We start from the raw sequence: 55,127 nt of genomic DNA on the forward strand, positions 1-55,127 counted from the left end.
CTCGAGCAGGTGCTGCCACCCGCCCTCCGGCGGCGCATCGAGGCGCTGCAGTCGCACGCGGCCGTCGGCGTCGGCGGCCCCGGTTCCGCACGCTCGGGTCGGCCGGCACCCGAGATCGACACCGATTTGCTCGGCCTGCTCGCGCTCGGGTGCCGCGACTCCGAGCGGCTGCGCTTCACGTACACGGATGCCGCGGGCGAGTCGTCGTCGCGAGTGGTCGAGCCGTACCGGCTCGTGCCGGTCGCCCGCCGCTGGTACCTGCTCGCGTGGGACCGGCAGCGCGACGACTGGCGCACCTTCCGCCTCGACCGCATCAGCGACCTGTTCCAGACACGGGTGCAGTTCGAGCCCCGGCCGATGACCGATGAGCAGGCGCGCGACCGTGTCGAGACCGCACTGCGCTGGCGGAGCCGCAACGTCACGGCACGGGCGATCGTCGACCTGCCGCGCGCCTCGCTCGCCGAGCACCTCGGCTGGTACGGCCGGGAGCTTGTCGCGATCGATGCCGAGACGTGCGCCTGGCCACTCGAGGCCGAGACCGCTGAAGCGCTGACGATGGCACTGATCTGGATCCCGCGCGGCGTGAGTTACCGACTCGATGCGTCTCCCGAGGTGCTCGAACTCGTCGCCGCGATGGGCGAGCGGATCGCCGCGGCATCCGTCAGGGCGTAGCTCGCCGGTCGCCCGTGCTCGGCTACTCCGTGCGCGGCAAGGTCCCGATCTCGGCGCCCGACTTGTCGAAGACGGTGAGGGTGTCGCCCGAGATCGTGCCGGTCGCGAGGTTCGAGAGCCATGTGTCGACGTCTTGGCACATCATGCGGGTCGAGGCGACGTCGGCGAAGGCGATCGGGCTGCCATCGGCGTGATCTCCTGTGTGCTCGTCCGCGTTCCACGAGCCCGTCAGGCGGTTGCAGCCGTCGGTGCCGGTCAGCTTGCCGTCGGCCGACAGCACGAGCGAGGGCTCGCTCGTCATCGAGGTGTCGCCCCACGTGCCAGCGGGGTCGGCCGCTGCCGGGGAATCCGGGCCGGCGTTGCCCGCGCATGCCGCGAGCACCGTGGTAGCGAGCACGATCATTCCGACGGCGGCCCAGCGATGCATCGTTCGCGACATGGGCACAGCGTACCCAGCCGCTCGTTCACCGGCCCGAAGGCGTGGCCGTTGCGCGCGCCGCGCGAGCGAGCGCATCGCGGCAGGCGACGACCGCCGGCCGGGCCGCTGCGGCGTGCCGGGTCGAGGTGAAGACCTCGCGCTCGGGGTGCCCCGGCAGGTCGACGAGGGTCACGCTCGGCGTCTCGCCCGCCCACACGAGGTCGGGCAGCAGACCCACCGCGTTGCCCGACCGGATCAGCCGGATGTGCGCCATCAGGTCGGCCGTCTCGAAGCGTACGTCGGGCTCGAAACCGGCCTCGCGGCAGAGCTGCTCGGCCCAGTCGCGCGATGCCGTGCCCTCGGGTTCGAGTACCCAGGGCATCGTCGCGGCGGCCAGCAGCGAGGTCTCGATACGCTCGCTGGCGCTCGCTACTCGACCGGCGGGGGTGGCGCGTCGCGACGACGGATGGGGCGGCAGGGCGAGCCGGATGGTGTCGGCGACGAGGTGCACGCGGTCGAGCTCGTCGCGGTGCGCACGGGTGTGGGCGGGATACTGCTCGGCGATCACGAGGTCGAAGTCGCGCGCCGAGACCTCGAAGAGCCCGACATCGGGCTCGCGCTCGGTGACCTCGACCCGCAGTGCGGGGTGCTCGGCGCGCAACAGGGTGAGCGCCTGCGGCACCACGGCATGCGCCGCCGACTGGAACACCGCGATGCGCACCGTGCCGCCGACCGTCGTGAGCGACCGCGCCACCTCGGACTCGGCCTCTTCGAGCCGGTCGAGCACGGCGCGGGCGTGGCCGACGAGCACTTCGGCCTGCGGGGTCAGCTGCACCCGGCGCCCGACCTGCACGAGCAACGGCACCCCGGCCTCGCGCTCGAGTTGGCTGAGCTGCTGCGACACCGAAGACGGGCTGTACGAGAGCGCTTCGGCGACCGACGAGAGGGTGCCACGATCGCTCAGTTCGACGAGCAGTCGCAGGCGTCGTACGTCGAGCATGGGCACCTCCGCGGCATCCGCTGATCTTTCGGTTCTTCCGAACAGTATCGTTCAGATTCATTCGCTTTACCGAACGGATGTCCCCGGCGCATACTGAACCCGACAGGCGCGCTTCCCCGGCGCGCACGAAGCAAAGGACAGTACCCTCGTGACCATGTCGAACGCCGCCACGGACGCCCGGCCGAACACCGATCACGTCGTCGCCCTCGTGCGCCGCTGGCTCGCCGAGAGCGCTGAGCACCCCGTCGATCCCGCCGCCGAGCGGCTCGCCGGCGTGCTGAAAGACCCCCGTGGCCTCGACTTCACCGTCGGGTTCGTCGACGGGGTCATGCGGCCCGAAGACCTCGGCGTGGCCGGGCGCAACCTCGAGCAGGTCGCGAAGCTCACGCCGAAGTTCCTGCCGTGGTATCTGAAGGCCGCGATCCGGGTCGGAGGCGTGGTCGCGCCGGTGCTGCCGTGGATCGTGATTCCGATCGCGCGCCGGGTGCTGCGCGCGATGGTCGGCCACCTCGTGCTCGACGCCACGCCCGACAAGCTCGGCCCCGCCATCGCGACCCTGCGCGAGTCGGGCAACCGGCTGAACCTCAACCTGCTCGGCGAGGCCGTGCTCGGCGAGGAGGAAGCCGACCGTCGCCTCTCGGGCACCTTCGAGTTCCTCGCCCGCGACGACGTCGACTACGTGTCGATCAAGGTCTCGAGCGTCGTCAGCCAGCTGTCGATGTGGTCGTTCGACGAGGCCGTCGCCAAGGTCGTCGCGAAGCTCACGCCGCTCTACGAGCTCGCCGCCAAGAGCCGCACGCCGAAGTTCATCAACCTCGACATGGAGGAGTACCGCGACCTCGACCTGACGATCGCGGTCTTCACGACCCTGCTCGACCAGCCGCAGCTCCGCGGCCTCGAGGCCGGCATCGTGCTGCAGACCTACCTGCCCGACGCGCTCGGTGCGATGCAGGAGCTCACGGCCTGGGCGAAGAACCGCCGCGCGGCCGACGGTGCGCCGATCAAGGTGCGCGTCGTCAAGGGCGCGAACCTCGCCATGGAGCACGTCGACGCGGCCGTGCACGGCTGGCCGCTCGCGACCTACGACTCCAAGCAGGACTCCGACACGAACTACAAGCGCGTGCTCGACTGGTCGATGACCCCCGAGCGCACCGATGCCGTCAAGCTCGGCGTCGCCGGCCACAACCTCTTCGACGTCGCCCACGCGTGGCTCACCGCGCGCGAGCGCGGGGTCGAGTCGCGCGTCGAGTTCGAGATGCTGCTCGGCATGGCGACCGGCCAGGCCGAGGCCGTGCGCCGCGACGTCGGCAACCTGCTGCTCTATACGCCGGTCGTCAACCCGAGCGAGTTCGACGTTGCGATCGCCTACCTCATCCGCCGGCTCGAAGAGAACGCGAGCCAAGACAACTTCATGTCGGCCGTGTTCGAGCTGAGCTCGAGCGAACCCCTATTCCAACGCGAGCAGGCGCGCTACCTGGCGTCGCTCGCCGAACTCGAGACGCCCGTCGCGACGGCACCCGCGCCGAACCGCACGCAGAACCGGCGCACCGAATGGAACGACGAGGCGCTCGCCGCCGCGATGAACGTGCCCGACGCGCCCGCACCCGGCACGGAGCACGAGCACGACCCGTCGCTCACGAGCGTCGTGCTCGGCATCACTCGCGGCTCCGTCGGCGACGATGCATCCGAACTGACGGATGCTGCGGCATCCGCTGACCGCTCGACGACGGGCCTCGGTGGCCCGGGCGCGACGCCCGGCTTCCGCAACGAACCCGACACCGACCCGGCTCTCGCGGCGAACCGCGAGTGGGGCCGTCGCATTCTCGAGCGGGTGCCCACCTCGCGGCTCGGTGTCGACACGATCGCCGCGGCACGCATCGACGACGCCGCGACCCTCGAGCGGGCCATCCAGACGGTCGCCGCTCGTGGCCGGGCCTGGGGCGAGCTTCCCGGTGCCGAGCGCGCCGCCGTGCTGCACCGCGCCGGCTACGCGCTCGCCGCGAACCGCGACCGCCTGATCGAGGTCATGGCGGCCGAGACGGGCAAGACGATCGCCGAGTCCGACCCCGAGATCAGCGAGGCGATCGACTTCGCCCACTACTACGCCGAGCGCGCCCGCGAGCTCGACCACGTGCAGGGCGCGATCTTCGTGCCGTCGCGCCTGACGGTCGTCACCCCGCCCTGGAACTTCCCGGTCGCGATCCCCGCCGGCGGCGTGCTCTCCGCGCTCGCCGCGGGCTCGGGCGTCATCATCAAGCCCGCGAAGCTCGCCCAGCGCTCGGGCGCCGTCATGGTCGAGGCGCTGTGGGAGGCCGGCATCCCGCGCGAGCTGCTCACCCTCGTCGACATCGGCGAGCGCGAACTCGGCCGCGAGCTGGTCTCGCACCCGGCCGTCGACCGGGTCATCCTCACCGGCGCGTACGAGACGGCGCAGCTGTTCCGGTCGTTCCGCAACGACCTGCCGCTGCTCGCCGAGACGAGCGGCAAGAACGCGATCATCGTCACCCCGTCGGCCGACCTCGACCTCGCGGCATCCGACGTCGTGAAGAGCGCCTTCGGGCACGCGGGCCAGAAGTGCTCGGCCGCCTCGCTCGTGATCCTCGTGGGCTCGGTCGCGAAGTCCGAGCGGTTCCGCCGCCAGCTCGTCGACGCGGCCACCTCGTTGTGGGTCGGCTGGCCCGAGCAGGCGACGAGCCAGATGGGCCCGATCGTCGAGCCCGCGAACGGCAAGCTGCTGCACGCGCTCACCCAGCTCGGCATCGGCGAGGAGTGGCTCGTCGAGCCCAAGCGCCTCGACGACAGCGGCCGGCTCTGGTCGCCCGGCATCCGCACCGGCGTCGCGCCCGGCTCCTACTTCCACCTCACGGAGTTCTTCGGCCCCGTGCTAGGCGTGATGCACGCGAAGGACCTCGACGAGGCGATCCGCCTGCAGAACGCCGTCGATTACGGCCTCACCGCGGGCCTGCACTCGCTCGACCCCGACGAGCTCGCGACCTGGTTCGACCGGGTCGAAGCGGGCAACCTCTACGTCAACCGCGGCATCACCGGCGCGATCGTGCAGCGTCAGCCGTTCGGCGGCTGGAAGCGCTCGGCCGTCGGCGCCGGCGCGAAGGCGGGTGGGCCCAACTATCTCTTCGGCCTGGGGGAGTGGCTGCCGCAGCACGGCACCTCGTCGAGCACGCTGCACCTGCGCGGGCTCGAGAAGCGGGTCGCCGAGCTCATCGAGGCCTCGCAATCAGCGCTCGACTACGAGTCGTTCGACGTGCTGCGCCGGTCTGCCCTCTCCGACGAACTCGCGTGGGCCGAGGAGTACGGCGTCGTGAAGGACGTCTCGGGCGTCGGCGCCGAGCGCAACCTCTTCCGCTACCGCTCGCTGCCCGTGACCGTGCGTATCGGCCAGCAGGCGACGCTCGCCGAGGGGCTGCGGGTCATCGCGGCCGGGTTGCTCGCGAAGTCGGCGCTGTCGGTCTCGACGGCGGTCGAGCTGCCGAAAGGCGTGCGCACCCTGCTCGCGGCGCGCGACATCCGCATCGTGCGCGAAGACGACGCCGCGTGGCTCGCGCGTGCCGCGAAGCGCGGCATGTCGACCCCTCGCGTGAGACTCGTGGGCGGCGGGGCATCCGCTCTCGCAGAGGCGCTCGGCGGCACGCCGGATGTCGCAGTGTGGTCGCACCCCGTGACACCCTCGGGTCGCGTGGAGCTGCTGCCGTTCCTGCACGAGCAGGCGATCTCGATCACGAACCACCGCTTCGGCAACCCGACGACGATCTCCGACGGGGTCATCTGAGGCGACTTCGCCGGTCGAGTAGGCCGCCCGCGGCCGTATCGAGACCCTTTGAACTGGGTCTCGATTCGCTCGCTGGCGCTCGCTACTCGACCGGCGGTGGCACGGCGCGGCCGCGATTGCGGCGACGGATGCCCCGTGGGGCGCGCCCGCCGACGAACGAGCGCGCCGAGTCGACGATGAAGCCCTGGCGCAGTGCCTCGCGGCCGATGAGCATGCGGAAGCCCATCTCGTCGCGGTTCGTGAGCGTCACTTCAGCGGTCATCGTGCGGTCGAGGAGCACGACGTGCATGAGCACGACGATGCGCTCTTCGGTGTGACCCGACGAGCTGCGCACCGAGCGGCGGTCGTGCACGGGGCACTCGACGACGACGGCGTCTTCGTCGGAGTTCTGCCACGGGTGCACGCCGAACCGCACGCTCGGCACGTCGTCGCGGCGAAGCTCTTCGAGGTCGAACGCGTGCAACGACGAGGTGCGCGCACCGGTGTCGAGCTTCGCCTTGATCCACGGCACCCCGGCTCCGGGCAGGCTCACCCATTCGCGCCATCCCGCGATGGTGTTTGAATAGACGGGCTCTCCCACTCGACCATCTTTGCAGGGGCTGACGATGAAACTTGCGATCCTCTCGCGCGCCCCTCAGGCGTACTCCACCCAGCGGCTTCGCACGGCCGCACAGCAGCGGGGGCACGAGGTGAAGGTGCTCGACACCCTGCGCTTCGCGATCGACCTGTCGGGGCCAGAGCCCGACCTGCAGTACCGCGGCCGGCGGCTCTCCGACTACGACGCGATCCTGCCGCGCATCGGCAACTCGGTCACGTACTTCGGCACCGCCGTCGTGCGGCAGTTCGAGCAGATGGACGTCTACACGCCCAACACCGCCAACGGCATCACGAACTCGCGCGACAAGCTGCGGGCCAACCAGATCCTCTCGCGCCACAACATCGGCATGCCCGCCACGGCGTTCGTGCGCAATCGCGCCGACGTGCGCCCCGCGATCGAGCGGGTCGGCGGCGCGCCCGTCGTCATCAAGCTGCTCGAGGGCACGCAGGGCATCGGCGTCATCCTCGCCCCCGAGGTCAAGGTCGCCGAGGCGATCATCGAGACCCTGCACTCGACGAAGCAGAACGTGCTGATCCAGCGCTTCATCAAAGAGAGCCGCGGCCGCGACATCCGTGCCCTCGTCGTCGGCGACCGGGTCGTCGCCGCGATGCGTCGCAGCGCGAGCGGCGACGAGTTCCGCTCGAACGTGCACCGCGGGGGCACCGTCGAGTCCGTCGAGCTGACGCCCGAGTACGAGCAGGCGGCGGTGCGCTCGGCGCAGATCATGGGCCTGCGGGTGGCGGGCGTCGACATGCTCGAGGGTGACGGCGGCCCCCTCGTGATGGAGGTCAACTCCTCGCCGGGGCTGCAGGGCATCGAATCGGCCACGAAGCTCGACGTCGCGGGCGCGATCATCGACCACATCGCGAACCAGGTGGGCTTTCCCGAGATCGACGTGCGCCAGCGGCTCACCGTGTCGACTGGCTACGGCGTGGCCGAGCTCGTCGTGCACGGCAACGCCGACCTCGTGGGCACGACGCTCGGCGACTCCGGCCTCTGGGAGCGCGACATCACGGTGCTCACGCTGCACCGCGGCACGACCGTCATCCCGAACCCGCGCAAGGGCGTGGTGCTCGAGGGCGAAGACCGCCTGCTCTGCTTCGGCAAGCTCGAAGAGATGCGATCGATGATCCCCGAGCGCCGCCGTCGCCGGGCGAAGGTGCGCAAGCTGCCGAAGCAGCCGATTCCCGACGAGTGAGGGCGGCCCGACGCCGCGAACGGCGGTCGGATCAGGTGCCGGGCCGCAGGGCGGCGCGCACGATCGCGAGCGCGTGTTCGGCGTCGAGGCCGAGCTGCGCGATGCGTTCGGCGTAGGCGGATGCCGCGAGCTGCGCCTGCTGCTCGGTCGGGTCCCCGGTCGCCGAGACGAACGAGCCGTTGCGCCCGCGCGTCTCGATGACGCCGTCGCGCTCGAGCTCGCGGTAGGCGCGCGCCACCGTGTTGGCGGCGAGGCCGAGCTCGGTCGCGAGCGTGCGCACGGGCGGCAGCCGCACGCCGGCCACGAGCGTGCCGGCGCGCACGCCGTCGATCACGGCCCGACGCAACTGCTCATACGGCGGAACGGATGACTCGGGGTCGAGTTCGAGCAGCATCATGCGCCCTCGGGCGAGGGCGCCGGTGGCGCCACGGCCGCCGAACCGTATGCGGGTGGCTTCGTCTCGGCGTACTGCGCCGGCCAGAGGCGCTTGAGGTAGTAGCGAGCCGGCTCCATCGCGATCGAGACGATGGCGACGACCATCAGCGCGATCAGCGTGGCGTATGTGATGACGCTCCCGACGACCTGCCCGATCGTGCTTGCGAACGCCGGCAAGTCGGGAATGGCGAAGATCGATGCGACGACGGTGATGCCGCCGGCCATGAGCGGAACCGAGACGAGGTCGCGGAGCGTCTGGGCGCGCAACGCGTCGTCCCAGCGGAGCAGCTGCTCGCTCACGGCAGGCTGCGGTCGCGACACGAGTGCCGACGAGACCCACTCGGCGCCGGCCAGCGCTGCGATCGCTGCGGCGGCCGTGACGCCGATGAACAGTCGGGTTTCCGGGGGAGTCGGCATGATGGCGGCGGCGACGGCCAGCAGCCCACCGAAGCCCACGAAGATGCGAGCCCCGACACGCTCGATCGGCGCGACGTAGTCGGCCACGGTCGGTCGAGGCAGGCGTGCGATGCGGGCACCGTGGCGCTGCACCTCGGGCGGTGCGGGCAGGATCGAGATCGCAGTGCCGATGCCCCGCCCGGCGAGCACGAGCCCGGCGAGCACGAGCCCGGAGACCGGCGAGACGGTCGCACCCCATGCGTGTTGGGCGGTCAGAGCGCCGTTCAGCACGAGCAGCACGCCGATGCCGGCTGCCACGACCATTCCGAGTGCACCCCAACCCGCACGGATTCGGAGCCGCGCGGCGATCGTGCGTTCGAGCTCGACATCGCCGTCGAGAGGCAGCCCGACAGTGCGTGCGAAGCGTCCGATGCTCGAGGGCCGTGACATCCACAGCGGAGTGGCGGCGCCGATGACGACGAAGGCCGTCAGCATGCCGAGCAGAGACCATTCGGCCGATTCGAGGGACATGCTGTTAATGTATTACTACAAACCTGCGCCGTCAAGCTCGAGCGCCTCTTCGCCCGATGACCGGGTCAGTCGCGGTTGCGGTTGACCAGGCGCGAGAGCACGATCGCGCTGCGGGTGTGGTCGACGTTCGGGGCCACGCGCACCCGCTCGAGCGCGTCCTCGAGCGAGGCGATGTCGCGGGCTCGCATGTGCACGATGGCGTCGGCGCTGCCGGTCACCGTGCCCGCGTAGACGACCTCTGGCACGCCCTGCAGGATGCGCTGCAACTCGTCGGGCGCAACGGTTCCGCGGCAGAACAGCTCGACGTAGGCCTCGGTCGACATGCCGTCGACGGCGGGGTCGACCTGGATGGTGAACGAGCGGATGACACCGTCGGCGACCAAGCGGTCGACGCGCCGCTTGACGGCCGAAGCGGAGAGGCCCACCGACGACCCGATGTCGCCGTACCCGGCACGGGAGTTCTGCCGCAGCAGGTCGAGGATGGCGCGGTCGAGGTTGTCCATCCTCGGATTGTATGTCGATCGGTTGCGTCGAGGCGCGATATGACGCAGTTTTCATGCGCCCCTTGACGCAGATGATCCGTTGTGCGTGCCTGAGCGGCCCGTGCCGGGTGCACCGCAGCACGCGGGCGGCAGCCTGACATGGAGGCGGCCTCGCGCCGCGGCGTCCGCTCGACGATACGCGCCTGAAACGCGCCGCCCATAGGCTGAGCGGATGTCTCTCCATACCCCCGTGCGTCTCGGTGTGCAGGTGCAGCCCCAGCACGCGCAGTACACCGCCATTCGCGACACCGTGCTTCGCCTCGAAGACCTCGGCGTCGACATCGTCTTCAACTGGGACCACTTCTTTCCGCTCAGCGGCGACCGCGAGGGCCTGCATTTCGAGGCCTGGACGATGCTCGGTGCGTGGGCCGAGCAGACCGAGCGCGTCGAGTTCGGCTCGCTCGTCAGCTGCAACTCGTATCGAAACGCCGACCTGCAGGCCGACATGGCCCGCACGATCGACCACATCAGCGCGAAGGGCGGCACCGGGCGCTTCATCTTCGGCACGGGCGCGGGCTGGTTCGAGCGCGACTACGACGAGTACGGCTACGAGTTCGGCACCCCGGGTTCACGGCTCAGGGCGCTCGCCGGGGCGCTGCCTCGCATCGAGGAGCGCTGGCAGAAGCTCAACCCGGCGCCGACGCGCGACATCCCGATCATGATCGGCGGCAAGGGCGAGCAGAAGACGCTGCGCATCGTCGCCGAGCACGCCGACATCTGGCACTCCTTCGTCGAGCCCACCGAGCTGGCGCACAAGCTCGACGTTCTTCGGCGTTGGGGCGACGAGGTCGGGCGGGATGTCTCGGAGATCACCGTCTCGAACGAGCTCGACCGCAGCGGCGTCGACGTCGAGCACGCCGACGCCCTCTTCGCGGCCGGCGTGCGTCTCTTCACGATCGGAATCGGCGGGCCCGACTACTCGCTCGACGCGGTGAAGCGCTGGCTCGCCTGGCGGGACGCGAAGAACGGCTGAGCGCTCACTGCGAGCCGGTTGCGCAGCCGCCGGCTGCGCAACCGCGGGCCACTCAACCGGCGGCCGACACGATCAATGTTCCGTCGGCCTGCCAGATCACGTCGAAGGTCGGGGTCGCGCCGCTGCTCGACCAGCCCACGTTCAGTCCGTCATGCGGGAACCGGCCGTCTGACGTGCAGGTCGCTGCTCCGCCGAGGTCGCCGCCCATCGTGAGGATGAGGCAGTACTCGGAGTCATCGCGGCCGGCGAAGACGCGCGAGCCATCGGAGCGAGTCGCGAGCAGACGGGTCTCGATCGCACCGTTGCCGAAGTCGGGAACCAGGGTGGCCGGAGGCACGTCGGCGTCCGTCGCGGGCCGAAGGAACACCGCAGCGGCGGCCGACCCCGCTGCAACCGGCTGTGATGCCAGGAACTCGGCTTGCGTGCGCGGGCCCGGGAAGGGCGTTGCCGAGGCTGCGGTCTCGGACGCGGCGCGATCGGCGTCGGCCGCGGCCTCACGCGCGCCCAGTTGCCAGCCCGCGAGCACACCGATCACGAGTGCCGCGGCGGCCGCGATGATCGCGCGGCGAACCCACGACGGGCGCTCGACGGCGGGGCCCTCGGTGAAGTCGGCAGCACTGCCGGCGGTCGTGCCGGCGGATGCGTCGACGGATGTGCCCGCGGATGCATCGCCGGGCATGCTCGTCGACGGGCGAACCGGGCTGAGCTCACCGGTTCCGTCCGTCTCCGCAGGCTGCCCGGGTGAGGTCAGCGCGACCAACTCGCGGGCGGCCTCGGCGCGCTCCGAGTCGGAGGCGCCGGTGCCGGTGCCGTAGACGATGCGCTGCAGGTGGGCGAGCCGATCGCTCTCGGGCTTCACTGCTCGTTCTCCGGGTCGTATTCGGGGGTCGGCGGGGTCTCCTGCCGCGAGCCCATCTCGCCGAGCTTGACGGTGCCGTTCGGACGCCAGTGCACGACGGCCTGTGCCGCTGCAGCCTCGTTCCACGCGATGACCCTGAGGCCGCTGCTGTCGACCATCCCGAGAGAACTGCAGGTCGGCGTTCCGTTCATGATCCCCGCTGGGGCGGGGTAGAGGGCGATCAGGCAGATCTCGGCACCCCGCGTCGCGCCGTAGACGAGAAGCCCGTCGGGTCGGGAGAGCAGCAGACGCACGCTTGCGGCATCGAGTTCGAACGTCGCCGCCCAAGCCGGATCGAGCAGGTCTGCGTCGGTCGCGGCACGGTCGAACACCGCTGTCATGGGCGCATCCACCACCTCCACCATGCCGCCGGCAGCCTCATCGTCTGAGGAGATGTCCGGCGGCAGTGCCGGCGCGGTTGCCGTCAGCGGAGCCTCCGAAGGCGTCGGGTCCGTCGCCGACGCCGCCGGCCCGCCGAGCTGCCAGCCGATGGCGAGGCCGACCGCGAGCGCGGCTGCCGCGGCGCCGATCACCCAGCGCAGCTCGTGAGTGCGCGGCCTGCTCGACGGCGCCGCCTGTACACGAGCTGCCGATGCCATCGAGGTCGCCGCAGTCCTCGACCCATCGGCGGCCTCGCCGGCGATGACCGGTTGCTGGTCGGGTGCGGCCGACTGCAGACTCGCGAGCTCGGCAGCGGCCCCGGCACGTTCCGACGCCGACGAGCCGGGGCCGTAGAGGCGTTGCTGCAGCCGTGCGATGCGCTCGTCTCGGCCGACCTCATCGTCGTGCGCAGACTCCGCCATGCCGGCCCCTGTCGTTCGTCCGGCGGATCGCGATCGAGACGGCGATCCGGTCGGTCTTCAGGATGCCTCAGTCGATCGTCAGCGGCAACTCCCGCCGAAGACGCTCGAGTCGCGACATCCGCCGGCCTTCCCTCGCACGAAAACGGTGCGCAGACGGCGAACGAGCACGAAAGTTGCGCTCGACGCCGCCAACCGTGCCGCGATTCCGTCCACACTGGAAGAGGCGTCTCGACGGCGGCGAAACCCGAACGTCGTCGTCGGGGCTCGGGAGAGCGACCTGGTCCGCCGGTTTGCACTCAGCGGATGCCGCGAGCCTCGGCCCGCGGCATCCGCTCAACTCTCGAAGGAGTGAGATGTCGACGGTGGTCGAGACCGGCGAGCAGCCCGGCGAACGCCCTGCGCAGCAGCCCGGCACGAGGCCCGAGCGGCGTGCCACCGGCCGTAGCGTGCTGATGTGCCGCCCAGAGCACTTCACCGTGGCGTATCGCATCAACCCGTGGATGAATCCCGCGATGCCGACGAACACGAGCCTCGCGCTCGCGCAGTGGCAGGTGCTCTACGACACCTACGAGCGCCTGGGCTACGAGATCGAGCTCATCGACCCGATCACGGGGCTGCCCGACATGGTCTACGCCGCGAACGGCGGGTTCGTCATCGACGGCATCGCCTACGGCGCGAGCTTCACACACCCCGAACGGCAGCCCGAAGGCCCGGCCTACATGCAGTGGTTCGCGGAGGCCGGCTTCGACGTGCGCGAGCCGGTCGAGGTCAACGAGGGCGAGGGCGACTTCCTGCTGGTCGGCGACACGATCCTCGCCGGCACCGGGTTTCGCAGCCACTCGCGCTCGCACGATGAACTCACCAAGATCTTCGGGCGCGAGGTCGTGACGCTCCGCCTCGTGAACCCGAGCTTCTACCACCTCGACACCGCGGTCGCCGTGCTCGATGCCACGCCCGGTCAAGAGCACATCGCCTACCTGCCGAGCGCGTTCGACGAGGCATCCGTCGCCCTGCTTCGCGAGCGTTACCCCGACGCGATCATCGCCACCGAGACGGATGCCGCGGTGCTCGGCCTCAACGCGTTCAGCGACGGCCGCAATGTGGTGATCGCGTCGCGCGCGGCCGACTTCTCGCGGCAGTTGCGCGAGCACGGCTACCACCCGATCGGCGTCGACCTCTCCGAGCTGCTGCTCGGCGGCGGCGGCGTCAAGTGCTGCACCTTGGAGTTGCGCCGATGAACACGAACACGTCAACGATCACGACGGCCGCCGCCGCGACCGCGCCCGAGACGGTCGCAGAGACCGCAAGCGAGGCCGCCATCGCGATCGAGTCAGAGCACGCTGCGCACAACTACCACCCGCTGCCGGTCGTCGTGGCGTCGGGCGAAGGCGCTTGGGTGACGGATGTCGAGGGGCGCCGGTATCTCGACTGCCTCGCCGCCTACTCGGCCGTGAACTTCGGCCACGGCAACGCGAGGCTCGTCGAGGCGGCGCGCGAGCAGCTCGGGCGCATCACCCTGACGAGCCGCGCGTTTCACAATGACCGGCTCGGGCCGTTCGTCACCGAGCTCGCGGCGCTCTGCGGCAAGCAGATGGTGCTGCCGATGAACACGGGCGCCGAGGCCGTCGAGTCGGGCATCAAGGTCGCGCGCGCGTGGGGCTACCGCGTGAAGGGCGTGGCAGCGGATGCCGCGAACATCGTCGTCATGGCCGGCAACTTCCACGGCCGCACGACGACCATCGTCTCGTTCAGCGACGACCCCGACGCGCGAACGGACTTCGGGCCGTTCACCCCGGGCTTCCGCACCGTGCCCTACGGCGATGCCGCCGCCCTCGAGACCGCCATCGACGAGAACACGGTCGCCGTGCTGCTCGAGCCGATCCAGGGCGAGGCCGGCATCGTCGTGCCGCCGCCCGGCTACCTGCCCGCGGTGCGAGGCATCTGCACCGACCGAAACGTGCTCATGATCGCCGACGAGATCCAGTCGGGGCTCGGCCGGGTCGGCGCGACGTTCGCGTGCGACCTCGTCGGCGTCGTGCCCGACCTCTACCTGCTGGGCAAGGCGCTCGGCGGCGGCATCGTTCCCGTCTCGGCGGTCGTCGGCGACCGAGACGTGCTCGGTGTGCTGCAGCCGGGCGAGCACGGCTCGACGTTCGGCGGCAACCCGCTCGCGGCGGCCGTGGGGCTCGAGGTAGTGCGCATGCTCGCGACGGGCGAGCCGCAGCAGCGCGCACGCGAACTCGGCGCGCACCTGCATGAGCGCCTGCTCGCGCTGCTCGGCCGTGGGGTCGTCGCCGTGCGGGGTGCCGGGCTCTGGGCCGGCATCGATATCGACCCCGCGCTCGCGAGTGGCCGCGAAGTCTGCGAGGCGCTCATGCGTCGCGGTGTGCTCGCGAAGGACACGCACGGCTCGACGATTCGGCTCGCGCCGCCGATCGTCGTCGAGCAGGCTGACCTCGACTGGGCCGTCGAGCAGCTCGAGGCGGTGCTCGGCGAGTTCGCCGTGCGGGAGTAGCCCCTTCCGGTTCGGCAGCTTCCCGCCGAACGGCGGTGTCGGCGCAGAAGCTGCGGTCGTATCATCGGCGCTATGGACACTTCAGCTGGCCCTCACATCCTTCGTGCGGGTAAGGGTGACGTCACCGTCGAGCCGGGAATGCTCGATCGATACCTCCTCGAGAGCGCGGCCTCCGGAGGCAGCATCGCGCTCGTCGAGCACGTGCTCGACCCGAAGGTGCTGGCTGCCCCGATTCACCGGCACAGCCGCGAAGACGAATACTCGTTCGTGCTGGCGGGCACGCTCGGGGTGATCGAAGAGGGAGTCGAGATCACGGCGTCGCCGGGCGACCTGGTCACCAAGCTGCGCGGACGCTGGCACACCTTCTGGAACGCGGGCGACGACGAGCTCCGCGTGCTCGAGATCATCGTGCCGGGCGGCCTCGAGGCGATGTTCCGTCGATTCGGCGAGCCCGGCGGCGAGTACTCACCAGACACGCTTCCCGCGCTCGCGGCCGAGTACGGCGCTGACGTGGACTTCGAGGCGACGATGCCGCTGGTCGAGCGGCACGGGCTGGTGTTCTAGCGGGGGCCGCTCAGTCGCCCGTCACCGTGATCGCGCCGTTCGACGTCGCGAGGTCGAGCAGGAACTCGCCGGCGGCATCCTCGGCGATCTCGACGTCGACCGAGCCGTTCGACGTGTCGGTCGCCACTCGGTAGCCGGCACCGTCGGTCGGCACCGCGAGTTCGATCGCCCCGTTCGACGTGCGGGCGTCGACGTCTTGCGGCGTCGAGAGCAGCAGGTCGATGGCGCCGTTCGACGTTCTCGCCCGCACGCCCGTGCCGGCGAGGTCGCGGCCCTCGATGCGCCCGTTGCTCGTCTCGGCGTCGATGCCGCCCGTCACGTCGTCGAGTTCGACCCGGCCGTTGTTCGTCGAGACCTCGACGGCGTTCACCCCGGTGAGCTCGATCGAGCCGTTCGAGGTCGACCCGCGCACGTCGACACCGACCGGGAGCTCGATCGTGTAGTCGACGGTGCAGTTGCGACCGCAGCCGCTGAGCACGAGCACGTCGCCATCGACCTCGTGGGTCTCGCGCTCCGTTCGCTCGCCCCGGTACGAGACGGTGCGCGAGAGCTCGATGCCGGTCGCCCCTTCGACGCCGCGCACCGTGACGCTGCCGCCCGGCTCATCGATCTCGATGGTGCTCACCTGGTCGCTCAGGGTTGCGTCGTCGCTGAATCGTTCGGGCGGGGAGAGGAACGCGCAGCCGCTCAGCACCGCGGCGGTCGCCACGGCGATCGTTCCGGCGAGAACGGCGCGTGCCGTTCGTCTCGCACCGGCTGATCCGCGCGGTCGTGTGGCAGCCATGCGCAATTCAATCTCCCCTGTCGAAGAGCCCGGCACCTCGCCAGCCTCTCATTCGAGACTATCCATCGCGTTGCTCGCGGCGCCGTGGGGAAAACCCCCGCATGACCGTTCGCACACGCGTGAGCGGATGCCGCAGCATCCGCTCACTCTGCCGGAGTCGTGCTGCAAGCCCTACTTCACGAGGAAGGCGAGCAGCGCTTCGTTGACCTCGGCGCCGTGGGTCCAGAGCAGTCCGTGCGGCGCGCCCTCGATCTCGACGTAGTCGGCGGACGGCAGCCGCTTGGTGAACTCGCGGGCGGTCGCGTCGATGGGCAGGATGCGGTCGGCGGTGCCGTGCAGGATGAGCGCCGGCACGTCGATCTTCTCGATGTCGCCGCGGAAGTCGGTGAGCCACGACTGCACGACCGCCGAGGAGGCGAACCACGACGCGCCGGCCGCGACGTTCCAGCTGCCGCGCAATGCAGCCTCGCTGATGCGCGAGCCGAGGTTCTCGTCGAGGTTGTAGAAGTCTTGGTAGAAGCCGTCGAACCACGCGTAGCGGTCGGCCTTGGCGGTCTGCTCGATGCCCTCGAAGACCGAGGCGGGCACGCCCGTGGCGTTGTCGTCGGTCTGCAGCAGGAATGGCTCGAGCGAAGCGAGGAAGGCCGCTTTCGAGACGCGCTCGCTGCCGTACGTGCTCAGGTAGCGGGCGACCTCGCCCGTGCCCATCGAGAAACCGACGAGCACGGCGCCCCGCACGTCGAGCGTCTCGAGCACGGTGTTCAGGTCGGCGGCGAACGTGTCGTAGTCGTACCCGGTGGTCGGCTGGCTCGAGAGCCCGAAGCCGCGGCGGTCGTAGGTGATGACCCGGTAGCCCGCCTCGAGGAGGGCCGCCGACTGCTTCTCCCACGAGCGGCCGTTCAGCGGATAGCCGTGGATCAGCACGACCGGCTGCCCGGTGCCGTGGTCTTCGTAGTACAGCTCGATCGGGGTGCTGTTCTCGGTTCCGACGGTGATGGTCGACATGTCTCGCTCCTCGTGACTTCTACCTAACCGGTGTGGCTCGGTGTGTTGGTTATAACGAAACCATAGCGCGAACATTCCAACCTGTCTACCGAGTTATGATGGTTATAACTTTCCGTTCAGAATCGAGAGCCCATGTCCACCTCCCTGTTGCTCGACCTCGTGAATTCGCGGCTCGTGATCGGTGACCAGGTGCACGACGAGCTCGGCGACGACGCCGAGGCATCCGCTTGGCTGCACTCGCATGGTGCCGCAGGCTCGACGGCCGAGGTGGCCGACGCCCGGGCGGTGCGCGACGTGCTCGTGCCCTTCCTTCGAGGCGAAGCGGATGCCGCGGTGCTCGAACCGTGGGCCGGTGCGATGCGCAAGCGCGCCCGCGTCGGCGAGAGCGGTCTCGAGTGGGTCGACGAGGTCGACCCTGCGCGGGCGATCGGGGCGCGGGCTCTCGGCGAGTGGGCGGCGCTGCAGGGTGAACAGGGTTCCCGCATCCGGCCGTGCGCGGCGCACGACTGCCAGCACTTCCTCATCGACGAGAGTCGCGCGAACGCCCGCAAGTGGCATTCGATGGAGACGTGCGGCAATCGCGCGAAGGCGCGCAGGCACTACGCGAAGTCGAAGATCGCGGCTACAGCCGGCTGACCCGACGGATCAGTCGCGGGGCTCGAGCAGGTAGCCGCGTACGAACTCGTCGAACAGCGCGGTCATGTCGACGGTCTCATCGAGCAGCCACTGCTGCTGCAGGCCGTCCATCACGGCCGAGATGAGTCGCGCCGCGTGTGCCGTGTCGATGTCGGCGCGGATGAGCCCGTCGCGCTGCGCGTCGGCGAGCACTTGCCTGGCCGACGCCGCGCTCTCGGCGTAGCGGCGGGCGAACTCGTCGTGCGCCGGATGCTCGCTGTCGGTCGCCTCGGCCGAGATGACGGTGTAGAGCGAGGTGAGGCCTCGAGTGGTCTGGTTGTAGGCGACGACCTTGCGCACCTGCTCGAGCAGCGTGAACTCCGAGACGTCGCCCGCCGCCGACTGCACCCGGGCGTCGCGCTGGCGGAGCACCTCGGTGAAGAGTTCTTCCTTGCCCGCGAAGTGGTGCATGAGCCCCGCAGGGGTGAGGTTCACGCGCTTCGCGATCTCGCGCAGCGAGCCGCTGTGGAACCCGCTGCGACCGAAGACGACGAGCGCCGCATCCACGATCTCCTGGCGCTTGGCCTGCCCCTTCGCGTAACTGCCGCGCGCACCGCGCACGGGTCGAGAGACGGATGCCTCGCCGGCTGGCGTGCCGCCCCCGGCATCCGTCTCCGCCTGTCCCATATGGAGAATCTAGCGCACCCCGAGCCAAAAACCTATCGGTTGTAAGGTTTTTGAGTTATGGTGGTGGCGCACCAAGCCAGCAATGCAAGCGACCAATGGAGGCCGAGCGATGAATCGATGGAGATCGAACCGAGGGTTGCGACGGGTGACGACGGCCGGCGCCGTCGTCGCGGCCGGCGCGATCATGTTGACCGGATGCGGGCGAGGCGACGGGGGCGGCGCAGGCGGCCCCGAGAGCAAGGGCGCCATCAACGACGAGCCGGCGACCGGCACGGTCGAAGTCTGGGCGATGGGCAACGAGGGCGAGGTGCTCGGCGAGCTCGCGAAGCAGTTCGAAGAGGAGAACCCCGACGTCACGATCGACGTCACCGCGGTGCCGTGGGAGAGTGCGCACGACCGCATCGCGACGTCGATCGCCGGTGGCGAGACGCCCGACATCTCGATGCTCGGCACGACGTGGGTCGGCGAGTTCGCCGCGACCGGCGCGTTCGAGCCGACGCCCGACGGCCTCGTCGACGAGGGCGACTTCTTCGAGGGATCGTGGGACACCACGATCGTCGACGAGGTGGCCTACGGCGTGCCGTGGTACGTCGACACCCGCGTGCTCTACTACCGCACCGATCTGGCCGAGGCGGCCGGCGTCGAGGCGCCCGAGACGTGGGACGAGTACAAGGCCTTCGCGAAGGCGCTGCAGCAGCAGGGCGCGACTTCGGGCGTCTCGTTGCCGCCGGGCGGCTTCGACTCCTGGCAGTACGTGACCCCGCTCGCCTGGCAGCAGGGCGGCGACATCCTCGCCGATGACGGCACGACGTTCACGCTCGACAGCCCCGAATGGAAAGAGGCGTTCGAGTTCTACGCGAGCTTCTTCGAAGAGGGCATCTCCGAGCCCGTGCGGCTCGAGGGCGGCGAGATCGAGCAGAAGTTCATCTCGGGCGAGGTCGGCTCGTTCTACAGTGGCCCGTACCACGTGAGCCTCCTGCTCGAGCAGGGCGGCCCTGAGTTCGCTGACAAGTTCGCCGTCGCGATGGTGCCGGGCGCCGACAGTCGCACGAGCTTCACGGGCGGTGGCAACCTCGCCGTCTTCGACGACAGCGAGAACCGCGACGCCTCCTGGAAGTTCGTGCGTTGGCTGAGCGAGCCCGAGACCCAGGTCGCCTGGTACGACATCTCGAGCGACCTGCCGAGCGTGCAGGCGGCGTGGGACGACCCGGTGTTCGCGGATGACCCGTACCTCAGCGTCTTCGGCGAGCAGCTGGCCGACTCCAAGGCGCCGCCGGCGATTCCGACCTGGGCGCAGGTCTCGGCGGTCATCGACCAGGAGCTCGAGAAGGTCACCCGCGGTGAGACGAGCGTCGACGACGCGCTCGCCGCGGTGCAGCAGCAGGCCGAGTCGATCGGCACCGGCCAGTAGCGATGGTCGCCCTCACCCCGTCGGCTCCGACGCGTGCCCGTGCGGCATCGCGCCGGAGCCGGCGCGCCACGCTCATCGCGTGGGGCTTCGCCGCCCCGTTCGTGATCCTCTTCCTCGTCTTCATGGCTGGCCCCATCGTGGCGTCGCTGCTGATGAGCTTCACCGACCTCACGACTCGCGACCTGCAGACGCCGTTCAACGTCAACGTCGTTGGCTTCGAGAACTACGCGAAGCTCTTCGACGACCCGCGTTTCCTGCGCTCGCTGCTGAACACGGGCATCTTTGTGATCGTCGGCGTGCCCGTGACGATGGCGCTCGCGCTCGCCGTGGCGCTCGCGCTGAACACCGGCATCGCGAAGTTCCGCACGGTCTTCCGGGTCGGCTACTACGCGCCGGTCGTCACGTCGATCGTCGCGATCGCGATCGTGTGGCGGTTCATCCTGCAGCCCGACGGCCTGCTCAACGCCTTTCTCGGCTGGTTCGGCATCAACGGGCCCGACTGGCTGCAGTCGACGACGTGGGCGTTGCCGTCGCTCATCCTCATGGCCGTGTGGCGCAACATCGGCACGCTCATGGTGATCTTCTTGGCGGGCCTGCAGGGCGTGCCGAAAGAACACCACGAGGCGGCGATGGTCGACGGGGCGAACGCGTTCCAGCGCTTCGGCAACATCACGCTGCCCGCGATGCGGCCGACGCTGCTCTTCGCCGCGGTGATTACGGGCATCGGCTTCCTGCAGTTCTTGGAGGAGCCGTTCGTGATGACTCGCGGCGGCCCGCTCGACTCGACGCTCTCGACGGCGATGTACACCTACAACCAGTTCGGGTTCGGTAACTACTCGTTCGCGTCCGCCGCGAGCTACGTGCTGTTCCTCGCGATCGTGGCGCTGTCGCTGATCCAGTTCCGGCTGCTCGGAAAGAAGGACTGATGTCGTCGACCACCGGCAACGCCCCGGTGACGGATGTCGCCCGCTCCGCGGCATCCGCTGCCCCGCCGAACCGCACCGGGCGTCGTCGACCGCGCCCGAAGTGGTGGCTCTACGTCGTGCTGAGCGTCGGGCTCGTCGCGATGGTCATGCCGTTCGTATGGATGATCCTCGGTTCGTTCAAGACCACGGCCGAGATCCGCCAGTACCCGACGAACTTCTGGCCGATCGACCCGACCGTCGAGAACTACACGCAACTGTTCGGTCGGCTGGACTTCACGACCTTCTTCACGAACAGCATCATCGTCGCGGTCTTCGTGACCCTCGGCAACATCGTGTTCTCGTCGATGGTCGGCTACGCGCTCGCCAAGCTCGAGTTCCGCGGCAAGCGCCTGCTCTTCGTGCTCGTGCTCGCGACGCTCATGGTGCCGGGAGTCGTGACGTTCGTGCCGCTCTTCGTGCTGACCGCGAACCTCGGGCTCGTGAACTCCTACCCCGGGCTGATTCTGCCGTTCCTGATCACGCCGCTCGGGGTGTTCCTCATGCGGCAGTTCATGTTGAGCCTGCCCGACGACATCATCGAGGCCGCGCGCATCGACGGCGCGAGCGAGTGGCGCATCTTCCTCAGGGTGATCATGCCGCTCTGCGGGCCCGCGGTCGCGACGCTCACGATCCTCACGTTCCTCGCGAGCTGGAACAACTTCCTCTGGCCACTCGTGGTCGCGACGAGCGAAGACAAGTACACCCTGCCGGTCGCGCTCGCGCTCTACTCGGTGGGCCAGAACGCGGCGCAGTACGGCCTCATGATGGCGGGCGCCGTCGTCGTGGTCGTGCCCGTGCTGCTCATCTTCGTGGTGTTGCAGCGCTACTTCGTGCAGGGCATCGCGCTCACCGGAATCAAGTGACGGATTCGGCCGCGACCACGCAACAAGCAAGCAACACGCAACAAGCAAGGAGACCTGGATGACCGACATCCGCTTCCCCGACGGCTTCCTCTGGGGTGCCTCGACCGCCGCGCACCAAGTGGAGGGCAACAACGTCAACTCCGACTGGTGGCAGCGCGAGCACGGGCACTTGCCCGGTGCCCCGGTGGAGTCGCCCTCGGGTGACGCGGCCGACAGTTTCCACCGCTACCCCGAAGACATGGCGTTGCTCGCCGATGCCGGGCTGAACTCGTACCGGTTCAGCATCGAGTGGGCGCGCATCGAGCCCGAAGAGGGGTTCGTCTCGCGGGCGATGATCGACCACTACCGGCGCATGGTCGACACCGCGCGCGGCCTCGGCCTCGAGCCGATGGTGACGCTGCACCACTTCACGAACCCGATCTGGTTCGCGCGCGACGGCGGCTGGCTGACGGATGCCTCGGTCGACCGCTTCGCTCGCTTCGTCGAGGCCGCGCTGCCGATCATCGACGGCGTCGACCTCGTCTGCACGATCAACGAGCCCAACATGGTGTCGGTGCTCGCCGACCCCGAGGTCGGGTTCCCGTCGATCGGGCTTCCGCCGGGCGTGCCGCACGTGACCGACCGACTGATCGCGGCGCACAAACGCGCCGCCGGGTTGGTGCGGGGCGCAGGCAGCAAGGCCGGCTGGTCGGTGGCGACGCAGGCGTATCAGGCCGAGCCCGGTGCCGAGCGGGTGGCCGCAGACTACGGGTGGTCTCGCGAAGACGTGTTCCTCGACGCAGCATCCGGCGACGACTGGGTGGGGGTGCAGGCGTACACGCGCACGAAGATCGGCGCCGACGGGCCTCTGCCGATTCCGGATGCCGCGGAGCGCACGCTCACCGGCTGGGAGTACTACCCGGCGGCGATCGGCGACGGCATCCGTAATTCGTGGGCGCGCAACGGACTGCCGGTCTACGTGACCGAGAACGGTATCGCGACCGCCGATGACGCACGCCGCGTCGACTACACGCGGGGCGCACTGCAGGCGGTCGGTGCGGCCATGGCCGACGGTGTCGACGTGCGCGGCTACCTGCACTGGAGCGCGCTCGACAACTACGAGTGGGGCAGCTTCCGCCCGACGTTCGGTCTCATCGGCTGGGACCCGCAGACCTTCGAGCGCCGGCCGAAGCCGAGCCTCGCCTGGCTCGGCGAGGTCGCGCGGGCCGGTGCCGTCGAGGGCTGACGGAAGCGCGGATCAGGCGGCGACCTCGAGGACGATCTCGAGGCCGTCCTCCTCGTCCCACTGCTCGCCGACGGCGACGAAACCGTACTGATCGATGAGTGCTCGTGACGCGTGATTCTCAGGGCTGATCGTCGCGCGGACCGTCCGCACTCGGGCGTCGTCAGCCGCGGCCGCGAGCAGCGTCTCGAGCGCGATGCGGGCGTAGCCGCGTCGTCGCTGTGCGGGGTCGACTCGGTATCCGATCTCGACCATGCCGTTCTCGTCTGGCTGCCCGTGGAAACCGGCGAGGCCGACGGCGGCGGTCTCGCCGTCGACCAGGATGAAGCGCGTGACCCACGGGGCATCCGCCGGCGTGTGCGCGAGCTGAGCGCTGCGCATGCGCCAGAGCCCCGCGCACTCGGGGCCGGCGAGATAGGGCGTGATGGCTTCGCTACCGGTGAGGTCATCGAGGACTGCGCCCGTTGCCAGCGCATCGATCAGCGCCGGCTGGATCTGCTCGAGCCGGAGTGCCGTCGATGTCGCTGGCGGCCGCCATGGCGCGTCGGTGATCGTCATGGTCGTATCCTCGCAGGGCGCTGCGATGATGGATCCGTGATCGAAGTCATCGGTGCGAGCGTCGCGGTCGACGGCGTCACGATGCTCAACCCGGTGACGCTGCAGGCGCGCCGTGGCGACGTCGTCGCGATCCGGGGTGCGAACGGTTCGGGCAAGACCACATTGCTTCGGCTGTTGACGGGGCAGCTCTCGCCATCGACCGGAACGGTCACGGTCAACGGCAGCGTGCCCGACCCGCGCGAGCCGGCGTTCCGTGCGCGCATCGCCGGCATGATCGGGCTGCCTCCGTTCGCGCGCGATCTCACGCTCCGCGAGCACGCGACGCTCGTAGGCGCGACATGGGGGTGGAGCGTCGAAGCGTCGCGCGCGGCGGCCGAGGAGGTGCTCGATCAGCTCGGGCTCGCGCGACTGGTCGACCGCTTTCCACACGAACTCTCGTCTGGCCAGACGCAATTGGCCGGTCTTGCCGTGACGCTGGTGCGCCCGAGTGAGGTCATCGTGCTCGATGAACCGGAGCAACGGCTCGATCAGGACCGCCTCGGCGGCGTGCTCCGTCTCCTTCGGGGCCGCCAGCGAGACGGCGCGACGGTCATCGTCGCCACTCACGACGATCGGGTCGTGACCGAACTGCAGGCGACGCCGGTGCACCTCGCGGAGGCGGCGTGACCGACCCCATGCGAACGGTGCTGGCGGTGTGGCGCAGCCGGCACGATCGATCGCTCGCCGAGGCGTCGTACACCGTGTATCTCGTCATCATGATCGCCCTGGTGACGATCGCACCGCTCGTGCGCGGGGTCTGGCTCGTGGCGACCGACGCTGCGCTCGCCGCGGCCGTCGCGCCGACGACCGCCGCACCGATCGCCGGTGTCGTCGTCGCATCGGTCTGGGTCGTCGCACTCGTCGCCGGTCATGTGCGTGGGCCCGTCGTCTTCGAGCCCTTCCTCGCTCACGTGCTCACCGGCGGCCCGATTCCTCAGCGCACGGCGTTCGCGCGTACGGTGTCGATCACCGTGGGTGTGAGCAGCGCCATCGGCGCGGCCGTCGCAGGATGCCTCTCCCTCGCGTGGAACACGGCAGGCGCCCTGACGGGAGTCGGCGGGTCAGCGGCGGTGCTGGCGGGAGCGGCGTGCGGTGCTCTCGCAGCAGTCCTCTGGCTCGTCGGTCAGTGCGCCGGCGACCGCGCGCTGGCCGTCGGCGTCGGGGTGGTGACGACGTCGCTCGTGGCGGCGGTGACCCTTCCCTCGTCGTGGGTGTTCAGCCCGGTCGGCTGGGTGATGGCGGCGTACGCGCGGGCAGGGGAACCGGGCCCCGCATTCGCGCTCATGGGCCTGGCGGCGCTCGGCCTCGCGCTGACGCCGAGACTCACTGCGCGACTGAACCCCGCAACTGTCGTCCGTCAATCCCGTCAGTGGGCGAGTGTGCGCCTGCACGCCGGAACCCTCGACTTCTCCGCCTCAGCGGCCACCTACCAACCGCTCCCACGGCGCGGCCGGTCCAGGTTCGCCATTCGGGGGGCGCCCTTGCTCGCGCTGGTGGTGTTCGTTCGCGACGCGCGCGCTGCGATTCGAACGCCGCCACGGCTCACGACGAGCGTCATCGGGCTCGTGTGCTGTGGTGCACTGGTCACGCTCGCCGCCACTGCCGTCCCAACCGCGTGGATGCTGTCTGCAGCAGCCGGCCTCGTGGCGTACGCGGCGGTCGGGGCGGTCAGCGACGGCATCCGGCACGCCATCGAGGCCGCGGCAGCACTCCCGCTCTACGGACTGAGCGACCTCGCGATGCTGGCTGCGCATGTCCTCTTCCCGATCCTCGTCACGATCGTCGCGGTCACGATCGGCGCGATCGGATTCTCCGTCCTCGCCCCGACGGCCACCTGGACCGCGATCGCGGCGGCGCTTGCGCTCGCCGTCAGCGTGGTCGCGATCCGAGTGATGAATGCGCTCAAGCCGCCGCTCCCCATCGCGCTGCTCGTGCCGATCCCGACGCCGGCGGGCGATGCCGCCGCGCTCAACCGGGTGCTCTGGGCTGTAGACGGGCTGATCTTCGCGGCTCTCGCGGGACTCGCGGCGTCGGCCGCCGCGGGCACCGTTCTTCCCGCGCTGATCCTCTTCGTCGCCGTCCTCGCGGTCTCCTCCTTCAGGTGGAAACGCCGCTGATTCCCGATGCGCCGGCTCGCCGGGGAGTAGGGTGACCGGCATGGGCAGCGTCACCGAACCTGCCCCGGGGGAGTACGGGCCGCCCGAGCCGAGGGGAACCGGCGACGGTGACCCGTCGCGCGACACTCGGGGCGACCACGGCTTCTTCGGGCAGCCGCGATCACTCGTGCACATCTTCGGCGTCGAGATGTGGGAGCGCTTCAGCTTCTACGGCATGCAGGGCATCCTGCTGATCTACCTGTACTTCTCGGTCGCCGATGGCGGCCTCGGTATGAACCAGGCGGAGGCCGCGGGCATCGTCGGGGCGTACGGCGGAGGGGTGTACCTCTCCACGATCCTCGGCGCGTGGATCGCCGACCGGTTGCTCGGCAGCGAGAAGGTGCTCTTCTACAGCGCCATGGTCATCATGGCCGGGCACATCGCCCTCGCACTCATCCCGGGGTTCCTCGGTGTCGGCGTCGGCCTCGTGCTCGTCGCCTTCGGCTCGGGCGGTCTCAAGGCGAACGCCACGAGCGTCGTCGGCACCCTGTACTCCGAAGACGACCCGCGCCGCGATGCCGGGTTCTCGATCTTCTACCTCGGCATCAACCTCGGCGCGTTCTTCGGCCCGATCCTCACCGGACTGCTGCAGCAGGAGGCGGGCTTCCACTGGGGCTTCGGCCTCGCCGCAGTCGGCATGGCGTTCGGCCTCATCCAGTACTCCTTCGGTCGCAAGAGCCTGCCGCCCGAGGCATCCGTGGTGCCGAACCCGCTGCCCCGCGATCGCATCGGACTCATGATCGGTGTCGCCGTGGCATCCGTGGTGGTCATCGTCGTGCTCGTGCTCACCGGTCTCATCACGGCGACCAACCTCGTCACGTGGGTGATCGGCGCGGTCGTCGTCGCCGCGGTGGCGTACTTCATCGTGATCCTCTCGAGCCGGCGCATCTCGGGCATCGAGCGCAGCCGGGTCGTAGGGTTCATTCCGCTCTTCGTCGCGAGTGTGGCGTTCTGGTCGCTCTATCAGCAGCAGTTCACGGTGCTCACGATCTACGCCGACGAGCAGCTGAACCGCGACCTCTTCGGCTGGACCATGCCGATCTCGTGGGTGCAGTCGATCAACCCGATCTTCATCATCATCCTGTCGGGCGTCTTCGCGGCGATCTGGACGAAGCTCGGCACCCGCCAGCCGTCGACGCCGATCAAGTTCGCGCTCGGCACGGCGATCATGGGTGTCGCGTTCCTGCTGTTCATCCCGTTCGCCGGCGGCGGTGCCAACTCGACGCCGCTGCTCGCGATCGTCGGCATCCTCTTCGTCTTCACCGTCGCCGAACTGCTGCTGTCACCGGTCGGGCTCTCGGTGACGACCAAGCTCGCACCGAAGGTCTTCCACACCCAGATGGTGGCGCTCTTCTTCCTGTCGGTCTCGCTCGGCACGGCGATCTCGGGACAGCTCGCGACCTTCTACTCGGCCGACAACGAGATCGTCTACTTCGGCGTGCTCGGCGGCATCGCGATCCTCCTCGGCGCCGGGCTCGCACTCGGCAGCCGGGGCGTGCTGAAGCTCATGGCCGGGGTGCGCTGAGCGCTTTTACTGGGGCGGCGTCGAATTCGGGCGTGCGCTCTGCTTCGACGGTATGCCAGTTCTGCCTCATCGATGAGGCGGAACTGGCATACCGTGTGGGGAAGGCTCGTCCCGCTACGATGCCGGAGAGCCCATGGCTCGCGCCGAGCAGCCCGGCGCGCCATCCCGAGTAACCCCGACGCCCATCCCGAGAAGCACGGAGAGCGGATTGCCCCGACCGCTGGTGGTCATCCCCACCTACAACGAGCGCGAGAACATCGTTGCGATCGTGGCCCGCGTACGGGCGGCGGTGCCTGCGGCATCCGTGCTCATCGTCGACGACTCGTCTCCTGACGGCACCGGCGTGCTCGCCGACGAATTGGCCGCAGCGGATGCCTCGGTGCGCGTGCTGCACCGCACCGAGAAGAACGGCCTGGGTGCCGCCTACCTCGACGCCTTCGCGTGGGCGCTCGCCGAGGGGTTCGACCCGATCGTGCAGATGGACGCCGACGGTTCGCACCTGCCCGAGCAACTGCCGCGCCTGCTCGACGCGCTCGCCGGCCCGGTCGACCTCGTGATCGGATCGCGGTGGATCGACGGCGGCTCCATCGAGAACTGGCCCCGTCACCGGCAGCTGCTCTCGCGCGGCGGCAGCGCCTATGCGAGATGGGTGCTGCGACTGCTGACGAGGGATGCCACGGCGGGATACCGGGCGTTCCGTGCCGGCGCGCTGCGGCGCATCCGCCTCGACGATGTGCACACGCGCGGCTATGGATTCCAGGTCGACATGCTGTGGCACGCGCGTGAAGCCGGGCTCACGGTCGTCGAGGTTCCCGTGACGTTCGTCGAGCGCGAGCGCGGCCGCTCGAAGATGAGCGCTGGCATCGTCGTGGAGGCGATGCTGCGCGTCACCGGTTGGGGCATCCGCAGCCGGTTCGGACACCGCGTGCCGAAGCCGGTCGTGCCCGACGACCCGGCCACGAAGCCGTCGCGAAGCTGACGGCCGCTGCCTCCGGTTCGATCGCGGAGCATCGGTCGGGTCGCGGCGACGATCGGTCGGGTGAGCTGCGGCTCGTCGCGTGAGGCTTGGAGCAGACCAGAAGGAGCTCCATGTCGTCGAATACGCTCACCACCCCGGAGTCGTCCGCATCCTCGTCCGCGTCTGCGAACGAGACCGCGCCGGCCCCGGTGCCCCGGGCCGCCTGGCTCGCGGTCGTCTCGCTCGGGCTCGGCATCTTCACGCTCGTCGCGAGCGAGTTCCTGCCGGCGAGCCTGCTCTCGCCGATCGCCGCCGAACTCGGCATCTCCGAGGGCGCCGCCGGCCAGCTCGTCACCGCGACCAGCATCATCGGCATCATCGGCGGCCCGCTCGTCGTCTCGGGCCTGCCGCGCGTGAACCGCCGCTGGGTCATGGCCGGGCTCACGACGCTCGCGATCATCTCGAACGTGCTCGTCGCGCTGTCGCCGGTGTTCGGCCTCATGCTCGCCTCGCGGCTGCTGCTCGGCATCGCGATCTCGGGCTTCTGGGCCATGTCGCTCGCCGTCACGGCGCAGCTCGTGCCGTCCGATCGCCTGGGCCGCGCGATGACGGTCGTGAACGCGGGCGTCTCGCTCGCGACGATCGCGGCGGTGCCCGCCGGCGCGTTCCTCGGTGAGCTGCTCGGCTGGCGCGCAGTGTTCCTGATCGCCGCTGGCGCCGGGGTGCTCACGCTCGCCGCGCAACTCGCGACGCTGCCGTCGATCCCGCCGACCGGTGCGCCGGGTTTCCGCACCCTGCTGCAGACCGCGCGCCGCCCGGTCGTCGCCCTCGGCATCCTCGCGATCACGCTCATCGCGGGCGGGCACTTCATGGGCTTCACCTACCTGCGGCCCGCGTTCGAATCTGTCGACGGGCTCACCCCGGCACTGCTCGCCCTGCTCCTCGTCGTCTACGGTCTCGCGAACTTCATCGGCAACCTCGCCGCCGGACCGATCGCCGACCGGCGCCTCTCGGTGCTCGTGATCGCGGCGCCTGTCGCGATCGGCGCGGCCACCGTGCTGTTTGCGCTCCTCGGCTCGAACCTCGCGCTCGCCATCGTGACGGTGTTCGTCTGGGGTGTGGGCTTCGGCGCGGTGCCGACGATGGTGCAGACCTGGATCGCGCGGGTCGCTCCCGACCGGCTCGAGAGCGCCGGCGGGCTCGTCGTCGCGGCGTTCCAGATCGCCATCACGATCGGTGCGGCGGTCGGCGGGCTGCTCGTCGACTCGGTCGGCGTGCAGGCGGCGCTCATCGGCGGCGGCATCGCCGCGGTGCTCGGTGCGGGTGTGCTCAGCTCGGCACGGAAGCGCTGAGCCGCCAGCGGCTCGGAGCGACGCCGGCGTAGCGTCGGAAGGCCCGGCTGAATCCGGCGTCGCTCTCGTAGCCGAGCTGGTAGGCGATGTCGGTGACGGATGCCCCGGTGCGGAGCATCCCCTCGGCTCGCTCCATGCGCACTCGCGTGAGGTAGCGCGCGGGGGTGTCGCCGACGGCGTCCTTGAACTGCTCGGCGAACTGCGAACGCGAGGCGCTCGCGAGGCGCGCGAGGGACTCGACGGTCCAGGGCGAACCCGGATCGTCGTGGATCGCATCGAGCGCACGCCCGAGATGCGGATCGCGGGCGGGCGCGAGCCAGGCGCGCGCGTCGCCGCAGCCGCGCTCGAGCCAGATGCGCACGGCAGCGGATGCCACGATGTCGGCGAGTCGCTCGATGACCGATCCACTGCCCGGCCGACCGCTCGACGACTCGCGGTGCATCGTATCGAGCAGCGACGCGAAGATCGGCTCGTGCACGCGGAATCCGCACGTGAAGAGCACCCGCGGCATCGCCTCGGCGACGATCGCGTCACCGCCGTCGAGGGCGAGCGAGCCGCTCAGCAGCATCGTCGCCGTGGTCGCGTGCTGATGCGCCTCGCCGCCGTCGGGGAGGAGCACGAAGTCGCCGGCCTGCATGCTGAGGGGGTCGTCGCCCGAGCGCCGGAGTTCGAGTGCGCCCGACGCGACGTAGTGGAAGCGGATGCCGGGCCGGGCGGCATCGTGCACTGCCTCGCCCGCCGCGAGCTCACGGTGCCCGAACTCGAGCACGCGCCAGTGCAGGCGCTCGAGCACGGCGCTGATCACCGCGGCGTCGGTGCCGTCGGCGAGTGCGGCCGCGGTCGCGGCACAGCGTTCGATCACGGCGGTGGTCGCAGCATCCGGTGCCCTCATGAGAGGTGCAAGCTCGGCGCCGCGCCGATCATTCCCGCGCCGCCATCCTCACCCCGCGAGTAACGGGCGCACGCTCGCGTAGCCGTCGCCCGCGACGCTCGACGGCAGGTCGAAGATGCGCGTCTCGCCCGCGGCATCCGTGAACCTCGGCCACGACGGCGCGCCGTCGCGCACGAACGCGACGGCATCGCGGTGCACGTCGTCGGCGAGCGCCTGCGACGGGTGATCGCCCGCGAGTGCGGCGATGCGGTCGGCGCCGATGCAATCGAAGAAGAACGGCACGTCGAGGCAGTGCACGGCGCTGCCGAACTTGGGCGAACGCCACGAGAAGCGGTAGAGCCAGGTGGGCGCCGGCCCGCGCGCCTCCGCGATGCGCAGCGCGAGCGTGCGGAACATGCGGTCGGTGATGTACCGGCCGACGACAGCCGCCGTGCCGCGCTTGCGAACATCGCGATTGGCGGCGAGGTACTCCCGGCGCACCGGGCCGGTGAGTCCGACCTTGCCGAGCATGAGCGCGGCGGGCACCCAGCGCAACTTGTCTTTCGCCTCATCGAGGATCATGGAGAACTCGTCGTCGACGGTGCCGAGCACGAGCGGCTTGTCGGCCCCGATGCCGGCGGCGATCGCATCGACGGTCGCGTGCGGAATCAGTTGCCCGTCGATCACCGGGCCGAGGCTGAGACCGTCGTCGATGAAGCCCTGCAGCAGTTCCATCGGCGTGCCGCCCGGCTGCGGGCCGCTGAGCTGCTGCTGCAACTCGAACACGCGCTCTTCGCTCAGCGACGACAGCCCCGCACGAGTCGGCTCGACGCCACCGAGGGCCGTGAGCTTGCGCCCGAATGCCTCGGCGTGCGCGGGAGTGACGTCGGCGGCCGCGCCCGAGATGCTGTAGATGCCGGCGAAGAGCGGCTGCGCACTGGGCATGCCGAGCAGCGTGAGCACCGCCCCGCCGCCAGCCGACTGGCCTGCGATCGTGACTCGCGCCGGGTCGCCGCCGAACGCCGCGATGTTGTCGCGCACCCACTCGAGGGCGAGTAGCCAGTCGAGCACGCCGCGGTTGAGCGGGGCATCCTCGATCCAGCCGAAGCCGTCGAAGCCGAGGCGGTACGAGATCGACACGGTGACGACGCCGTCGCGGTTGAACGCCGCACCGTCGTACCAAGGGCTCGCGGGGGAGCCCGCGAAGTAGCCGCCGCCGTGGATGTAGACGAGCACCGGCAGCGCGGCGCCCGAGGCAGGGGCCGGGGTGAAGACGTTGACGTTGAGCGTCGAGTCGCCCGGGATCGCCGGCTCGGGAATGAGTGTGGGCTCGGCGTCGTCGCGATGCGCGGTCGCGCCGTACTCGAGTGCATCTCGCACACCCGGCCATGGCGCGCGCGGCACCGGCGCTGCGAAGCGCAGCTCGCCGACGGGCGGCTCGGCGAAGGGGATGCCGAGGAAGGCGGCGGATGCCCCGGGGCCGCCCGGTTCGCCGCGCCATGCGCCGCGAACCCGGCCGGCGATGGTGTCGACCTCGACGAAGGTGACGGCGGTGGTGGTGTCGGTCACGCTGTGCTCCTAACGAACGCTCTTGATGGGAATGAGAACGAGCGCCGCGGCGATGACTGCGACGATACCGAACACGAACAGCACGGGGTACCCGCCGAACGAGGCGATGATGACGCCCGCGATCGCCGGGCTCAGCGCCTGCGGAATGTTGGTGGCGACATTCAGGATGCCGAGGTCCTTGCCCGCGGCCGCGCCGCCACCGGGCAGCACCTCGGTCATGAGGGCCGCATCGACCGACATGTACAGGCCGAACCCGACGCCGTTGATGATGCTCATGACGATCATGCCCGTCATGTTCGGCATGAGCAGCGGTGCCGCGAGACCGGCGACCATGATCACGGATGCCGCGTAGATGAACACCTTGCGCCGGCCGATCCGGTCGCTCCACCAGCCCGAGAGGCCGATCGCGATGAGGGTCGGCACGAACGCCACGAGCGTCAGCGTGACGACCGCGCCCTGCGCCTCGCCGAGGGGCATGCCGATGTAGTCGGTGAGGATGTAGAGCTGGAACGCGGTGACCACGAAGTAGCCGAGCACGAGGAGGAACCGGGCGGCGAACGCCCAGGCGAAGTCGGGGTGCTTGCGGGGGTTGATCCAGAAGCCGGCGAAGAACTGCTTCCAGCTCCAAGTCGGCACCGCTGCTTCCTTCGATGACCAGTCGCGATTGACGAGCACGAAGAGCAGGGTCACCACGATCACCGCGATGCCGAAGGCCGAGTAGCCCACGCCGATGTTCGCGGCGAGTGCGCCCGCGAGCATGATGCCCACGGTCATGCCGATCTGCGAGCCGATGCCGAACATGGCACTCGCAGCGCCCCGCTTCTCGCGTGGGAAGCGGTCGGGCGTGAGGGCGCTGAGCGGACCCTGCAGCGCGTTCAGCGAGACCTGGATGATGACCCAGAACACGGCGATCCAGACGAGCGAGGTGAGCGAGCCGAGGCCGAGCAGGAAGACGCCGCCGATCAGGGCGCCGCCGACCATCCACGGCGTGCGCCGGCCGAAGCGCGAGCGGGTGCGGTCGCTGAATGCACCGACGATGGGCTGCGCGAAGAGCGTGAAGACGAATGACACGGTGGACACGATCGCGAGGTTCGCGACCTTGTTCTGCTCATCGAGGAGCGCGATCTGGGTGGGCAGCAGGATCGCGATCAGCCCGCCGTAGGTGGCGAAGAGCGTGAGTGCTGTGGCGAGGATGCCGGGCAGCAGCGCCCGCGTCGGCGGCGGGCTCTGCGGGGCTTCGCCGGGCATCGGCGCCGCGGCGGAGATCGCGCCGGTCGGGGCGACCAGGGTGGTCGGGTCGTTGGAGGCAGGGGGCTGGATGGACAACGGGGCTCCTCTTCGTTGAGAACGGCCGGGTGGTGCTGCAGGGCGCCGGAGTGAAAACCGAATGACGCTCGGCAATGAGTATGCGCGGAATCCGCCAGGAATTCAACCGTTGAACTAAATGGGGCGGATGGTGGGCGCGCGGGAGTACCCGATGTGCGGTGGAGGTTCGTACATGCACACTCATCGGGCACTCCAGCACCGAACGGGTCCTCGGGCAGCGCGGCGGGGCGGGGCGGGGCGCGGCTAGACGCCGAGCCGGCCCGGGTCGGCGAGCAAGCGGTCGCGGGCGGCGCGCACCGCGCCGACCAGGGCGGCGTCGGCGCCCAGTCGGCCGGCGACGACGATCGGCACTGCGGATGCCGCGGCCGGCGGTGTCGCGATCGCCGGTCGATTCGCGCGGAACTCACGCTCGATCGAGCTCGTGTGCGCCGCCCAGAATCCGCCGATCACGATCGCGGCCGGGTCGGTGGCGAGACACAGCACCTGGAGGGTGCGGCCGATCCAGGGCAGTGCATCGCGCCAGGCGGCGCTGGCGGCCGGCTCCCCGGCGGCGATGCGCGCAGAGAGCTCCTCGAGAGCTGCCGCAAGCCCCCGCTCGCTGATGAGTCCGCTGAGACCCGCCCGCCCGAGCAGCACGTCGGGCCCCGCGACCGTGACGAGGCAACCGCGCTGGCCGCACGCGCAGCGCTCGCCGTCGGGCACCAGCGCGAGGTGGCCGAGCGCTGCGCCGACGCCGTGGGCGCCCTCGACCGTGCGCCCGCCCGAGACGATCGCGCCGCCGATGCCCGAGTCGCTCTTCAGGTAGACGAGATCGTCGATGCCGGGCAGCCGCGCGCGCTCGGCGCCGGCCGCGAGCCAGCCGTCGGAGGCGAGGGTGGTCGTCTCGGGCAGCGACGGCAATCGCCGGCGCAGCGCGGCGAGCACGTCGACGCCGCCCCAGCCGAGGTCGGTGTCGGCGAGCACGACCGCCGGATCGCCGCCGACGGGGGCGAAGACGACGACGCTCGAATCGGCCACGACTCGGCCGAGTTCGGCGGCTGCTTCGAGGGCCTCGCCCGTGACGTCGGCGAGCACGTCGAGCACCGCGTCGGGTGCGCCCATCGGGCGACCGTGGCGCGCAGAGACGCGGAACAGCTCGTCGCCGGCGAGCGTCGTGAGCACGGCGGTGGCGACATCGGCGTCGAGCTGGCCGACGAGGATGGCGACGTCGGCGGCCACGAGCTCGAGCCGCGTGATCGGCCGGCCCTTGCCGCTCGCGACCGGGTCGGTCTCGACCAGCACGCCCGTCTCGGTGAGTGCGCTCGCCAGTGCGGTGACGGCGCCGCGCGTGAGGCCGGTCGCGTCGGCGATCTCGCTGCGCGCGCTCGGCCCGGTGCTCGCGATGTGCTCGAGCACGACGGTGAGGTTGTGTCGGCGCACGTCGCCCGAGACGAGGCTGGGCCGCGGCATCCTCAGGGCTTTCGCGTGACGAGGTTCCAGAAGCTGCGGATGTGCTCGACCATGTCGAAGGAGGGGTCGAGCATCCACTGCGTCTGCAGGCCGTCGGTGGCCGCCACGAGGAGGGCGGCCGTGCTGTCGACATCGATGTCGGCACCCACGCGGCCGGCGGCCTGCTCCCGGCGGATGAGTTCGGCGAACGCACCCCTGATCGTGCCGTACCGCGCGATGAAGAACTCGTGCGCGGGATGCGCGGGGTCGCCTGCAGCCTCGGTCGAGACCTGCGCGTAGAGCTGCACGAGCCCTGGCACGTCGGTGTTGTGGGCGACGAGGGCGAGCAGGCCGTCGATCGACTGCTCGGTGTCGATGCCGTAGCTGGCCATGTCGACGTCGTCGCGCTTGCGCAGGATCTCCTGGAAGAGCTCCTCCTTCGACGCGAAGTAGTGCAGCAGCCCGGCCTGGCTGAGTCCGACCGCATCGGCGAGCTCGCGCACGCTCGTTCGGCGATAGCCGTTGCGCGCGATCACGTCGAGCGCCGCCGTGAGGATCTCCTCACGTTTCGCAATGCCCTTCGCGTACGAACCTCGTGGTGCCGCCATACCTGCATGGTACGGAAGTGTGGTTGCGAATGAAAACCGAGCGATGTATGGTTTTGCCACCCGCCTCACCGTTGAGGCCCCGAAAGGACCACACATGACAATGGCGTCTGCCCCCGCGTCCACCGTCGAACCCGACGGAATCGATGAACCACGACCGCTCGTGCACGGCACGGTCAAGCGACTGCTCGGCTGGATCATTCCGGCGAACCTCTCGATCTACATCCTCTGGGGCGCGATCCCCACGGTGCTGCTGCCGCTCCAGATCGCGGGCATCGACCCGGCGAACAAGGTCGCCAACCTCACGATCATCACGACGATCGCCGCGTTCGCCGCGATGCTCGCGCAGCCCCTCGCGGGCATGATCTCCGACCGCACCCGCTCGAGGTTCGGGCGCCGCGCGCCGTGGATGGTCGCGGGCGTGCTCATCGGCGGTCTCGCCCTCGTGGGCATGGCGCTCGCGAACGGGCTCGTGCAGATCGCCATCGCCTGGATCATCGTGCAGATCGCCTACAACTTCGCTCAGGGCCCGCTGAGCGCGATCCTGCCCGACCGCGTGCCGCGTGCCGCTCGCGGCACCTTCGCGGCGCTCGCCGGCATGGGCGCCATGCTCGGTGCGCTCGGTGGCCAGATCGCGGGTTCCATGCTGCGATCGAGCATTCCGACCGCCTACCTGCTGCTCGCCGGGCTCGCCCTCATCGTCATCGTGCTCTTCGTCGTCTTCAACCCCGACCACTCGAGCCGCGAGCAGCAGAACCCGCCGTTCTCGATGCGGGCCTTCCTCTCGACGTTCTGGGTGAACCCCGTCAGGCACCCCGACTTCTTCTGGGCCTTCACCGGGAGGCTGTTGCTCTACACCGGCTACTTCGCCGTCACCGGGTTCCAGCTCTACATCCTCGCCGACTATATCGGCCTCGGTGAGGAGGGCGCCGCGGCCGCCATCCCGATCTTCGGCCTGCTCAGCCTCGTCGGCATGATCGCCGCGATGCTCGTCGGCGGCCCGCTCTCCGACAAGCTCGGCCGTCGCAAGGTCTTCGTCTTCGCGTCGTCGGTCATCGTCGGCGTCGCGTTCCTCGTGCCGCTCGTCATGCCCACATACACGGGCTGGCTCATCTTCACCGTGATCGCGGGCATCGGCTTCGGCATGTTCCAGTCGGTCGACCAGGCTCTCATGAGCGAGGTGCTGCCCTCGAAGGACTCGTACGCGAAGGACCTCGGCGTCGTCAACATCGCGGCCACGCTGCCGCAGACCCTCGCGCCGGCCATCGGCGGTGCGATCGTGCTCGCCTTCGGCGGGTACGCCGCCCTGTTCCCGGTCGGCATCGTGCTCGCCATTCTCGGCGCCTTCGCCGTCTGGCCGATCAAGGCGGTGAAGTGATGGCGGATGCCGCCGCGGCATCCGCCCCGCCGAGCGCTCGCCCGACCGTGGCCGGCGGGCCAGGGACATCCGCTGCACCGACGCGTCACCGGCCCCGCGGCCTGCTGATCGCCGGAGTCGCGGGCCTCGCCCTCTTCGTGCTCTTCGCGTTCGCAGTCGTGGCCGACGTCGAGCATCCTCTGACCCAGCCCCTCGACGACGCCTGGCGGTCGGCCTTCGGCAGCGGGCCCGGCGTCGGGCAGGCGAGCTGGGCGGTGCCGATGTTCTTTCAGTACCTCGGCGAGCTGCCGGGGGCGGTGCTGACGATCCTGCTCATCCCGGCGTGGCTCTTCATCGTCGGGCGCTGGCGCTCGGCGCTCTTCTTCCTGAGCGCCGAGTTCGGCGGCAGTCTCGTCGTCTCGCAGCTCACGAAGAACCTCGTCGACCGGCCACGGCCCGCCGAAGATCTCGCGAACGGCCTCTTCGGCCCGCTCTTCTCGGTCGACCACGGCTCGTTCCCGTCGGGGCACGCCGTGAGCGCCGGCATCCTGCTCGTCGCCGTGGCGGCCCTGCTGCCGGCGGCGAAGCGCAACGTCTGGTGGAGCGTCGGCGGCGCCATCGCCGTCGGCATGATCTGGCAGCGCACCCTCATCAACGCGCACTGGTTCTCGGACGCCGTCTTCGGCATCGTCGGCGGCGCGTCAGCCACCCTCGTGCTGTGGTGGGCGTTCGCGCCGCTGCTGCGCGCGGACTACGGAAAGCCCCTCTTCCGGCGGAGGATCACATCACCGGCACACGAAGGAGCATCATGACCGACACCCTGAACCCGACGGATGCGGCGGCATCCGTCCTCGATCGCCCCGCGGCGGAGATCGTGGCCGACCTCACCCTCGAAGAGAAGGCCTCGCTCACGAGCGGCGCCGACTTCTGGACCACGAAGCCCGTCGAGCGCGTCGGACTGCCCGCGATCATGCTGACCGACGGCCCGCACGGCGTACGCAAGCAGCGCGAAGACAGCGACCACCTCGGCCTCGCCGACAGCGTGCCGGCTACGTGCTTCCCGCCTGCCGTCGCGCTCGGCTCCTCGTTCGACCCCGGCCTGCTCGAGCGCGTCGGCATCGCGCTCGGCGAGGAGTCGCAGGCCGAGGGCGTCGCGGTTCTGCTCGGCCCGGGCATCAACATCAAGCGCTCGCCGCTGTGCGGCCGCAACTTCGAGTACCTCTCGGAAGACCCGATCGTGTCGGGGGTGCTCGGCTCGGCGCTCGTGCGCGGCCTGCAGTCGCAGGGCGTCGGCGCGTCGCTCAAGCACTTCGCCGCCAACAACCAGGAGTCCGACCGCATGCGCGTGTCGGCCGACATCGATCCGCGGCCGCTGCGCGAGATCTACCTCCGCGGCTTCCAGCGCGTGGTCGAGAGCGAGCAGCCGTGGACGGTCATGTGCTCGTACAACCGGCTGAACGGCGTCTACACCTCGGAAGACCCGTGGCTGCTGAACTCCGTGCTGCGTGACGAGTGGGGCTTCGACGGACTCGTCGTCTCCGACTGGGGCGCGGTGAACGACCGGGTCACGGGCGTGGCCGCCGGCCTCGACCTCGAGATGCCCGCCTCGCAGGGCCGCACCGACGCCGAGCTCGTCGCCGCCGTGCGCAATGGATCGCTCGACGAGTCGGTGCTCGACACCGCGGCTCGCCGCGCCGTCGAGCTCGTGCAGAAGGCGGTCGCGGGTCAGCGCCCTTCGACGGGCTCAGGGAACGAGGGGGGCTACGACGTCGACGCCCACCACGCGCTCGCCCGCGAGGCGGCAGGTGCATCGATCGTGCTGCTGAAGAACGAGGGTGCCGTGCTGCCACTCGCGCGTGACGCATCCGTCGCCGTGATCGGCGAACTCGCACGCACGCCGCGCTACCAGGGCGCCGGCTCCTCGCTCATCAACCCGACCCGGCTCGACTCCGCGCTCGACGAGATCCGCGTGCTCGCCGGCGCCGCCGGCGCCGAGGTTCCCTTCGCGGCCGGCTACGGCGACGACGGCGAAGGCTCCGACGAGCTCACCGCCGAGGCGGTGGCCGCGGCATCCGATGCCGACACCGTGCTGCTCTTCCTCGGCGTGCCCGCAGCGCAGGAGTCGGAGGGCTTCGACCGCGACGACCTCGAGCTGCCGGCGGCCCAACTCGCGCTCGCCGAGGCCATCGTCGCCGCGAACCCGCGAACGGTCGTCGTTCTCTCGAACGGCGGCGTCGTGCGCCTCTCGACGCTCGCCGAGCAGGTGCCCGCGATCGTCGAGGGCTGGCTGCTCGGCCAAGCCGGCGGCGGCGCGGTCGCCGAGGTGCTCTACGGCGTCGTGAACCCGTCGGGCCGGCTCGCCGAGACGATTCCCGTTCGGCTCGCCGACAGCCCCGCCTACCTCGACTTCCCGGGCGAGCACGGTCACGTGCGATACGGCGAGGGCCTCTTCGTGGGCTACCGCTGGTACGACGCCCGCGAGCTCGAGGTGTCGTTCCCGTTCGGGCACGGCCTCTCGTACACGAGCTTCGAGTACGCGGATGCCTCGGTGGTCGCGGCGGCCGACGGCGTCACCGTTCGCATCACCGTGACGAACACGGGCGGCCGCGACGGTGCCGAGGTCGTGCAGGTGTACACGTCGCTGCCGGGATCCACCGTCACCCGCGCGCCGCGTGAGCTCAAGGGCTTCGCGAAGGTCGTGCTCGCCGCGGGGGAGTCGCGCGAGGTCGAGGTGCACGTGCGTCGCGAAGACCTCGCGTACTGGGACACGCGGGTCGACCGCTGGCTCGTCGAGGGCGGCACCTACATCGTCGAGATCGGGGCGTCGAGCCGCGACATCCGTCAGACCGTCTCGGTGGCCGTCGACGGCGACGCGGCGGGCATTCCGCTCACGATGGAGTCCTCGATCGGCGAGATCCTCGCGCACCCGGTTGCCGGGCCGATCGTGCAGCAGGCGTTCGCCGGCGGCGACGGTGCCGACGGGAGCACGGCCGGCGCGCTCATGGCCGATCCGTCGATGTTCAAGATGATGGCGTCATTCCCGATCGGGCGGCTCGCATCGTTCCCCGGCATGCCGGTGGGGCGCGAGCAGGTCGAGCAGCTGCTCGCGGTGGCGAACGCCCAGGCGTAGCCGACGCGGTCCACGAACGGCGGATGCCTCGAGCCACTGCGGCTCGGGGCATCCGCTGTGTTCGTGGTGCCGGTTGTGTGCGCGATCAGCTCGCCGGCAGCAGGCGCTCGACGAGTGCGTCGACGATCTCGTCGGTCGGCGTGCCGGGGTCGATCGGCGACGTGAGCCGGTCGAAGAGCAGGCCGTCGATCGCGTAGTGGAAGAGTGCGATGTCGCGCCGTCCACCGGGCAGGCCGGCGGCCTCGTTGAAGGCGACGTCGGCGTCGAACGCGGTGCGCTGCCACGCGGTGAGCACTTCGGCGATCTCGGGCCGGCGGGCGCCCTCGAGCCGCAGCTCGAAGAGGGCGAGCGCCACCTCGGAGTTCTGGCTGAGGCGGCGCACGATGTCGCGCAGGTACTCGGCGAAAAGCTCGCGGCTCGGCGGCGAATCGGCGTGCTGCGCGAGGTCGCCCGGTGTCGGGGCGAGGCGCTCGCCGATGCGCGTGACGAGTCCGGCGATGAGTGCGTCGCGGCTGCGGAAGTAGTTCGAGGTCGTGCCGGCCGGCACCCCGGCCGCCGTGTCGACCGCGCGGTGCGTGAGACCGCGCGCTCCGTCGCGGGCGAGCACCTGCAACCCGGCGTCGGCGATCGCGGCTCGTCGTTCGTCGTTTCGCGCCATGCGTCCAGAGTAGCGCAAACCACTACGTGTGTTGTAGTCTTCAACCACTACATTAATCGTGGATGGGACCAACTTGCGAGAACTCGTGTACTACGCCGCCGTCAGCCTCGACGGTTACATCGCCGGCCCTGCCGGTCAATTCGACGCCTTCCTCGCCGAGGGCGACCACATGAACGCCATGCTGGCGCGGTTCCCCGACGCGGCGCCGACCGTCGCCGCCGAGGCGCTCGGCATCACGCAGCCGGCGTCGAGCTTCGACACAGTGCTCATGGGCTGGAACACCTACGCCGTCGGGCTGCCCTACGGCATGACCAGCCCGTATTCTCACCTTCGCCAGATCGTCTTCTCGGGCACCCGCACGGCCGAGGGCGAGGGCGTGACGACGACCGCCGAGAACCCGGTCGAGGTCGTGCGCGTGCTGAAGGCCGAGCCGGGTGCCGACATCTGGCTGTGCGGCGGCGGGGCGCTCGCCGCGGCGCTCGTCGACGAGATCGATCGGCTCGTGCTGAAGGTCAACCCCGTGCTGCTCGGCGACGGCATACCGCTGTTCGCCCCTGGCGCCTATGAGGCACGCTGGTTCGCGCCGGTCGCGACCACCGCCTACGACTCGGGCGTCGTCGTCGCCGAGTACCTCCGCCGGCGATCGTGAGGCCGGGCGCGCACCCGAGCGATCGGGCGGCCGGCCGCAACCCCGTTGACGTGATCGGTCGACTCTCGTAGACCGGAGATGTCGGTGCTTGCGCGCGCACGCCCCGGCGGATTCCGAAGCGAAGCTTCCGAAGCGAACGGAGAGACGACATGACGGTGAAGCTCAACGAGACGGCGCTGCGTCACGCGCGATCGCTCGTGCGCGACGGCAAGGTCGTGCGCGATGAGCGCGACGCCTGGAGCGAGCACGCCCCGAGCGCCGACGACGAGAACGCGTTCATCGACGACGAGGGCTGGACCGACTACGGCAAGTGGTACCTCGGCGTCGACGACGATGACGACCGCGACACGAAGCAGCGGTACAGCTTTCCGTATGGCGACTTCAAGAAGGTGCATCGCTGCGGCGTCATCTCGCTCGAGAGCCGCGCCGGTCAGTACGACCACGACGACATCCGCGACGCGGCCAAGAAGCTGCTCGAGCTGATCGACGACGAGGGGCGATCGTGAGCCGCGGTGCATCACGCGTCGCTCGCGACCGCCGGCGGGAAGCCGCCGCGGCCGTCGTCGCCGCCAAGCGGGCCGAAGCCGAGACGCACAAGCTCGCGAAGGTGCTCTCGCGCGACGCCAGAGCTGATCTCGATCGGGCGACCGCGTCGATCCACGACGAGATCCGGCGGGCCGAGCGGCAGGTTCAGCAGCGGCCGCGGCGCGCGAAGCGACGCGCGAGAAAGGCGGCCGCACGGCTCGAGCGGATGTCGCTGCGGGTCACGGCATCCGTCGGTGGCGGGCGTGCCGGCGCTGCCGGTCGGCCCGGGGCCACCGGGGCTGAGGCGGCGAAGGCGCGCGCGAAGACCATCAAGCGCCGGCAGGCGCAGGCCAAGCAGGCGCAGAAGATGGCGAAGTTCGTGGCCGCGCACACGATCGCCGCGGCGATCATCACGCCGACCGACCAGGAGCGGCGCGAGCACGAGGCGAAGCAGCGCCGTCGCCGGTCCGTGACGAGCGAGGCCGGGGGCTCGCACTGAACGAGGTGTGTGCGTGCGTGCCACACTCGAACCGAACGACTCGGGAGGTTCGACCATGCACGCTGCTGCGGCATCCGTTTCCACTCCGCCCACGGCGGCCATCGCCGATGCCGCACTGCGGCTCGGCATCGAGGCGCGACCCGCTCCGGTGGCGCTGCGCGCCGTCGTGCCCGGCGCTCTCGCGAGCGGGCGGGCGCGCCCGGTGACGCACCTCGGCAGCGTCGACGTGCTGCTCGAGACGATCGACGACGCGTCGCCGGGCGACGTCATGGTCGTCGACAACGGCGGTCGCCTCGACGAGGCCTGCGTCGGCGACCTGATGGTGCTCGAGGCCGAACGCGCCGGCCTCGCGGCGCTCGTCGTCTGGGGGCTGCACCGCGACTCGGCGCAGCTGCTCGAGATCGGCCTGCCCGTCTTCAGCCTCGGCGCCTGCCCCTACGGCCCCCGTCGAGTGCCGCCCGCCGGGCGGCGCATGCCGAGCGCCGTGCTCGACGGGGTGCCGGTCACCGAGGCCGATCACGTGTTCGCCGACGACGACGGTGTGCTCGTCGTTCCGGCCGATCGAGTCGGCGAACTCGTCGAGCTCGCCCGCGCCATCCAGGTCACCGAGACGGCGCAGGCCGAGCGGATGCGTGGTGGTGCGAGCCTGCGCGAGCAGCTCGACTTCACCGGCTATCGTGCGCGCCAGGCATCCGACCCCGAACTCACCCTGCGGCGCTACCTGCAGGAGCGCGGCGGCGCCATCGAGGTGTGACGCGAGGCCCCTTCGCCGTCACGCGCCGAGCGGCGTCTCCCTCGGCAGCAGCAGGTCGAAGCGGCATCCGCCCGGCACGTTGCGCACGGCCACGTCGCCGCGGTGCGCGCGCATGATGCCGCGCACGATGGCGAGGCCGAGACCCGCCCCGCTCGAGCGGCCGTCTTCGAGCGACGGCGTGCGTGCGTGCGACCCGCGCCAGGCGGGGTCGAACACCCGCTCCAGGTCTTCTTCGGCGATGCCGCCGCCGGTGTCGATGACCGAGACGATCGCGTTCTCGCCGACGACATCGACCCCGACCGTGATCGCCGAGTCCTCGGGCGTGTGCTGGATCGCGTTCATCAGCAGGTTGCCGATGGCCCGTGACAGTTCGCGGGGATCGGCCATCACCACGAGACCCTGGGCGAGGGGCGCATCGACGCGGATCTCCCGGCCGCGCGAGACCGGGCGCAGATCGGCGACGGTGTCGCTCACGACGTCGTAGAGCGAGACCTCCTTCAATGAGAGGCGCAGTGTGTCGGAGTCGATCTTCGAGAGTTCGAAGAGGTCGTCGACCATCGTCGAGAGCTGGTCGACCTGAATGCGGATCTGGCGGTGGTACCGATCGACGTCGGGCGCCATGTCGTCTTCGAGCGCCTCGGCCATGGCCCGCATACCCGCGAGCGGTGTGCGCAGGTCGTGCGAGATCCAGGCAACGAGTTCGCGCCGCGAGGCGTCGATGCGTTGCTCGCGTTCGTGAGCCTCGGTGAGCTTCGCGCTCGTCGCGACGAGCTCTTCGGCGAGTGCGTTCAGCTCGCTGTTCGTCGAGCGGCCGGCTGTGTCGAGGCGTTCGCCGGCGCCGATGCGCCGCGCCGCCGCCGAGAGGTCGCGCGAGTTGCGGGCGACCAGCAGGCCGAGCACGGTCACGAGCACGAGCGAGACGACGCCGGAGACCGCGGCGACGGCGACGGCGACGGTCAGGTCGTGCTCGGAGAGGTACATCTCATTGGCCACGCCGATCATGCTCGCCACGACCGCACCGACGGCGGCGAGCACGAGCACGCAGACCTGCAGCACGAGGGAGGATCGTCGCAGGGCGAGCAGCACGAGCACGCCGGCACCGCCGACGATGGCGCTCGCGGTGAGTGCGACCGTGGCGATCGCGAGGAGGTCAGACCATGGCATCGGGGGCACCGCCCGTCGTGAATCGGTAGCCGACCCCCCACACCGTGGTGAGCAGGGCCGGCGAGCGCGGGTCGAGCTCGATCTTCTCGCGCAGTCGCCGCACGTGCACGGTCACGGTCGAGAGGTCGCCGTAGGTCCATCCCCACACCGTGCGCAGCAGGTCTTCGCGGCTGAAGACCTGATTGGGATGCTTCGCCAGGAACTCGAAGAGATCGAACTCCCGAGAGGTCAGTGCGATCTCGGCGCCAGCGCGAGTGGCGACCCTGGCCGAGGGATCGAGCCGGAACCCGCCGAACTCGAGCACGGACTGTGGCGTGAACTCGTCGATCGAGCGCCGCAGCACCGATTGCACGCGCAGCACGAGCTCGCGCGGTGAGAACGGCTTGGCGAGGTAGTCGTCGGCGCCCGCCTCGAGCCCGGCGATGCGGTCGTCTTCGGACCCGAGCGCGGTGAGCAGGATCACGGGCACCGACGAGCGGTGACGCAGCCGGCGGCAGACCTCGATGCCGTCGATGCCGGGCAGCATGCGGTCGAGCACCACGAGGTCGGGATCGATGCGTTCGGCCAGTTGCAGTGCCGCGAATCCGTCGCGGGCCTCGTCGATGACGAATCCCGAAGCGCGCAGGTAGCTCGAAGCGACCTCGGCGACCGTCGGGTCGTCATCGACGACGAGTACGCGACGACCCACCAGGTCTTCGTTGCCGACGGAGGACGGCGCAGCGGGAGACACGTTGACAGCGTACGTCGCCACCCCCCGGCAATCGGAAGGTTCCGGACATCCGTTCGCGTTCCGTAAGGCTCGTGCGGCGGGTGGTGACGGCGTCACGGGTTCGTAAGGTCTCGCGGCGTGCGCGGCGAGTCGACGCCGCTACCGTGGAACCGGTCGCGCCGACGAGCGCGACGCACGAACGCGATCGAAAGGCCCCGGATGCGCACGGCACTGACCCTGGTCGCCCTCACCGCGATGCTCGCACTCACCGGCTGCGCGTCGAACGGGGCGCTCATCACCGACGAACCCGCATCAACGCCCATGGCGTCGGCGCCATCGCCGACATCCCCGGCCGCGACGGAGGCCACGCAGACCGGCCCGGATGTCGCGCCCGGCGCGTATCTCGACTACGCCGACGGCGTCATCGCGGCCACCGAGGGGGCCAAGGTGCTCTTCTTCCACGCGAGTTGGTGCCCCAAGTGCCGCGCGCTCGACGAAGAACTCCGAGCTCAGGGCGCACTGGACGGCCTCACCGTCTTCAAGGTCGACTACGACAGTCGCACCGACCTTCGCCAGCAGTACGAGGTGACGTTGCAGACCACGGTGGTGTTCGTCGATGACGCGGGGGAGAAGATCTCGAGCACGGTGCTCTACGAGGACCCCTCGATCGCCGCGCTCGTCGCTGCGATGCCCTGAGCCATGACCGCGTCGCTGCTGCTCAGCCTCGCCGCCGGAGTGCTCACCGTGGCGGCGCCGTGCGTGCTGCCGCTGTTGCCCGTCATCGTCGGCGGTTCGGTGGTGCGCAGCACGGGCGAGGTCGACCACCGTGCCCGCTGGCGGCCGTACGTCATCGCGGCATCGCTCGCAGTGAGCGTGGTGGCCTTCACCCTGCTGCTCAAGGCCACGACGGCGCTGCTCGGGGTGCCCCCGCAGTTCTGGCAGGCCATCTCGGGCGCGATCGTCATCCTGCTCGGCATCGACCTGCTCGTGCCGGCGTTCTGGGCCCGCATCTCGATGGCACTCGGCCTGCAGGCGCGCAGCGGCGCGATGCTCGACCGCTCGGTGTCACGGCGCAGCTTCGCTGGCGACATCCTGACCGGCGCAGCACTCGGTCCGGTGTTCTCGAGTTGCAGCCCGACCTACGCGCTCATCGTGGCCGCCGTGCTGCCGGTGTCGTTCGTCGAGGGTCTCGGCTACGTACTGGCATATGCGGCGGGGCTCGCCGGCATGCTCCTGCTGGTCGCCCTCCTGGGCAGGGGGCTCGTGCGGCGCCTCGGCTGGCTCGCGAACCCCGAGGGCTGGTTCCGGCGCACGATCGGGGTGCTCTTCATCCTCGTCGGGCTCGCGGTGATCACGGGCTTCGACAAGACCGTGCAGACGGCCATCCTCGACCTCGGCTGGTACGACCCGATCGCCCGCCTCGAGGAGATGATCGGCGCCGGGTGATGCGGGTCGCGGTGGCGCGAGCGGAACACCGCAGTTCGTGCGGGTCGGGCGACCGCCGCGAGGCGATTGCGGCCGAGGGACGCATGCTTGCCCGGGTCACGGTGCAGGCGTACCGTGACCCGTATCCGACGGGTGTGCCGTGCATTCGACGGCGGGAGGCACATGAGCTCCTCGACGGCTCTCGATCGCGGTCGCGCGGCGTTCGCCGAGCACCGCTGGCTGACCGCGTTCGAGGCCTTCGAAGCGGCTGACGGCGACGGCGGGCTCGAAGCGGCTGATCTCGAGCGCTTCTCCACCTCGGCCCTGCTGCTCGGTCGCGATCCCGTCGGCATCGACATCGCGACCCGGGCGCACGAGAGCTTTCTCGACGGCGACGACCCCGCGGGCGCGGCTCGTTGTGCGGCGTGGATCGGCATCTTCCTCACGAGCAAGGGCGATCTGGCGCGCGGCGGCGGCTGGCTCGCGCGTGCGACTCGGGTGGCAGCGGGCGGGCGCGGCGCCGAATCAGCCGGGGGCCTCGCCCGCATCCCCGTCGGCCTCGGTGAGCTGTTCAGCGGTGACGCCGCGGGCGCGGCGCGCACGTTCGCCGAGGCCTTCGCGATCGGCGAGCGGTTCCACGACCGAGACGTCATGGCGCTCGCCCATCTCGGGCTCGGCCAGGCCGAGATCATGCTCGGTCGCACCGATGCCGGGCTCGCGCTGCTCGACGACGTGATGATCGCGGTCACCGCGGGTGAGATCTCGCCCGTGGCATCCGGAATCGTGTACTGCGAGGTCATCGGCAGCTGCCATCTCGCGTTCGACGTGCGCCGCGCGCAGGAGTGGACGGTGGCGCTCGACCACTGGTGCGGCGAGCGGCCCGAGATGGTGATGTTCACCGGCAAGTGCCAGGCGCACCGTGCCGAGCTGTACTGCCTGCACGGCGCGTGGATCGACGCCCTCGAATCGGCCCGCGTGGCGGTCGAGTTGGCCGAACGCGGCGACTGGAACGCGACATTCTCGGGTTGGTACCTGCAGGGCGAGGTGCATCGCCTGCGCGGCGAGGTCGAACCTGCCGAAGCGGCCTATCTGCGAGCCGCGGAGACGGGCTGGCCCCCGCAACCGGGCCTCGCCCTGCTGCGGCTCGCGCAGGGCAATGTGCGATCGGCTCGATCCCTCATCGGCCCCGTCGCCGAACAGGTCGACCCGGCAACCCGGCAGCAGCTGCTGCCCGCGATCGTCGAGATCGAGCTCGCCGCGGGTGACCTCGCGGCCGCCCGGCGGGCCGCCGATGAACTCGCGGCCGCGACGCCGACCGACGCGAAGCCCGTGCGGCGGGCGGTCACGGCACGATCGACGGGTGCCGTGCAGCTCGCCGAGGGCGACGCCCGGGGTGCGCTCGCCGCGCTGCGCACCGCCTGGACGAGCTGGCAGGAGGTCGACGCGCCGTTCGAGGCCGCGCGATGCCGTGTGCTGACGGCGCTCGCGTGGCGCTCGCTCGGTGACGAGGCATCCGCGTCGATGGAGCTGGACGCCGCGCGCGCGGAGTTCCTCGAGCTGGGCGCCACCCCCGACGTGCTTCAGGTCGACGCGCTCACCCGCACCGGCAGGCCCGCCCGGTTCGGTGCGCTCACGCCTCGCGAGCTCGAGGTCGTGCGCCTCGTGGCCGAGGGCAGGACGAACCGGGCCATCGCCGACCTGCTCTACCTCAGCGAGAAGACGGTCGACCGGCACCTCAGCAACGTGTTCGCGAAGCTCGGCGTCTCGTCGCGTGCGGCGGCGACGGCCTACGCCTACGAGCACACCCTGATCTGACGTCAGGGCGGTACCGGCGTGATGGCGGAGCCGGCGACTCCCTGCGGCATCCCGCGAATGGGTGATTCTCCGGATGCCGCAGGGAGTCGCCGTTCGTAGCGTCGAGCACATGGATGTCGCCGTGCTCGCCGGCGTTCTCTCGACCGGCCTCTTCGCCATGAGCTACCTGCCCATGCTGGTGAAGGCCGCGCGCACGAAGGACCTGTCGTCGTACAGCTTCGGCAACCTCGCGATCACCAACGTCGGCAACGCCGTGCACTCCGTGTACGTGTTCAGCCTGCCGCTCGGCCCGATCTGGTTCCTGCACGGCTTCTACCTCGTGGCATCGGTGCTCATGCTCACGTGGTTCCTGCGCTATCGCACGGCGAGGCGACCGGCCGAAACGCCGGCCGCCGCGCCGCGACGAGTCACTTCTTGACGGAGCTGCGAGTCGTCGCGGTCTTCGCCGCCGGGGCCTTCGCCGTGGTCGTCTTCGCCGCGGCGGCCGCGGTCTTCGAGCCCGCCGTCTTCGCGCCCGCCGTCTTCGCGCCAGCGGTCTTCGCCGTCGAGCCGGCGGCACGCGGCGCGCGCACGGTCTTCGGCTTCGCGGCGACGGCCTGCTCCGCGGCATCCGTCACGGGCTTCGGCAGCGCCGTGAATCGCGAGAGCTGCGTGACGTGCTGCGGGCCGAGCTCGTCGAGCGTGGCGACCTCGAGCAGCTTCATCGTGCGCTCGATCTCGCCCCGGAGGATCGAGATCGTCTTGTCGACGCCGCGCCGTCCGCCGGCCATGAGGCCGTAGAGGTAGGCGCGCCCGATCAGCGTGAAGCGGGCACCGAGCGCGACCGAGGCCACGATGTCGGCGCCGTTCATGATGCCCGTGTCGACGTGCACCTCCATGTCGGAGCCGATCTCGCGCACGACGTGCGGCAGCAGGTGGAAGGGAATGGGCGCCCGGTCAAGCTGGCGACCGCCGTGGTTGGAGAGCACGATGCCGTCGACGCCGCGGTCGGCGAGGAGCCTGGCGTCGGCGACGGTCTGCACGCCCTTGACGACGATCTTGCCGGGCCACATCTCGCGGATGATGTCGAGGTCGTCGAATGAGATCGTCGGGTCCATCGCGTGGTCGAGCAGCTCGGCGACCGTGCCGCCCGTCGTCGAGAGCGAGGCGAACTCGAGCGAGGGCGTGGTGAGGAAGTTGATCCACCACGCCGGGCGGGGCAGCGCGTTGATGATCGTCGCGGGCGTGAGCTGCGGCGGGATCGAGAACCCGTTGCGCTTGTCGCGGAGACGGGCACCCGCGACAGGGGTGTCGACCGTGAAGAACAGGGTGTCGTAGCCCGCGGCGGCGGCACGACGCACGAGGGCGTACGAGATCTCGCGGTCGCGCATGACGTAGAGCTGGAACCAGTTGCGGCCGTTCGGGTTCTCGGCCTTCACGTTCTCGATCGACGTCGTGCCGAGCGTCGAGAGGGTGAACGGGATGCCCGCTGCGGCAGCGGCGCCGGCGCCGGCGATCTCGCCCTCGGTCTGCATGAGCCTGGTGAAGCCAGTGGGCGCGATGCCGAACGGCAGCGCGCTCGGGCCGCCGAGCACGTCGCGGGTCATGTCGACCACGGGCACGCTGCGCAGGATCGACGGGTGGAACTCGATGTCCTGGAAGGCCTGACGCGCTCGCGCCAGCGAGATCTCGCCCTCGGCCGCACCCTCGGTGTAGTCGAACGGCGCCTTCGGCGTGCGTCGCTTGGCGATGTCGCGGAGGTCGGCGATGGTCACCGCCCGGTCGAGGCGACGGTCGGTGGGGTTGAGCGTCGGCTTCTTGAACTTCATGAGCTCGGCGAGCTCTTTCGGGTTCGGGAACTGGCGCTGGACCATGGTGCGACTCTGCTTTCTCGTGGTGGGGCTTCTCGTGGTGGGGCTTCTCGTGGTGGGGCTTCTCGTGGTGGGGCTCATGCGGGCGACTCGGGGGTGGTGCTGGCGGGGCTGGGGGTGGCGGTGGGTGCGGACGGGCCGGACGGGCTGGACGGCGGGAAGGTCTCGGCGTAGTAGCCAGAGATGTGGTCGTGGGTGCGGGAGCGTGCGGTCGCGGCATCCGCTGCTCTGATCGCCTCGACGATGCCGCGGTGCTCGGTGCGCAGGCGCGTCGAGGTGGCCGACCAGTCGGCGATGGCCGAGACGCCCTCGAGGGCGTACCCCTCGATGCCGCTGCGGAGGCCCGCCATCGTCGCGGTGATGACCTGGTTGCCGGATGCCTCGGCGAGCGCCAGGTGGAAGGCGGCGTCGAGCGCGAGGAACTCGGTCGGCGCGAGGTCGGGGGAGTCCATCGCGTCGAGGAGGAGGTCGGCGGCGGAGAGGTCGGCGGCGGGTGCGGCGTCGGCGAGGTCTCCGGCGACGGATGACTCGAGGATCAGTCGCGTGCGCACGATGTCGGCCACCGGGAACCCGCTCGCGGCGACCTGCAGCCGCATGAGGGCGGACATGCCCCCACCGGGGGTCGCGATGATGATCGCACCCGAGTTCGGCCCCGAGCCGGCGGCGGTGCGGATGAGTCCGAGTACCTCGAGCACGCGCAGCGCCTCGCGGGCGCTCGAGCGGCCGACGCCGAGTTCGGCCGACAGGGCCCGCTCGCCGGGCAGGCGGTCACCGGGGCGCAGCGCGCCGTCGAGCAGCTGCTGCTCGATGTGCTCGAGCACGGTGCGCCACGCGCGCGGAGCATCGGATGTCGCAGCGCCCATGCCGATCGCCCTCTCGTGTGTGTGGTCAGACCACAGTAGCACGTGTGGTCAGACCACAGGAGGGAGGGGGAGCGAGCGAGCTCAGTCCTTCTTCGGGCGGATGCGCACGCGGCCCCGGCCGGCCTCGTCGAGCTCGACGACTCCGCCGCGCGACTTCAGGAACTCGGTGAATGAGGCGAAGCCGAGCCGGCGCTCTTGGAACGAGGGGTCCATGCGCATCATCTGGTTCTTGACCGCGGTCGACGACTGCCACTCCTCGTCGTTCTTCGCCCGCATCAGCTCGAGTGCCTTCAGCAGCAGGCGGCCCGGGTTGCGCGGGCTGCCCGCCGTGACCTCGTCGTCGATCGGAGCCGGCTCGACGGGTGCGACGAACTGCAGTGCGCGCGCCGACACGCGCTTCGGCTCTTCGACCGGTGCGGTCGCCTCGATCGCGGCCTCGGCGCCCGCCTCGGTCGTCTGCTTCGTCGATGCCCGTCGGCGGCGGGCGGGAGCCTTCGCCGGCTCGGCTCCGGCGGCTTCGGCAGATCCTGCGGCGTCTGCGCCCTCGGTGGCCTCGCCGTCGGCGGGCTCTGACGCGGCTGCAGCTGCGGCGGCTGCCGCCGTGCCCCGGCCGCGCCCGCGGACGGCGGGCGCGGGGGCATCAGTCTCCTCGTCGTCGCTCACGGCGACATCGGTGGCGAGCAGGGTGTCGTAGTCGGCGTACTCGTCGCACGAGGCCGTGAGCGCGCGGCTCGTGCCGCCCGCGACGCCGATGCCGACGACGTAGCGGCCGAGGCGCTTCGCCTTCTGGGCGAGCGCGACGTAATCGGAGTCGCCCGCGACGATCACGATGTGCGAAAGGTCGTCGATGCGGAACATGTCTTCGACCGCGTCGACGGCGAGCCGGATGTCGGCGCCGTTCTTCGTTGCCGAGAGTGGGAAGAGCTGCACGAGGTCGACGGCGCGGTCGATGAGTTGCCCGCGGTAGCTCGCGTTGATCGGCGTCGACCAGTCGGCGTAGGCCCGGGCGATGGCGATCGTGCCGAAGGTGGCGGCGAAGTCGAGCACGGCGTCGATGTCGACGGTCGCCTCGGCGAGCTTCTTCGCAGTCTCGGATCCGGCGGCGGGAGCCTTGCCCGGCGACGTGTCCTTGCGATAGGCGCTGGTCCTGCGCGAGCCCGGCTCGCTGTGCAGCTGGTCGTATCGCGAGATCACGATGTTGTCGAAATCGAAGTACAGGGCGACGCGAGGTTCTGCCGAAATGGCCATGCGTCGAGCCTATGCCCACCCCGCTCGGCTCCACCTGAGCGGTCTTGCGTCATCGGGCGGAACACGCGGGAATAGGCGCATCCGCTCGTCGTTCTCCTCCTGTGTCGGCAGCGCCGATCGAGTTCGCCGACCAGTTTCCGAGACGCAGGAGCAGCATGACCGAGACCAGCACCGCCACCCGCCAGCGCATCGCCGACTCCGAGCTCGAGGTGTTCCCGCTCGTGCTCGGCGGCAACGTCTTCGGCTGGACCGCCGATGAGGCCGGATCCTTCGATGTGCTCGACGCCTTCGTCGCCGGCGGCGGCGACTTCATCGACACCGCCGACGGCTACTCGCACTGGGTGCCCGGCAACGAGGGCGGCGAGAGCGAGCGCATCATCGGCCGATGGCTCGCGGCGCGCGGCAACCGCGACGACGTCGTCATAGCCACGAAGGTGAGCACACACCCGCAGTTCCCGGGGTTGTCGGCGACGAACATCGCAGCCGCTGCCGATGCCTCGCTGCAGCGCCTCGGCACCGATCGCATCGACCTCTACTACGCGCACTTCGATGACGAGTCCGTGCCGCTGGTCGAGACGATCGACGCGCTCTCGGCCCTCGTCGACGCCGGCAAGGTGCGCGCACTCGGCATCTCGAACTACTCGCCCGAGCGCATCGACGAGTGGTTCGAGATCACGGCCGCGAACGGGTTCCACCGCCCCGTCGCGCTGCAGCCGCACTACAACCTCGTCGAGCGCGACTTCGAGCACGGCCTGCGCGAACGCGCCGAGCGCGAGGGTCTCGCAGTGCTGCCGTACTTCTCGCTCGCCAAGGGATTCCTCGCCGGCAAGTACCGGGGAGAAGCGGATGTCGCCGCCCCCGGTGCGAGTCCGCGGGCCGGAGCCGCCGCCGAGTACCTCGACGACCGCGGCCGGCGGGTGCTCGCCACACTCGACGAGGTCGCCGCCGAGCACGGTGTGGACGTGGCATCCGTCTCACTCGCCTGGCTCCGTCAGCAGCCGACCGTCCTCGCGCCGATCGCGAGTGCGCGCACGGTGGGGCAGCTGCCCGCGCTGCTCGCCTCGACGTCGCTCGTGCTCTCGGCCGCGGAGCTCCAGGCACTCGACGCCGCGGCTGCTGGCTGAACGATGCTGCGGGTCGTGGTCGTCGAGCCCTGACGGAGGCGGGAGTCGACGAGCTCAGCCCGCTGCAGGCGAGCTCACGCGCCGGCGGCCACCGCGTTGTGCAGTTCGTCGCCGTCGACGCCGAGTCGACGGAACCCGCCGCCGATGTTCGTGAGCAGCACGAAGCAGACGCCGAGTGACGGCGTGACCCAGAATTCCGCCCCGGCCCAGCCGCCGTGCCCGTAGGAGTCGCGGGCGAGCAGGCCCGGAGCGTTGTTCCGCAGGTTCCAGGTGAACCCCCACTCCTGGCCGCGCGACGCGACGTACGGTTCGAGCTTCACCATGCCCGTCGTGAGGGGCCGCAGCATCGCCTCGACCGTGATCGGGGCGACGACCGTGCCGTCGTTGCGCAGCAGAGCGCTGCCGACGGCGAGCAGGTCGGCCGCCCGCCCCAGCAATCCGGCACCGGGGCTGGCGAGTGCGGCGAAGCGCTCGTAGTCGACGCCCTGCGCGGCCGCGTCGACGACCTCGTGAGGGGACGCCGAGGCGTCGAGCGTGAAGCCCGAGGCCCCGGCGCGCCGGCCGACGGCGGTGACCGCGTCGAACCACGACGTGCCGCCGGCGTGCTCGATCATCGCGGCGATGCCCTCGAAGCCGATGGTCGAGTAACGCGTCGCGGCGCCGGCCGGGAAGTCGCGCCCAGGCGCGAGCAGCAACGAGCGCAGGCCGGGCGTGTCCATCGGCGGCTCGACGATGCCCGAGCTGTGGCTCACGAGGTGCCGGAGCCGCACGACGTCGTCACGGCCGGCGCCGAACTCCGGCACGGCGTTCACGAGCGGGGTGTCTGGCGTCAGGCGCCCCTGCTCGATGAGCCGCAGCGCAGCGAGGCCGACGAGCGGCTTCGTCAGCGAGAACAGCGGGTAGTGGTCGTCGACGGATGCCGCGCGCCCGCGTTCGGTGCCGAAGGCCTCGAGTGCGACGACGCCGGCCGCCGTGGCGATGCCGAGCACCGCGGTGGGCAGGGCGCCGCTGTCGACGTGACGGCGGGCCCAGTCGAAGGCGTGATCGAAGCCGGACATGGTGTTCCTCTCGAGGATCTGCGTCAGCTGCGGAACACGACGTTCAGGGGCTCGTCGCCGCGCAGCATCCGCTCGATCTGCTCGCCCAGCAGCCGCGCCATGCGCGGGATCATCGCGGTCGACGCGCCGCCCACGTGCGGGCTGACGAGCACGTTCGGCAGGGCGAAGAGCGGATGCCCCGCCGGCAGCGGTTCGGGATCGGTGACGTCGAGCGCGAAGCGGAGCCGGCCGCGCTCGGCCTCGGCGAGGATCGCGGCGGTGTCGGCGACCTTGCCGCGCGCGATGTTCACGACGAGGGCGCCGTCGGGCAGTGCGGCGAGGAACGCCTCGCCGATGAGGCCGGTGGTCGATTCGGTGAGCGGCACGCCCACGATCACGATGTCGGCGTTCGGCAGCAGCGTCGGCAGCTCATCGATGCCGCGGATGAAGCCCTGCTCGTCGGAGCGAGCGCGGCTCGCGACTCGCGTGATCTCGACCTCGAACGGTGCGAGTCTGGCCTCGATCGCGCGACCGACGCCGCCGTAGCCGATGAGCAGTACGCGGCGGTCGGCGAGGCTCTCGTGCCGGGCCGGGGCCCAGCGGCCCTCGCCCGCTGCGCGTACGAAGTCGGGGATGCCGCGTTGCGACGCGAGCACGAGGGCGATGGTGAGCTCGGCGGTCGAGGTCTCGTGCACGCTCGCGGCATTGGCGAAGACGTGCCCGGGTGGCAGCGCGGCCGGCACGCCGTCGAAGCCGATCGACTGCGACTGCACGAGGCGAGTGCTCACGCCGTCGAGTGCGCCGAGGCGGGACGCGGCGCTCATGTAGGGCGGCACGACGAGATCGATGTGATCGCCCGGCGCGGGCGCCTCGAGATCCCAGACGACCACGTCGGCGCCCGGGGGCGGCGTACCGAGGGCGTCGCGCAGAGTGGGTCCGGGCACGCTCACGAGCAGTCGGGCTTGCGTCATGCGCCAATCCTTCCAGAACCCGGGTGCTCGTGAGGCGGCTGCTACCTTGACTGGCATGGGACGCGTGGGGGGCCGCGGCG

At 70.4% G+C, this 55,127-nt stretch carries 55 protein-coding genes (1 of these 55 running past the window's edge); 30 read left to right on the forward strand and 25 right to left on the reverse strand.

The features are described 5' to 3' along the window. Nucleotides 1-672, forward strand: a 672-nt coding sequence (locus H521_RS24740) for a helix-turn-helix transcriptional regulator (RefSeq protein ID WP_022890977.1), incomplete at its 5' end; no start/stop codon positions are given. Between the two features lie 22 nt (nt 673-694). Here H521_RS24740 and H521_RS0100010 read toward each other — a convergent pair. After that, entirely contained in the window at nt 695-1,111 is a 417-nt protein-coding gene (locus tag H521_RS0100010) for an META domain-containing protein (protein WP_022890978.1), read from the reverse strand. A 25-nt stretch (nt 1,112-1,136) separates the two neighbouring features. Beyond that, a complete protein-coding gene (locus H521_RS0100015; RefSeq protein ID WP_022890979.1) occupies nt 1,137-2,090 on the reverse strand; it encodes a LysR family transcriptional regulator in 954 nt (317 codons plus the stop codon). Between the two features lie 154 nt (nt 2,091-2,244). Between H521_RS0100015 and H521_RS0100020 the strand changes: the two genes are divergently transcribed. Further along, nucleotides 2,245-5,877 (forward strand): proline dehydrogenase family protein, encoded by a 3,633-nt coding sequence (locus H521_RS0100020; RefSeq protein WP_022890980.1) that lies wholly within the window; start codon nt 2,245-2,247, stop codon nt 5,875-5,877. A gap of 82 nt (nt 5,878-5,959) precedes the next feature. Here the strand turns inward: H521_RS0100020 and H521_RS0100025 are convergent, their stop codons facing one another. Beyond that, nucleotides 5,960-6,457 (reverse strand): ATP-dependent zinc protease family protein, encoded by a 498-nt coding sequence (locus H521_RS0100025; RefSeq protein WP_022890981.1) that lies wholly within the window; start codon nt 6,455-6,457, stop codon nt 5,960-5,962. Between the two features lie 25 nt (nt 6,458-6,482). On the opposite strand from H521_RS0100025, the gene H521_RS0100030 reads away from it, so the two are divergent. Beyond that, entirely contained in the window at nt 6,483-7,673 is a 1,191-nt protein-coding gene (locus tag H521_RS0100030) for a RimK family alpha-L-glutamate ligase (protein WP_022890982.1), read from the forward strand. 31 nt (nt 7,674-7,704) lie between these two features. Here H521_RS0100030 and H521_RS0100035 read toward each other — a convergent pair whose 3' ends face one another. The 3 genes from H521_RS0100035 to H521_RS0100045 all read right to left on the reverse strand — a co-directional run bounded on the left by H521_RS0100035 (nt 7,705) and on the right by H521_RS0100045 (nt 9,538). Continuing rightward, the gene (locus tag H521_RS0100035) at nt 7,705-8,070 is read right to left on the reverse strand and encodes a GntR family transcriptional regulator (RefSeq protein WP_022890983.1); all 366 of its coding nucleotides are present in this window, start codon (nt 8,068-8,070) and stop codon (nt 7,705-7,707) included. Further along, nucleotides 8,067-9,035 (reverse strand): hypothetical protein, encoded by a 969-nt coding sequence (locus H521_RS0100040; protein ID WP_022890984.1) that lies wholly within the window; start codon nt 9,033-9,035, stop codon nt 8,067-8,069. The genes H521_RS0100035 and H521_RS0100040 overlap by 4 nt, the downstream gene beginning before the upstream one ends. Before the next feature lie 65 nt (nt 9,036-9,100). Then, on the reverse strand, nt 9,101-9,538 hold the full coding sequence (locus H521_RS0100045) for an Lrp/AsnC family transcriptional regulator (protein ID WP_022890985.1): 438 nt from the start codon (nt 9,536-9,538) through the stop codon (nt 9,101-9,103). A 211-nt stretch (nt 9,539-9,749) separates the two neighbouring features. Here H521_RS0100045 and H521_RS0100050 point away from each other — a divergent pair, with 211 nt between their 5' ends. Next, nucleotides 9,750-10,550 carry an LLM class F420-dependent oxidoreductase gene (locus H521_RS0100050; RefSeq protein ID WP_026481709.1) on the forward strand — a complete coding sequence of 267 codons (801 nt, stop codon included), beginning with the start codon at nt 9,750-9,752 and terminating at the stop codon, nt 10,548-10,550. Nucleotides 10,551-10,602: 52 nt separating this feature from the next. Here H521_RS0100050 and H521_RS0100055 read toward each other — a convergent pair whose 3' ends face one another. Then, nucleotides 10,603-11,409, reverse strand: coding sequence for a hypothetical protein (locus H521_RS0100055; protein ID WP_022890987.1), 807 nt, complete (start codon nt 11,407-11,409; stop codon nt 10,603-10,605). Beyond that, nucleotides 11,406-12,251, reverse strand: coding sequence for a hypothetical protein (locus H521_RS0100060; RefSeq protein ID WP_022890988.1), 846 nt, complete (start codon nt 12,249-12,251; stop codon nt 11,406-11,408). Before H521_RS0100060 ends, H521_RS0100055 begins: the two co-directional genes overlap by 4 nt. A gap of 452 nt (nt 12,252-12,703) precedes the next feature. Between H521_RS0100060 and ddaH the strand changes: the two genes are divergently transcribed. The 3 genes from ddaH to H521_RS20485 all read left to right on the forward strand — a co-directional run bounded on the left by ddaH (nt 12,704) and on the right by H521_RS20485 (nt 15,330). Next, nucleotides 12,704-13,489, forward strand: a complete 786-nt coding sequence (gene ddaH, locus H521_RS0100065; RefSeq protein WP_245560925.1) for a dimethylargininase — start codon at nt 12,704-12,706, stop codon at nt 13,487-13,489. After that, on the forward strand, nt 13,486-14,766 hold the full coding sequence (gene rocD, locus H521_RS0100070; protein WP_022890990.1) for an ornithine--oxo-acid transaminase: 1,281 nt from the start codon (nt 13,486-13,488) through the stop codon (nt 14,764-14,766). Before ddaH ends, rocD begins: the two co-directional genes overlap by 4 nt. A gap of 72 nt (nt 14,767-14,838) precedes the next feature. After that, on the forward strand, nt 14,839-15,330 hold the full coding sequence (locus H521_RS20485; RefSeq protein ID WP_026481712.1) for a cupin domain-containing protein: 492 nt from the start codon (nt 14,839-14,841) through the stop codon (nt 15,328-15,330). 10 nt (nt 15,331-15,340) lie between these two features. Here H521_RS20485 and H521_RS0100080 read toward each other — a convergent pair whose 3' ends face one another. Together H521_RS0100080 and H521_RS0100085 are read right to left on the reverse strand one after the other, a co-directional pair. Continuing rightward, on the reverse strand, nt 15,341-16,114 hold the full coding sequence (locus H521_RS0100080; RefSeq protein WP_022890992.1) for a DUF4097 family beta strand repeat-containing protein: 774 nt from the start codon (nt 16,112-16,114) through the stop codon (nt 15,341-15,343). 171 nt (nt 16,115-16,285) lie between these two features. Next, the gene (locus H521_RS0100085; RefSeq protein ID WP_022890993.1) at nt 16,286-17,119 is read right to left on the reverse strand and encodes an alpha/beta fold hydrolase; all 834 of its coding nucleotides are present in this window, start codon (nt 17,117-17,119) and stop codon (nt 16,286-16,288) included. 132 nt (nt 17,120-17,251) lie between these two features. Here H521_RS0100085 and H521_RS26350 point away from each other — a divergent pair, with 132 nt between their 5' ends. Further along, entirely contained in the window at nt 17,252-17,755 is a 504-nt protein-coding gene (locus H521_RS26350; protein ID WP_022890994.1) for a CGNR zinc finger domain-containing protein, read from the forward strand. Between the two features lie 9 nt (nt 17,756-17,764). On the opposite strand, the gene H521_RS0100095 is transcribed toward H521_RS26350, so the two are convergent. Next, nucleotides 17,765-18,421 carry a TetR/AcrR family transcriptional regulator gene (locus H521_RS0100095; protein ID WP_022890995.1) on the reverse strand — a complete coding sequence of 219 codons (657 nt, stop codon included), beginning with the start codon at nt 18,419-18,421 and terminating at the stop codon, nt 17,765-17,767. Between the two features lie 145 nt (nt 18,422-18,566). Here H521_RS0100095 and H521_RS0100100 point away from each other — a divergent pair, with 145 nt between their 5' ends. The 4 genes from H521_RS0100100 to H521_RS0100115 are packed head-to-tail and all read left to right on the forward strand — an operon-like array spanning nt 18,567 to nt 22,885. After that, complete coding sequence (locus tag H521_RS0100100) at nt 18,567-19,832, forward strand: sugar ABC transporter substrate-binding protein (protein ID WP_022890996.1); 1,266 nt, start codon at nt 18,567-18,569, stop codon at nt 19,830-19,832. A 2-nt stretch (nt 19,833-19,834) separates the two neighbouring features. Then, on the forward strand, nt 19,835-20,758 hold the full coding sequence (locus H521_RS0100105; RefSeq protein WP_022890997.1) for a carbohydrate ABC transporter permease: 924 nt from the start codon (nt 19,835-19,837) through the stop codon (nt 20,756-20,758). Continuing rightward, nucleotides 20,758-21,660 carry a carbohydrate ABC transporter permease gene (locus H521_RS0100110; protein WP_022890998.1) on the forward strand — a complete coding sequence of 301 codons (903 nt, stop codon included), beginning with the start codon at nt 20,758-20,760 and terminating at the stop codon, nt 21,658-21,660. The genes H521_RS0100105 and H521_RS0100110 overlap by 1 nt, the downstream gene beginning before the upstream one ends. A gap of 58 nt (nt 21,661-21,718) precedes the next feature. Beyond that, nucleotides 21,719-22,885: a glycoside hydrolase family 1 protein gene (locus H521_RS0100115; RefSeq protein ID WP_022890999.1), complete on the forward strand. Its 1,167-nt coding sequence runs from the start codon at nt 21,719-21,721 to the stop codon at nt 22,883-22,885. Between the two features lie 12 nt (nt 22,886-22,897). On the opposite strand, the gene H521_RS0100120 is transcribed toward H521_RS0100115, so the two are convergent. Beyond that, nucleotides 22,898-23,440 carry a GNAT family N-acetyltransferase gene (locus H521_RS0100120; RefSeq protein WP_026481717.1) on the reverse strand — a complete coding sequence of 181 codons (543 nt, stop codon included), beginning with the start codon at nt 23,438-23,440 and terminating at the stop codon, nt 22,898-22,900. Nucleotides 23,441-23,476: 36 nt separating this feature from the next. Here H521_RS0100120 and H521_RS0100125 point away from each other — a divergent pair, with 36 nt between their 5' ends. The 5 genes from H521_RS0100125 (at nt 23,477) to H521_RS20500 (ending at nt 29,470) form a co-directional block, all read left to right on the forward strand. Continuing rightward, nucleotides 23,477-24,106: an ABC transporter ATP-binding protein gene (locus H521_RS0100125; RefSeq protein WP_026481718.1), complete on the forward strand. Its 630-nt coding sequence runs from the start codon at nt 23,477-23,479 to the stop codon at nt 24,104-24,106. Continuing rightward, the gene (locus H521_RS0100130; RefSeq protein WP_040423447.1) at nt 24,103-25,596 is read left to right on the forward strand and encodes a hypothetical protein; all 1,494 of its coding nucleotides are present in this window, start codon (nt 24,103-24,105) and stop codon (nt 25,594-25,596) included. Before H521_RS0100125 ends, H521_RS0100130 begins: the two co-directional genes overlap by 4 nt. Before the next feature lie 40 nt (nt 25,597-25,636). Beyond that, the gene (locus H521_RS0100135; RefSeq protein WP_022891002.1) at nt 25,637-27,160 is read left to right on the forward strand and encodes a peptide MFS transporter; all 1,524 of its coding nucleotides are present in this window, start codon (nt 25,637-25,639) and stop codon (nt 27,158-27,160) included. A 208-nt stretch (nt 27,161-27,368) separates the two neighbouring features. Then, nucleotides 27,369-28,139, forward strand: a complete 771-nt coding sequence (locus H521_RS20495) for a polyprenol monophosphomannose synthase (RefSeq protein ID WP_022891003.1) — start codon at nt 27,369-27,371, stop codon at nt 28,137-28,139. Between the two features lie 110 nt (nt 28,140-28,249). Then, a complete protein-coding gene (locus H521_RS20500) occupies nt 28,250-29,470 on the forward strand; it encodes an MFS transporter (RefSeq protein ID WP_022891004.1) in 1,221 nt (406 codons plus the stop codon). Here H521_RS20500 and H521_RS20505 read toward each other — a convergent pair. The 5 genes from H521_RS20505 to H521_RS0100170 all read right to left on the reverse strand — a co-directional run bounded on the left by H521_RS20505 (nt 29,448) and on the right by H521_RS0100170 (nt 35,272). After that, nucleotides 29,448-30,362 (reverse strand): AraC family transcriptional regulator, encoded by a 915-nt coding sequence (locus H521_RS20505; protein WP_022891005.1) that lies wholly within the window; start codon nt 30,360-30,362, stop codon nt 29,448-29,450. The genes H521_RS20500 and H521_RS20505 overlap by 23 nt on opposite strands. Before the next feature lie 48 nt (nt 30,363-30,410). Next, nucleotides 30,411-31,910 carry a carboxylesterase/lipase family protein gene (locus H521_RS0100155; RefSeq protein WP_022891006.1) on the reverse strand — a complete coding sequence of 500 codons (1,500 nt, stop codon included), beginning with the start codon at nt 31,908-31,910 and terminating at the stop codon, nt 30,411-30,413. Between the two features lie 9 nt (nt 31,911-31,919). Then, nucleotides 31,920-33,236, reverse strand: a complete 1,317-nt coding sequence (locus H521_RS0100160) for an MFS transporter (protein WP_022891007.1) — start codon at nt 33,234-33,236, stop codon at nt 31,920-31,922. 243 nt (nt 33,237-33,479) lie between these two features. Further along, complete coding sequence (locus tag H521_RS0100165; RefSeq protein WP_022891008.1) at nt 33,480-34,685, reverse strand: ROK family transcriptional regulator; 1,206 nt, start codon at nt 34,683-34,685, stop codon at nt 33,480-33,482. Nucleotides 34,686-34,687: 2 nt separating this feature from the next. Further along, nucleotides 34,688-35,272, reverse strand: a complete 585-nt coding sequence (locus H521_RS0100170) for a TetR/AcrR family transcriptional regulator (RefSeq protein ID WP_022891009.1) — start codon at nt 35,270-35,272, stop codon at nt 34,688-34,690. A 100-nt stretch (nt 35,273-35,372) separates the two neighbouring features. Between H521_RS0100170 and H521_RS20510 the strand changes: the two genes are divergently transcribed. From H521_RS20510 to H521_RS0100185, 3 genes are read left to right on the forward strand one after another with little or no spacing between them, the layout of a single operon-like run. Then, the gene (locus H521_RS20510; protein WP_022891010.1) at nt 35,373-36,647 is read left to right on the forward strand and encodes an MFS transporter; all 1,275 of its coding nucleotides are present in this window, start codon (nt 35,373-35,375) and stop codon (nt 36,645-36,647) included. Then, on the forward strand, nt 36,647-37,438 hold the full coding sequence (locus H521_RS24745; RefSeq protein ID WP_022891011.1) for a phosphatase PAP2 family protein: 792 nt from the start codon (nt 36,647-36,649) through the stop codon (nt 37,436-37,438). The genes H521_RS20510 and H521_RS24745 overlap by 1 nt, the downstream gene beginning before the upstream one ends. Further along, nucleotides 37,435-39,756 (forward strand): glycoside hydrolase family 3 C-terminal domain-containing protein, encoded by a 2,322-nt coding sequence (locus H521_RS0100185; RefSeq protein WP_022891012.1) that lies wholly within the window; start codon nt 37,435-37,437, stop codon nt 39,754-39,756. The genes H521_RS24745 and H521_RS0100185 overlap by 4 nt, the downstream gene beginning before the upstream one ends. An 85-nt stretch (nt 39,757-39,841) precedes the next feature. Here H521_RS0100185 and H521_RS0100190 read toward each other — a convergent pair whose 3' ends face one another. After that, nucleotides 39,842-40,414 (reverse strand): TetR/AcrR family transcriptional regulator, encoded by a 573-nt coding sequence (locus tag H521_RS0100190; protein ID WP_022891013.1) that lies wholly within the window; start codon nt 40,412-40,414, stop codon nt 39,842-39,844. A 58-nt stretch (nt 40,415-40,472) separates the two neighbouring features. Here H521_RS0100190 and H521_RS0100195 point away from each other — a divergent pair, with 58 nt between their 5' ends. From H521_RS0100195 to H521_RS0100210, 4 genes are all read left to right on the forward strand, one after another. Then, a complete protein-coding gene (locus tag H521_RS0100195) occupies nt 40,473-41,063 on the forward strand; it encodes a dihydrofolate reductase family protein (RefSeq protein WP_342663043.1) in 591 nt (196 codons plus the stop codon). 149 nt (nt 41,064-41,212) lie between these two features. Beyond that, entirely contained in the window at nt 41,213-41,569 is a 357-nt protein-coding gene (locus H521_RS0100200) for a hypothetical protein (RefSeq protein ID WP_022891015.1), read from the forward strand. Further along, complete coding sequence (locus tag H521_RS0100205; RefSeq protein WP_022891016.1) at nt 41,566-42,087, forward strand: hypothetical protein; 522 nt, start codon at nt 41,566-41,568, stop codon at nt 42,085-42,087. Before H521_RS0100200 ends, H521_RS0100205 begins: the two co-directional genes overlap by 4 nt. A 55-nt stretch (nt 42,088-42,142) precedes the next feature. Further along, entirely contained in the window at nt 42,143-42,841 is a 699-nt protein-coding gene (locus H521_RS0100210) for an RraA family protein (RefSeq protein ID WP_026481721.1), read from the forward strand. An 18-nt stretch (nt 42,842-42,859) separates the two neighbouring features. On the opposite strand, the gene H521_RS0100215 is transcribed toward H521_RS0100210, so the two are convergent. Both H521_RS0100215 and H521_RS0100220 read right to left on the reverse strand, forming a co-directional pair. Beyond that, nucleotides 42,860-44,005, reverse strand: a complete 1,146-nt coding sequence (locus H521_RS0100215; RefSeq protein ID WP_022891018.1) for a sensor histidine kinase — start codon at nt 44,003-44,005, stop codon at nt 42,860-42,862. Beyond that, nucleotides 43,992-44,735 carry a response regulator transcription factor gene (locus H521_RS0100220; RefSeq protein ID WP_051159139.1) on the reverse strand — a complete coding sequence of 248 codons (744 nt, stop codon included), beginning with the start codon at nt 44,733-44,735 and terminating at the stop codon, nt 43,992-43,994. Before H521_RS0100220 ends, H521_RS0100215 begins: the two co-directional genes overlap by 14 nt. A 198-nt stretch (nt 44,736-44,933) precedes the next feature. Between H521_RS0100220 and H521_RS0100225 the strand changes: the two genes are divergently transcribed. The 4 genes from H521_RS0100225 (at nt 44,934) to H521_RS0100240 (ending at nt 48,372) form a co-directional block, all read left to right on the forward strand. After that, nucleotides 44,934-45,410, forward strand: coding sequence for a thioredoxin family protein (locus tag H521_RS0100225; RefSeq protein WP_022891020.1), 477 nt, complete (start codon nt 44,934-44,936; stop codon nt 45,408-45,410). Between the two features lie 3 nt (nt 45,411-45,413). Beyond that, nucleotides 45,414-46,160 (forward strand): cytochrome c biogenesis CcdA family protein, encoded by a 747-nt coding sequence (locus tag H521_RS0100230; protein ID WP_022891021.1) that lies wholly within the window; start codon nt 45,414-45,416, stop codon nt 46,158-46,160. A gap of 162 nt (nt 46,161-46,322) precedes the next feature. After that, on the forward strand, nt 46,323-47,954 hold the full coding sequence (locus H521_RS0100235) for a helix-turn-helix domain-containing protein (RefSeq protein ID WP_022891022.1): 1,632 nt from the start codon (nt 46,323-46,325) through the stop codon (nt 47,952-47,954). A gap of 109 nt (nt 47,955-48,063) precedes the next feature. Beyond that, nucleotides 48,064-48,372 carry a hypothetical protein gene (locus H521_RS0100240; RefSeq protein ID WP_022891023.1) on the forward strand — a complete coding sequence of 103 codons (309 nt, stop codon included), beginning with the start codon at nt 48,064-48,066 and terminating at the stop codon, nt 48,370-48,372. Here the strand turns inward: H521_RS0100240 and H521_RS20520 are convergent. From H521_RS20520 to H521_RS0100255, 3 genes are all read right to left on the reverse strand, one after another. Further along, a complete protein-coding gene (locus H521_RS20520) occupies nt 48,362-49,807 on the reverse strand; it encodes an alpha-hydroxy acid oxidase (RefSeq protein WP_022891024.1) in 1,446 nt (481 codons plus the stop codon). The genes H521_RS0100240 and H521_RS20520 overlap by 11 nt on opposite strands. A gap of 74 nt (nt 49,808-49,881) precedes the next feature. Continuing rightward, nucleotides 49,882-50,667, reverse strand: coding sequence for a FadR/GntR family transcriptional regulator (locus H521_RS20525; protein WP_022891025.1), 786 nt, complete (start codon nt 50,665-50,667; stop codon nt 49,882-49,884). An 81-nt stretch (nt 50,668-50,748) separates the two neighbouring features. Next, entirely contained in the window at nt 50,749-51,915 is a 1,167-nt protein-coding gene (locus tag H521_RS0100255; RefSeq protein WP_022891026.1) for an NYN domain-containing protein, read from the reverse strand. A 155-nt stretch (nt 51,916-52,070) separates the two neighbouring features. On the opposite strand from H521_RS0100255, the gene H521_RS0100260 reads away from it, so the two are divergent. Beyond that, complete coding sequence (locus tag H521_RS0100260; RefSeq protein ID WP_022891027.1) at nt 52,071-53,039, forward strand: aldo/keto reductase; 969 nt, start codon at nt 52,071-52,073, stop codon at nt 53,037-53,039. Between the two features lie 74 nt (nt 53,040-53,113). Here the strand turns inward: H521_RS0100260 and H521_RS0100265 are convergent, their stop codons facing one another. Together H521_RS0100265 and H521_RS0100270 are read right to left on the reverse strand one after the other, a co-directional pair. After that, nucleotides 53,114-54,097, reverse strand: coding sequence for a serine hydrolase domain-containing protein (locus H521_RS0100265; RefSeq protein WP_022891028.1), 984 nt, complete (start codon nt 54,095-54,097; stop codon nt 53,114-53,116). A gap of 23 nt (nt 54,098-54,120) precedes the next feature. Then, nucleotides 54,121-55,047, reverse strand: a complete 927-nt coding sequence (locus H521_RS0100270) for a 2-hydroxyacid dehydrogenase (protein WP_022891029.1) — start codon at nt 55,045-55,047, stop codon at nt 54,121-54,123. Nucleotides 55,048-55,102: 55 nt separating this feature from the next. Between H521_RS0100270 and H521_RS20530 the strand changes: the two genes are divergently transcribed. Further along, nucleotides 55,103-55,127, forward strand: partial view of a hypothetical protein gene (locus H521_RS20530; RefSeq protein ID WP_156891223.1) — the 5' portion only. It continues 497 nt past the right edge of the window; 25 of the gene's 522 nt are visible here — the first part of the coding sequence; the start codon lies at nt 55,103-55,105; the stop codon falls past the right edge of the window.

This window comes from Agromyces subbeticus DSM 16689 (assembly GCF_000421565.1).
GTDB classification, from domain to species: Bacteria; Actinomycetota; Actinomycetes; order Actinomycetales; family Microbacteriaceae; genus Agromyces; species Agromyces subbeticus.

What these genes read in the sequence shown, in the direction of transcription:
- H521_RS0100085 (WP_022890993.1), bottom strand. Translation starts at nt 17,119, where the DNA reads ATGTCGACCATCACCGTCGGAACCGAGAACAGCACCCCGATCGAGCTG.
- H521_RS20500 (WP_022891004.1), top strand. Translation starts at nt 28,250, where the DNA reads ATGTCGTCGAATACGCTCACCACCCCGGAGTCGTCCGCATCCTCGTCC.
- H521_RS0100165 (WP_022891008.1), bottom strand. Translation starts at nt 34,685, where the DNA reads ATGCCGCGGCCCAGCCTCGTCTCGGGCGACGTGCGCCGACACAACCTC.
- H521_RS0100215 (WP_022891018.1), bottom strand. Translation starts at nt 44,005, where the DNA reads ATGCCATGGTCTGACCTCCTCGCGATCGCCACGGTCGCACTCACCGCG.
- H521_RS0100045 (WP_022890985.1), bottom strand. Translation starts at nt 9,538, where the DNA reads ATGGACAACCTCGACCGCGCCATCCTCGACCTGCTGCGGCAGAACTCC.
- H521_RS0100020 (WP_022890980.1), top strand. Translation starts at nt 2,245, where the DNA reads ATGTCGAACGCCGCCACGGACGCCCGGCCGAACACCGATCACGTCGTC.
- H521_RS0100185 (WP_022891012.1), top strand. Translation starts at nt 37,435, where the DNA reads ATGACCGACACCCTGAACCCGACGGATGCGGCGGCATCCGTCCTCGAT.
- H521_RS0100240 (WP_022891023.1), top strand. Translation starts at nt 48,064, where the DNA reads ATGGATGTCGCCGTGCTCGCCGGCGTTCTCTCGACCGGCCTCTTCGCC.
- H521_RS0100015 (WP_022890979.1), bottom strand. Translation starts at nt 2,090, where the DNA reads ATGCTCGACGTACGACGCCTGCGACTGCTCGTCGAACTGAGCGATCGT.
- H521_RS0100050 (WP_026481709.1), top strand. Translation starts at nt 9,750, where the DNA reads ATGTCTCTCCATACCCCCGTGCGTCTCGGTGTGCAGGTGCAGCCCCAG.
- H521_RS0100080 (WP_022890992.1), bottom strand. Translation starts at nt 16,114, where the DNA reads ATGGCTGCCACACGACCGCGCGGATCAGCCGGTGCGAGACGAACGGCA.
- H521_RS0100235 (WP_022891022.1), top strand. Translation starts at nt 46,323, where the DNA reads ATGAGCTCCTCGACGGCTCTCGATCGCGGTCGCGCGGCGTTCGCCGAG.
- H521_RS0100115 (WP_022890999.1), top strand. Translation starts at nt 21,719, where the DNA reads ATGACCGACATCCGCTTCCCCGACGGCTTCCTCTGGGGTGCCTCGACC.
- H521_RS0100030 (WP_022890982.1), top strand. Translation starts at nt 6,483, where the DNA reads ATGAAACTTGCGATCCTCTCGCGCGCCCCTCAGGCGTACTCCACCCAG.
- H521_RS0100190 (WP_022891013.1), bottom strand. Translation starts at nt 40,414, where the DNA reads ATGGCGCGAAACGACGAACGACGAGCCGCGATCGCCGACGCCGGGTTG.
- H521_RS26350 (WP_022890994.1), top strand. Translation starts at nt 17,252, where the DNA reads ATGTCCACCTCCCTGTTGCTCGACCTCGTGAATTCGCGGCTCGTGATC.
- H521_RS0100255 (WP_022891026.1), bottom strand. Translation starts at nt 51,915, where the DNA reads ATGGCCATTTCGGCAGAACCTCGCGTCGCCCTGTACTTCGATTTCGAC.
- ddaH (WP_245560925.1), top strand. Translation starts at nt 12,704, where the DNA reads ATGTGCCGCCCAGAGCACTTCACCGTGGCGTATCGCATCAACCCGTGG.
- H521_RS0100270 (WP_022891029.1), bottom strand. Translation starts at nt 55,047, where the DNA reads ATGACGCAAGCCCGACTGCTCGTGAGCGTGCCCGGACCCACTCTGCGC.
- H521_RS0100260 (WP_022891027.1), top strand. Translation starts at nt 52,071, where the DNA reads ATGACCGAGACCAGCACCGCCACCCGCCAGCGCATCGCCGACTCCGAG.
- H521_RS0100170 (WP_022891009.1), bottom strand. Translation starts at nt 35,272, where the DNA reads ATGGCGGCACCACGAGGTTCGTACGCGAAGGGCATTGCGAAACGTGAG.
- H521_RS0100095 (WP_022890995.1), bottom strand. Translation starts at nt 18,421, where the DNA reads ATGGGACAGGCGGAGACGGATGCCGGGGGCGGCACGCCAGCCGGCGAG.
- H521_RS0100105 (WP_022890997.1), top strand. Translation starts at nt 19,835, where the DNA reads ATGGTCGCCCTCACCCCGTCGGCTCCGACGCGTGCCCGTGCGGCATCG.
- H521_RS0100135 (WP_022891002.1), top strand. Translation starts at nt 25,637, where the DNA reads ATGGGCAGCGTCACCGAACCTGCCCCGGGGGAGTACGGGCCGCCCGAG.
- H521_RS20510 (WP_022891010.1), top strand. Translation starts at nt 35,373, where the DNA reads ATGGCGTCTGCCCCCGCGTCCACCGTCGAACCCGACGGAATCGATGAA.
- H521_RS20525 (WP_022891025.1), bottom strand. Translation starts at nt 50,667, where the DNA reads ATGGGCGCTGCGACATCCGATGCTCCGCGCGCGTGGCGCACCGTGCTC.
- H521_RS20505 (WP_022891005.1), bottom strand. Translation starts at nt 30,362, where the DNA reads ATGAGGGCACCGGATGCTGCGACCACCGCCGTGATCGAACGCTGTGCC.
- H521_RS0100040 (WP_022890984.1), bottom strand. Translation starts at nt 9,035, where the DNA reads ATGTCCCTCGAATCGGCCGAATGGTCTCTGCTCGGCATGCTGACGGCC.
- H521_RS0100230 (WP_022891021.1), top strand. Translation starts at nt 45,414, where the DNA reads ATGACCGCGTCGCTGCTGCTCAGCCTCGCCGCCGGAGTGCTCACCGTG.
- H521_RS0100010 (WP_022890978.1), bottom strand. Translation starts at nt 1,111, where the DNA reads ATGTCGCGAACGATGCATCGCTGGGCCGCCGTCGGAATGATCGTGCTC.
- H521_RS0100210 (WP_026481721.1), top strand. Translation starts at nt 42,143, where the DNA reads ATGCACGCTGCTGCGGCATCCGTTTCCACTCCGCCCACGGCGGCCATC.
- H521_RS0100060 (WP_022890988.1), bottom strand. Translation starts at nt 12,251, where the DNA reads ATGGCGGAGTCTGCGCACGACGATGAGGTCGGCCGAGACGAGCGCATC.
- H521_RS20520 (WP_022891024.1), bottom strand. Translation starts at nt 49,807, where the DNA reads ATGGTCCAGCGCCAGTTCCCGAACCCGAAAGAGCTCGCCGAGCTCATG.
- H521_RS20485 (WP_026481712.1), top strand. Translation starts at nt 14,839, where the DNA reads ATGGACACTTCAGCTGGCCCTCACATCCTTCGTGCGGGTAAGGGTGAC.
- H521_RS0100200 (WP_022891015.1), top strand. Translation starts at nt 41,213, where the DNA reads ATGACGGTGAAGCTCAACGAGACGGCGCTGCGTCACGCGCGATCGCTC.
- H521_RS0100035 (WP_022890983.1), bottom strand. Translation starts at nt 8,070, where the DNA reads ATGATGCTGCTCGAACTCGACCCCGAGTCATCCGTTCCGCCGTATGAG.
- H521_RS0100265 (WP_022891028.1), bottom strand. Translation starts at nt 54,097, where the DNA reads ATGTCCGGCTTCGATCACGCCTTCGACTGGGCCCGCCGTCACGTCGAC.
- H521_RS0100120 (WP_026481717.1), bottom strand. Translation starts at nt 23,440, where the DNA reads ATGACGATCACCGACGCGCCATGGCGGCCGCCAGCGACATCGACGGCA.
- H521_RS0100110 (WP_022890998.1), top strand. Translation starts at nt 20,758, where the DNA reads ATGTCGTCGACCACCGGCAACGCCCCGGTGACGGATGTCGCCCGCTCC.
- rocD (WP_022890990.1), top strand. Translation starts at nt 13,486, where the DNA reads ATGAACACGAACACGTCAACGATCACGACGGCCGCCGCCGCGACCGCG.
- H521_RS0100225 (WP_022891020.1), top strand. Translation starts at nt 44,934, where the DNA reads ATGCGCACGGCACTGACCCTGGTCGCCCTCACCGCGATGCTCGCACTC.
- H521_RS24745 (WP_022891011.1), top strand. Translation starts at nt 36,647, where the DNA reads ATGGCGGATGCCGCCGCGGCATCCGCCCCGCCGAGCGCTCGCCCGACC.